Raw genomic sequence first — 57671 nt, 5'->3', positions numbered from 1 at the left:
CAAGGTTTAATGCGCATACAGTAGTTAACAAACATGCCAGCATTCTTTTTTTCATAGAAAAATCCTCCAATTCATTTAACCGTTTAAATAGATTCGTAAAATTATAAGCAAATCCCCATTTAAGATTTGCTTAACCGTTTAAACTATAATCACATACTAATCTCATTTTTCCATCCTGTCAATAGCATAATTTTATTTTATTGACTTTTTTTACACTAATGCACATAATTTATTTATCAACGGATTAACCGTTTAAATGGAGGCAAGTAAATGGCAGGTAAGAAGGTCACAATAAAGGATGTTGCCAGAGAGGCTGGTGTTTCAGTTGCCACAGTATCCTATGTTGTAAATGGACGCACGGATTTAAGAATTTCAGATGAAACTAGAAAAAAGGTTCTCCACGTGATTAACCTTCTCAACTATTCTCCTAACCAAACCGCAAAAGCTTTGGCTTCAAACAAAAAGAGTTTGATAGCTTTTTCCACATCGGATAATAACAACAATGTGCTTAAGCTCTCTGAGGAGATGCATTCTATAAATGTTCTTGCATCATTCTTTCACGAAAATGGCTATGAGCTTTTGCTTGTTCATCCATCTTCAAAAGACAATTACAGTCAAGCCGCTGCAATCCTTTGCATGGATATGGAAAAGTCCGATTTCCAAAAGCTTGGGGAAAACAATTTTATTCCTTTGCTTTCTGTTAACGGATTTATAAATGATCCTCTGTTTTTCCAAATTAACGATGACATAGATAAAATAAAAAATGCTGCATCATACAGATTCAACTCTGACTATACCTTTGTCACACTAACACCTAATAATGATGAACGCATGGCAACCATAAAAAAACAATTTAAAAAAGTTGCAATGATTAATTCTTTGGAAGATTTAAAAAAGCTTCCTGATAACATTGTTACAACAGATTACATAATAAACGAAATGCTTGCTGGTTCTCGCAACTGTTTGTATATAGATAGTCTTTCAAAAGAAAAATGCTCCCTAATACTAAGGAGCATTGAACAAGCCGTTGACAGAGAACCAATCACTGATCACGACTTATATATTTAATTTTTTGAGGCAAACTATTTACGGTTTGCCTCAATCCATTCTACTGCAAAATCCACAAGCTCTCGCTGCTTCATAAATCTTAAGGTGGCATCACCTAAAGTACATTTCTTAACCTGATGCTTTTCCTCAAAGGCCTTTCCTATTTCAACAAAATCCTCTCCATCTACAAAAAGAGTTTCATAGGCCTTCCAGACTCTCTTGCCATCTTCCATGATAGCGCTATGTTCTACAGAGTTATGCTTGCTAGGGTACTCTGCTCTCACATCTGCCAAATGAATGGAGGTATTTTTGTCATAATCCACTCCAATCAAAAGTACATATCCATCTAACTCGTAGAGCTTTCCAACTGGCGAGCCTTCGCCGAAAATATTTGAAAGTGTGTGATTTTCTGTGAGATATTTTGCCTGTTTCCCCCATGCTGCCACGGATCTTGCAGGATGATCACTTCTTATCGAACCTGGCCAAGAACGGAACATTTCTGCCACTGCTCCCATGGTATTTGTTGGAGTAATATCTTTATCATAAGCTGGCCAATTCTCGCGAATTAAATCCCAATCGCTTTCGTCCACAGTCCAATGAACCCCCACCTCTGGATCAAGATTTTTCCAGGATTGAGTTGGCATCATAATAGTGCCATCCTCTCCGACTGTCTCAGTCAAAGCTTCTATAACCGTTTGAGCGCCGCCACAAACATAACCAAGCTGACTTAAAGATGTGTGTACCATTACATTATCACCGTTCTTTAATCCAAGCTTTTCAAATGCCTCTTTAATATCTTTTTTAATAATAGTATGCATTTCATCCTCCAATAAATATGACTTCTTGTATGTTTAAACGGTTTACTCACTATTTGTTCAAATTATAAAAATATTTATCACTATACTCAATAGTTAATAGCATAACCTACTAGAAATAGATGATTGAATTTATCACTTTTTTCCGCAAATATTAATCGTTTTCGCTGTTTTTCTGTGATAAATTAATATCAGTATTATTAACACCTCATCAGGCAGCTTCTTCTAAAGGAGAAGCCATCAGAGATTTTCAGATTCATAGGAGATTTTCAAATGAACAAGAAGATTTTATTTCCTCAGGTTAATGGCCTGCTTCATGGTGGAGATTATAATCCAGAGCAGTGGCTTGATCGACCTGATATTTTGAGAAAAGATATAGATTTAATGAAGGAGGCTGGCATCAACACTGTCACTATGGGAGTGTTTTCTTGGTCTGTCCACGAACCAACAGAGGGCAATATAAACTTTGACTGGTTGGCAGAGATTATGGACCGCCTCTACGACAATGGAATATATACTGTTCTTGCCACTCCAACAGGTGCACGTCCTGCTTGGCTTGATGAAAAATATCCATCTGCCATGAGATGTGATGAGCGCGGAGTAAGAAACCATCATGGTGTTCGCCATAATCATTGCATGCAGTCTCCAGAGTATCGTGAGAAAGTCCGCATTATGGATACAGCTTTGGCTCAGAGATTTGCAAATCATCCTGGACTTTTAATGTGGCACATTTCTAATGAGCTTGGTGGCTATTGCTACTGCGATACCTGTCGCAAGAAGTTCCAGGAATGGCTGGCTGAAAGATACGATCATGACATTGAAAAGCTTAACAAGGCTTGGTGGACCACCTTCTGGTCTCACAAGTTCAATAGTTTTGATCAGATTGACCCTCCATATTCAAATGGTGAAAACTGCGTACTGGGTTTGAATCTTGATTGGAAGAGATTTAGCACCTGGTCTGCAACAGATTTCATGAAGTTCGAAATTGATACTCTTCGTGCAGCTGGCGCAAAGGAACCTACCACCACCAACTACATGGAAATGTTCTACGACTATGATTATCACTATATGAGTCAGTTCATTGACGTTATTAGCTGGGACAATTATCCAGAGGCTCATAACAACTGGCAGTCAGACGCTTCGCATTTGTTAGAGCGTAGCTTCAATCATGCACTCTTCAGAAGCTTAAAACCTGAGCAGCCTTTCATGATGATGGAATCTGCTCCTGGTGTTGTAAACTGGCGCCCATACAACAAATATCGTCGTCCTGGCATGCACAAGCTTATCTCTATGCAGGCAGTTGCTGCAGGTTCTGATACTGTTCAGTATTTCCAAATCAGAAAGAGCCGTGGTTCCTCTGAACAATGGCACGGTGCAGTAATTGATCATATTGGAACAAACGACACTCGAGTCTTCAAAGAGGTTGCTTCCCTTGGGAAAGATTTAAAACGTATATACGAAGTAACTGGCACACTTTCAGACAACAAGGTCGCCATCATATTTGATTGGGACAATCGCTGGGCGGTGGACGATGCATGGGCACTTGCAAAGGAAACAAAGAAATTCGATGAGACCTGTATGTCCATCTATAACGAATTCATGAGACTTGGGGTAGAGCCAGATATCATTTCGTCTGATGGGGACTGGAGCAAGTACAAAGTTATTTGTGCACCAATGCTTTATGTGCTTCATGATGGAATTGGACAGAAGATTTCAGACTTTGTTGAGGCCGGTGGTCAGTTTATGAGCACCTATTTCACAGGATATGTTAATAAAGATTTGTTGGCAAACCTTGGTGGTTTTCCTGGAGATGGACTTGATAAAGTCTTTGGTATTCGTTCCGAAGAAATCGATACCCTATATCCTGATGATGAAGTGTCTATCAGTCTTTTAGACAAGGCCGACAAACGTTCACTTTCCGTTGAAGTTCATGATTATCAGGAATTGCTTAGAGATGTTTCTGCAGATATTCTTGCAAAATATAATAACGACTACATGGCCGGTACTCCTGCCATCACTCGAAACAATTACGGTGAAGGACATGCTTACTATGTTGCCTGTCGAGTCGATCAAAACGAAATTGAATTCCTCTATAGAGAAATGTTAGAGCACGCTGGTATCCCATATGCGAAGTTACCAATAGGCATTGAAAAGCACTCTCGTTTCTCTGAGGATAAGCGCTACGACTTCTATTTGAATTGCACTAATATTCCAATTGTAATCAAAGATGTCAGGGGCTACGATATTCTCTCCGACACCAAAATCGAGCGTAAACTCACGTTAGAGAAATATGAAGTAGCAATTATAAGGAGTTAGTTCACATAAATACTACGAGCCTTTAGTTACGACTACAAGCCATATATCTCTCCGCTTAGCTATAGAAAGCTTCGCTTGAGAGACATATGAGCTTGATGCCTACTAAAGGCTCTTACTTTTTCTAAACATCAACTACAAATTATGAGCAAGACGCTATCTAGTCGTGATTTTTCTTCACTTTTTTGCCGTTAACGGTTGCATCACCACATTCGTAATCCACTGTGATTTTAGCATTCTTATCAACTGTTGTAACATCCACATCTCCAAAGTCAACAAATGCATCTACATACTTGGCATCTACGTCTACATCCAAATCTCCGCAATCACACTTTGCATTAACACTATCAATCATTGAATTTGTCAAATCAAAATCTCCAAAATCTAATGAAAAATCTCCACTCTCTGCTTCTATATTTTTAACATCAACGTCACCACAGGATGTATTAACAATCATAGATGTGCAACAAAGGTCTTCAATATCTAAATCACCATAATCCAAATTCACTGTAACGTCATCAAGCTTGGCTGTTCTAGGAATCGTAACATCAAGTCTGTAGGTGTTCTTTCCAGAAATATTAATTGCAAATCCTTTTTTCATTTCCTGATTAACAGTCAATACACCATCCTCAAGCTTCACCTCTGGTGTACATCCATTTGGATATTTGTAAGTAACTTCAATCTTGTCACCGTACTTAACATATAAATCTGCGCAGTCACAATTAATATCGATACCTGTTAATGTGTCTCCTGATAGCTCAACAGTATTTTCAACAAGAGGACCATATTTTCCGAAAAGATTAAATGCGCCACTAAAGTGCATTAAGCAGCCTGCCACTATTGCAACAAGGGTCACGGCCCAAATAATGATTAAATAAATCTTCTTACTCATTTATTCTTCCTCCTTTACAAGAGCGGTCATCAGAATCTTACGAAGAACAGCTGCGATTGGCCAAATAATCCAGGTTGTGTGCCAGTTGAAGGTAAGGAAGCTAATAATTAAATAAATACAGGTTACTGTTGACCAATATACTTCCATGATAACCTCTGCTGTTTTGCTGACATATTCAACATCATCCTCATCTTTTCCATAATTTCCACTGAGTGTTTTTCTATCATTTAACTTCAAAACTTTCTCAAAGCCACCGTTAATGATTCCAGTGTAAACAAAAAGGAAAACTCCGACGCCAACAAATATAAACAAGAATACAGGTACAACCTCTGACTCATCAAAAAGGATGCAAGGAACAACACTTGTTACACAAAGAACGCAACCTATTGTTACAGCAACGACTCTAAAAGACTTGAAAGCAGAACGCATACCTTTGACCATGTCCGCTGTCTGCATATCAATCTTGCAAGCTTCCTTTTCTAAGTATTTCCAGTCGCCGCACATGATGCCACTATATACAAAAAGTCCAACTGCTATGGCGATAGATATGAAGAACAATGCACCTTCCATTGCTTCTGCTTTTGTATGAAATACTGCAGCTCCATAGTATTCACCGTTATTTCCAGCCAAAGCGTCAATAAGTATTGGCCAAACAACGCTTGTGATGCATAGGAATACACCAAGGGCAATCATAAATGCTCTACGCTTTTGAACGTTTAAGAAGTCTTTAATCTCATCCATCGAAACAAAGCGTCTTGGCTGTTCCTTCTCACGTTCCTGAACCTCTTCAACTTCCTTTGTAAGTCCAAGATCTTCAGCCAGCTCCTCAAGATTACCAAATTCTGAAATAACTGTGCCTACTGCTGTGTTTTCATTCACACCCTCGGCAATCATTTCATTGTACTTATCCTCCATCATTTGAAGCAGCTCATCTTTAGCTTTTCTAACTTCAGGAGTATTAGGCATGCTTGCGAACATTGCTTCTAAATAATTTTTTATAGTTTCCATAATCTTCTCCTATTTCAATCCTGTTACTTGTTAATAAACTTCTCAACTACTTCTTTTGTTAAATCCCATTCCTCACATTTGATACGGTAAAACTCTCTGCCGGCATCTGTGACACGATAATATGTCCGTTTCTTTCCATTTCCTTCTGGATCTGGATCTGCAACGAATGATTCAATGTATCCGTTTTTCTCCATTCTGGTGAATGCAGAATAAAGAGTTGTCTCCTTGATTATGTATTTCTCTTCTGTAATGTTTCTAATCTGCTTTGATATTTCATAACCATAAGATGGCTCTTTAATTAGGATGCTAAGAATCATGGTGTCGTTGTAGCCTCGGATTACATCACTACTGATTTCAGCCATGTTTAACCTCCTTTATTCTTTACGGGAATATGCAGCATTATAATCACCTAGGTCAATGAGCTGCTTCCTTTATGTACTTCATCTGTCATACTACGATAGGTTTACTACGTCTGATGTAGTACTTCATCTGTTGAAGTAAATATACTACGACAGATAAAGTATGTCAACACCTTTCTTAAAAATTATTTTTAACCACAAAAAAATAGCTACCTAAAGCATTTGCCTTAGATAGCTATTCTTGGGTAAAAGGAAGAAATTTAAATGAAAAAGAAAAATGTAAAAACACTAATTCTCTTTATACAAATCCAACAACTCGAAGAGTATTTGCTGATACAAACTCTGTCTTGATGCCTTCCCTATTAAGCTCGAATGCCTTTCTAAAAACCTCCTCAAGTGTACAACATCTGATAATTTCACCAACTGCCATTTTTCGAATCCTCCTGTTATTTTTTCATCAACTTTTTTGTTCCGATTTTATTATCGGCCACTTTTTAATTTTCTGTACCCCTTGTTGATGAAAAAAATATATCACAGGAATTATCACACTATTGTCACACTAAGTTATATCTTTAAACTTTTGCAAATCCTACAAGAAATCTGTAGAAAAACAGGCAAAGGAATACTTCACCAATCATTGAAAAGAAAAAGATTAAATCAAAGTTTCCAGTAGCTGGACCTACTGCTGAAAAAACAAACATCAAAAGTCCCGCTAAAAAGATATTCTTGTTCTTCTTTTTTACCCAAGTATAAATTCCAACAATAATTACTGGTATCACGGTGCCAAAGGATAATAATCTTCTCACCTTTTCAGCCCACATTGGGGTTGCATCGCTGGAAACATGTCTGTAGGTCTTTCCTAGCACCTCTGGCTCCAGCTTAACAGCAAAGCCCTGAGCCAATCCAATTACCATGATTACTGCAGTAACTGCCCAAAGAATTCTCATTGCTTTCTTTCCAAACCCCAGGGCATATCCACATATAGGAAACATTAATGGAATCAAAAGGCCATGGGCCAAGAATCTTACCCTGCTAACATTTTCAGAAATGCCTTCAGGCTTTACAGAACCAATAGCAATCAAAAAAGCGTCCAGGAATAAACCAACTGCTACCAAAAGCATGCACAGAGAAATCCCATTTTTCTCTTTAAAGAACTGCTTTAGGAACATCATAATAAAGCCTAGTTCAACTAAACATATTAAGCCAATTTCAATGTTTAAATATTCAATAATAAAATTATTCATATATTTCTCTTTCTACTCTAGCCCCTAGTCACAGCTACAAGCCTTAGTGTTTCCTCATTCAGCTTTAGAATGCTTCATTCGGAAACCTGAGAGCTTGATGCTTACTAGGGGCTAATTTACATTACTAAAAATTTATTTGAAAGTTACGATTGTGACGCCGGCGTCGCCTTCTCCGAACTCTCCCAAATGAAATTCAGCCACGTTTTTGCATTTGCGAAGATACTGCTGTACACCAGCACGAAGGGCGCCAGTTCCTTTTCCGTGAACCACACGAACTGAAGTCAAATGACTAATATAGGCATCATCCAAATATTTCTCCAGCTTGGCAATTCCCTCATCAACGGTACAACCAAGAAGATTTATCTCTGGTGAGATTGATGCCGCCTTGTTGAAGCCACCATAGGTCATGTTCTTCACACGTGTACCCTTCTTTGGAACGAACTTGTCCTCTTCCTCAATAAGAACAAGATCCTTAATGTTTACAGTGGATTTCATGATGCCCATCTGAACCTGTAAATCACCTTTTGCATTTGGAAGTGTACAAACATTTCCGGTAAGGTTCATTGAAAGTACCTTAACCTTGTCGCCTACATGAAGGTTAGTAGGCACATTGTGGTTTTCCTGAACCTCCTGCTTTTCCTTGGATTTGCTCTTAGCTTTGTTTACACCCTTTCCAAGGGCAGCACGCTTTGCCTCCATGGCAGAAATGTTTCCGCCACCCTTTCCAAATTTATTGAAATCACGAATGGCTTCATCGGCAATATCCTTAGCTTCCTGAAGAATAGCAGCTGCATCCTCGTGAGCCTGACGGATTAGTTCCTCACGCTGAGATTTAATTTTCTCTTCTTTGGCTGTGGCGTTGGCAAGTTTTGCCTCAGCTTCCTTTAAAGCGGCTGCAGCTTCTGCTGCATTTTCCTCAACTTCATGACGCTTTTGCTCCAAATCAACCATCAAATCCTCAAAGGATTTATCATTTTCTGACAATCGGCCCTGTGCATCCTCAATTAACTCTACAGGAATACCAAGTTTTCTGGAAATTGCAAAAGCGTTAGACTTTCCAGGTACACCGATGATTAATCTATAAGTTGGACTAAGTGTCTCTAGAGAAAATTCACAGGATGCGTTCTCCACACCCTCTGTAGAAAGAGCGTAAACCTTCAGCTCACTATAGTGAGTGGTGGCCATTGTGCGAACATCAAGGGTGTGAAGTCTATCAAGAATAGACTGGGCAAGTGCTGCGCCTTCCTTTGGATCTGTTCCTGCACAAAGCTCATCAATAAGAATTAGGAACTGTGGCACCTTGTTAGGCTCATTGGTTCCGTGAATTACCTTTGAATACACAAAGTCCTTTTTATTCTTAGCAATTAATTCCTCTGTCTCATGGGAATAGCTGCCACCGTTGATAGCCTCTAAAATGTGGACAATGTTCACCATATGAGATGAGAATGTAGACAGTGACTGCTCGATTGACTGCTCATCACCAATATCCGCATACACATCATCAAAGACAGCAATCTGGCTTCTATCCTTTGCAGGGATGTGAAGACCAGCCTGGGCCATAAGGGTAAGAAGACCACAGGTCTTAAGTGATACAGTCTTACCACCAGTGTTAGGACCAGTTACCAGCAAGAGATTGTAATCCTCTCCCAGCTTAATATCTGTGGCAACCACCTTCTTTGGATCAAGAAGTGGATGACGTGCACCACGAAGATTTATAATTCCATCTTCGTTGAACTCTGGGTTGCTGGCATTAAGCTCTATAGCGTAACGACCCTTTGCAAGAATAAAATCTATCTCTGTAAGTAATTCATAATTACGAATTATGCCTTCTGAAACCTCAGCAATTCTATTTGAAAGATTTGCAAGGATGCGCTGAATTTCATCCTGCTCGCGAACCTGAAGCTCGCGCATCTCGTTGTTTAAATCTACAGCCTGCATTGGCTCTATGAAGAAAGTGCTTCCTGTAGAAGACTGGTCGTGAACCATACCTGGCACTCTTGATTTGTAATCAGAGCGAACTGGCAAGCAATAGCGGCCTTGACGCATTGTAACAACAGGCTCCTGCAAATATCCTCTAGTGGTGCTGTTGTTAAGAAGAGAGTTCATGACACTCTTAATCTTTTCATTTGTGCGCTGCATGCCTCGTCGAATCTCAAAGAGGGCTGTGCTGGCATCATCTGCGATTGTCTCCTCATCAATGATGCAGCGTCTAATCTCGTTAAGAAGTGCCACCTCAGGAGAGAGCCCATTGAAATAGAAGCTAAGGGCATCCTCTTCCTCCATCTGCGAGCCATATTTTGCCACACGCTTTGTAACCTCAAGCACCGATGCCACTGCGAGAATCTCGTCTATAGCAAGGGAGCTTCCAAGCTCTAGTCTGGCAAGAGATGGGCGCAAATCTGTGGTGCCACTGGCGCTTACATCTGAAAACTTTACCAGACGATTAAAAGCGCAAGCTGTCTCCTGCTGCATCACCTTTATCTCTTCAATATCATTTATTGGAAGCAACTGCTGGCAGCGAAGTCTTCCTGCCTCACAGGTAGCCTTCTCAGCAAGTCGCTCTATTATCTTGTCATACTCTAATGTCTTTAAAACTTTAAGGTTCATATTTTTATCCTTTGAAAGTATATTTAGTAGTTCTTATTTAACATGTTTATAAATTTATCGGCTGTGTATTTACCACGTAAATCTTTATAAGTGTCTCCTTCGATATCCGTCTCTTCCTCGTCCGATTCACTTACATTATAATCATATTCTTTAATAACCGCTTTTACCATTCCATCCTTAAACGAATACACATCTAAAGTACTACAGTAATAGTAATCTACAACTAACTCTGGAACATCGTCATCATCAATATAAGCCAAGGCGTATTTTTCGTCAAAGTCAGATCCTTTGACCATTACAAACTGCTTATAAGCCTCCTGCCAAGTGTTGTATTCTCCACCACTCTCTCCAAGCAAGGCTTCTCTAATAGCATCTGTTGTAATATTATCACCTAATTCCGTACTTATCCTCATGGATAAAGATTCTGATGGATGTAGTTTATACCCATCGTTGGCGTAATTTTCCTCACAAGTAATAATAACAACTTTGTTCTCAGAATTGAAATCTTTTCCTACTACAATAATATCCTTAACTCCATCGGCATTTACATCAAAACAGCCGATATCTCTGATGCTTTTTATATCAAAATCTTCTTCATCAGTAAAACAATGCAAGCGCACATAGTCACTCATTTCATTGTCTATCACTATAGCAATTAAGGCTGAGGTTCCATCTTCTGTATAATCCTCATCCCCTTGGTAGGATATCAGACGCGCGTCTTCTCCCAATTGTGGTATATCTAAATCCATAGTATACTTTGGATCATTGCCGACCTCCCACATATTCTGATTGGATTTTAAGACATAGCCATTCTCAGTTTTAACCAAAGCTATTTCTTTGTTAGGGAAATCTACATAAGCATCCGCCCTAAAATCGTCACTTGCCATTTCCAACACGTAGGTGTTATTAACTCTTAATCCAGATACACAAGTGCATGGTTCGTAGCTAGTAAACTGCTGCTCCTTATAGTATGCATCATAATCCTTATTATATATCCAACACAGGTCCTTTTTCACAGACTTAAGCCTGATTCCTGTATGGCTATAAATATAGCTATCTAAATCACTACTTGAGATGCCAACCAACTCAGAGTAAAGACAATCCGCATCATTCTTATCTAGGTAAAATTCTTTTTCCGCTTTTGTTAAGTTCTTTCTTTTAATTCCTGCTCCATCAGCAAGAACTGTGTTCCAAAAGATTTCATCAGGACTAGAAAACGTTGCAACATAAAAGCCATTATACTCATCTGTATTGAAAAGCTCGGTAAATTCCTTGCACTCATCCCAGCTTAACGCTACTGCCTCTGGAGAATTCTTTATATCCTCCACCTCTACATTTGTTGCTATTGCCTGTTCTAATTGAAGTCTTTCGCTTGATGTCTGCTTTTTGGCAACATACCCTTCATAGTATCTTGGTCCAAATACTCCTGCTAAAAATGCAAAAATCAATCCCACAAAGATTGCTATTCTTTTTTTCATCTTAGTTTTTATGCCTCCATTTTACTGCGAAAATAATTATAATCTATATAGTTATAAATTCAATCATATAATATCTAAAACAACCTCAACTCCTATTGGTCACTTTCACTTCAAGTGTTCATTAAATTCCCTACCCCATTGATTTCGTTGCTTTACTGGATTATGGTAAGTGGCAAATGATTTAGATGAAATGGAGTTGTTATGAAAAAATACCCACTTACAGCAGCAGAAAACATGCATTATCAATGGATTCGCAGGTATGAAACCCAGCAGGTTTCCGGCTTGAGTATCGTAGCATCCTTAAAGGCTGATATAGATTTCAAGCTATTAAAGAAATGTATACTGCTTGAGATTCAGCGCTATGGCTGCCTTAGAGTTCAATTCACAAAGCCTGATAAAAAGGGTGATATCCAGCAATATATTACAGATAAGGTTCCAACGGATATTCCTATGAGGGACTTATCCGATTTATCTTTGGAGGAAGCTGACCAGGCAATGCAATCCTGGGCCTACAACACCTTCGTTGGCGATGATATTCCAATGTATGAGTTTTTCCTAGTTAATCTTCCAGAGGGATATAAGGGATTTTTCCTCCACATGGATCACAGGCTGATTGATTCCTGTGGTGTGGTGGTTATGACCAACGACATAATGTCACTTTACACCCACTACAGATTCGGTGCAGACATGCCAGAGCCTTTGGCGGACTTTGAGAAGGTTCTAGAAAATGACTTAAAAAAAGCCAGCAATGAGAAACGCTTCCTTAAGGATAAAAAGTTTTGGGACAGTCAACTTGATGAATTAGGGGAGCCTCTTTATTCAGATATTCAAGGGCCAATGGCTCTTGATAGAGCAAGGCACAACCACAACAATCCAACTCTTAGGGCTGCGGATATTGAGCTTAAGGAATTGTTTGTTGCAGTTAAGGATTATAAGTTAGATTCAGATGCCAGTAAAAAGCTTTTTGATTTCTGCCAAAATCATCAGCTTTCCATGACAAACTTGTTGCTGCTTGGCATGAGAACTTATCTTTCAAAGATGAATAATGGTCAGGAGGATATCTCCATTCAGAATTTTATTTCCCGTCGTTCTACCCACGATGAATGGACCTCAGGTGGTAGCCGAACAATTATGTTTCCTTGTAGAACAAAGATTATGCCAGATACAGAATTTTTGGAAGCTGCCTACCAGATTCAGAATATCCAGAATCAAATTTATATGCATAGCAACTATGATCCTGCATTAATCTATGACGAGATAAAAAAGAGATACGGCACACCTGAAAACACCACCTACGAAAGCTGTTATCTCACCTATCAGCCAATGCCTGTTAAAATGGGAAACCCATTTTTAAAGGATATTCAGATGCATTCTAAATGGTTTGCAAATGGTGCAGCCACTAAGAAAATGTATCTTACAGTTTCACATACAGAGGATGGTGGCATGAATTTCTCTTATCACTATCAAACTGTTGAACTTAATGAAAAGCACGTGGAACTGTTTAATTACTATTTGATGAAAATTATTTTTGCCGGTGTTGAAAATCCAGGATTAAGCATCGGGGATATAATTGCAAGTGTTTAATACATCTTGTTAATCAGCTATGCTGAAGGCTTCTTATCAAGAGAAGCCAATAAGAAAGGAGACGAGTTATGAGTATTGAAAAGAAATTTAAGGAATTAATATCACAGTACTGCGCAGCAGCCCCAGAAGACCTTAAGGGTGACATACGTTTCAGAGAGGATTTAGACTTCAGCTCTTTGGATTTCATGTCCTTCCTAGGAGAAGTTGAAGATGAATTTGACGTGGAGCTTGTTCAGGAACAGGTTGTTCAGATTCGTACCGTTGGTGAGGCACTTTCAATGATTAAGGATTTGCAGGAGGCATGCTAATGAAAATCTTAAGAATCTTATGGTTTAGCTTTGCTAGAAGCTTTCACAATTTACAGGAGGTGGCTTAAGCATGGAAAATTTACGTTCCCTTTGGGATTCTACTGTAAAAAGCTTTGGTCCACTTCCAGCTGTCAGATGGTTGAATAAAAAGGATGTGCAAGAAACCACCTACGAAAAGATAAATGAAATGGTTGTACATATCCGAGCGGGATTATTCAGCCAAGGCTTCAACGAGGCTCACCTTGCCCTCATTGGCGAGACAAGCCTTCAGTGGGTGGCCAGCTATTTAGGTATCGTTACAGGCACAAACGTGGCGGTGCCTTTAGACGCTCTTCTTCCACCTGAAGATCTTATAGACTTAATTAACAGAGCCAACTGCCGTGGACTTTTCCTTAGTCCAAAGCTTATTAGCTTAGCTGAGCCAATTCTAAATAATTGTCCGAAGATTGACCAAATTTGGCTACTTCAAAACTCTTATGAGCAGTCAATTCCTAACGCCAAAATTGCAGTTCTTCCAGAGCTTATTGATTTAGGTCGAGGTAAAACTGATGTGTTAAGTTCTACTGCCGATTCCCTTGCTACTATAATTTTCACCTCTGGTACCACTGGAAAGAGCAAGGGTGTAATGCTTACTCAGCGAAATCTTTTTGACAACGTAAAGAATGTGGATTACGTGGTTGATCCTGGCTGCGTTATGATGAGCGTGCTTCCTATTCATCATGCATACTGTCTTGTTATGGATTGGCTTAAAGGATTTTCCTTGGGAGCAATCGTTTGTATCAACGATAGCTTTATGCATATGGTTCGAAACATGAGCATCTACAGGCCGCGAGTTATTCTTATGGTTCCTCTTATGATAGAGTCCATCTATAAACGTCTTGCCGCGACAAATGAGCAATATGAAAATGCTGATGAAGCCACCCTTGCTAAGGTACGTGCCTCAGTTTACGAAAATGTCTTCGGAGGAAATCTTGAAATTATATTCACCGGCGGAGCCCACTTAGACCCATTTTATATTGAGGAGTTTGCAAAATATGGCATTGATATTCTTGAGGGATATGGCATGTCAGAATGCTCTCCTGTCATTACCACAAACACCGTAGCATGCCACAAGGCTGGCTCTATCGGAAAACCACTGGCAAACGTACAGATTAAATTTGAGGATGGAGAAATACTTGTAAAGGGCACCAGCGTAATGAAAGGCTATTATCAAATGCCTGAAGAAACAAACTCTGTCTTCTCTGAAGATGGCTGGCTCCACACCGGCGATAAAGGTTATCTCGATGAGGATGGCTACCTATTTATCAACGGTCGTGTAAAGAATCTTATCATTATGTCCAATGGAGAAAACATCTCTCCTGAGGAGATTGAAAATAAGCTTAGCCTTAATCCTCTTATTGGCGAGGTTATTGTTTCTGGAAACGGCACTGGACTTACAGCGCACATTTATCCTGACCAAGATTTAATTGAAAGGCGTGAAATTAAGGATGAAGAAGTAAGAACTTCCCTTCAGGAATTCATTGATAATTATAACAGTGCTCAGCCTAGCTACAGACATATTACAAATATAGTTGTACGCAGCGAGCCTTTCATTAGAAACACCACTGGCAAAATCAAGAGAACAGCTATTGCATAATTATTGTTAACATACCCTATCATTTTAAAAGCCCCTAGCTCTGATGAACTAGGGGCTTTTATTATCCCATAAATGGAAGCACTCCATTTAAAAATACTGTTGTAAGAATATCTGCAATAACCTCAGGGGCTTCCTTGCAATCCTCAGAGGTCCACTTATGAAGCACACCTAAGTTGATTCCAATGGTAGCTGCAATATAATAAGCGAAGCGCTCTCGGTCTTTAATAGCCTCTGGTGCAGCCTCATTTAGCTCTGCCACATAGCGGTGAAACATCATCATAGCCTTTTCTAGGAAGCTGTCTCCTCGCGGACTATGGAGAATACTTGCCAGGAAAGGATTATCCTTTGTGTAATTACAGATGGCAAGAAAATATGAATGACACAACTGATGGTCATCCTTTGGATGAAAGCTTTCCATCAATTCAAAAATATCGTTAATTGTCTTATCCTCTGCTGCAGAAATCAAAGCAGGGATATTCTCATAGTGATTGTAAAAGGTGCTTCGAACCACACCAGATTTCTTCACCACGTCCGCGACACTGATCTTCTCAAACTGCTTTTCTCTGCTCAAGAGAAAAAAGGATTCAATTATAGCGTCTTCTGATATGCTATATCTCTCATCTAATTCATTCATAACCTACTCCCAAATATGCGTTTTGCATATAAAATAAAAAGCACCCAGTAGGTAACAAGCTCTAATATTTCTTAAGCGAAGCTTTCTATGCTGAGGCTTGGGTCAAAAGGATGATTACTTTAGTAATCAACTTTTGTGCCCTAGTAAGCTTTAGCTTACATTCCCCGAAGGGCGTAGAAATCATTAGGCTTGTAACCGTAACTGGGTGGTCATTTTTTAGCTAAAGATTGGTTTGAGAGCATCAGCAAGCTTGTTCTTCATTGCCTCAGCCTCTGCAAGATCCTTACCCTTTGTAGTGAAGTAAGTCTTAATCTTTGGCTCTGTACCTGAAGGACGAACTACAACTGTGCATCCATTCTCAAGACCGTAAATAAGAACGTTAGCTGAAGGAAGTCCTGTCTCAGCTGTGTTCTTGTAGTCTGTAACCTTTGAAACTGCAATACCTGCAAAATCAGCTGGTGGATTCTCACGAAGTGAGCTCATGATGCCAGCCATTGTATCCATACCTGAAAGGCCTGGGAACTCGAATGAGTCTACCTTGTTAAGGTAACGACCATACTCTGCATAAATCTCTTCAAGACGCTGCTTGATAGAGCTTCCGATGCTGCGATAGTAAGCAGCCATCTCGCAGATAAGCATTGAACCAATAACAGCATCCTTATCACGTACGTAAGGACCTGCAAGGTATCCGTAAGACTCTTCGAAACCGAAGATAAATCTATCAACCTCACCATCAGCCTCAAGACCAGCAATCTGATCACCAATCCACTTGAAGCCTGTAAGAACTGAACGAAGCTCTACGCCATAGTGCTCTGCAACTGCATCTGCAAGTGGTGTAGAAACGATTGACTTAACTGCTACTGGGTTCTTTGGCATTGTGCCCTTCTCAATACGACCTGCGCAGATGTAATCAAGAAGAAGAACACCAACTTCGTTACCAGAAACAAGCTCATAGCTTCCATCTGGACACTTCATAGCGATACCAACACGGTCTGCATCAGGATCTGTAGCAAGCATAAGGTCTGCACCCTCTTCCTTTGCAAGCTCAAGACCAAGCTTAAGAGCCTCAAAGATTTCTGGGTTTGGATAGCTACATGTTGTGAAGTAACCGTTTGGATATTCCTGCTCTGGAACGATAGTGATATCTGTGATACCGATATCGTTAAGAACACGTGTTACAGGAACTAAACCTGAACCATTAAGTGGGCTGTAAACAAGCTTTAGACCAGCTGTCTTGCAAAGACCTGGACGAACCTGTCTATCCTCGATTGCTGCATAGAATGCATCCTTGCAATCATCTCCAACAAACTTAATAAGACCCTGCTCAACACCCTCTGCAAAAGACATAACCTTTGCACCTGTGAGAACATCTGTCTTCTGAATCTCATCGTATACGATAGCTGCTGCATCATCTGTCATCTGACATCCGTCTGGACCGTATGCCTTGTAACCATTGTACTTAGCTGGGTTGTGTGATGCTGTAACCATAATACCAGCGTTACACTTGTAGTAACGTGTAGCAAATGAAAGTGCTGGAACTGGCATAAGCGCATCGTAAATACGAACATTGATGCCGTTAGCTGCAAGTACACCAGCTGCTGTCTTAGCAAAAACATCGCTCTTAAGACGTGAATCGTAGCTGATTGCAACTGTCTGATTGCCGCCCTGAGTCTTTACCCAGTTTGCAAGGCCCTGAGTAGCCTGACGAACAACATAAATATTCATTCTGTTAGTACCTGCACCAAGCACGCCACGAAGGCCTGCTGTACCAAAAGCAAGTGCTACAGCAAATCTGTCTTTAATCTCTTCATCGTTTCCATTGATTTTGTTAAGCTCTGGCTTAAGATCGCAGTCCTCAAGGTCTGCTTCAAGCCAACGCTTGTAATCATCCATGTACATACTCTTCATCTCCTCGTTTATATACTTAAATAGCTTAAAAACTTCTTTAATTTTAAGTAATTAGGTTAGTCATGTCAACCTGACAAAAATAAAGGGAGACCTGACAAAATCAAGTCTCCCCATATATTCAATATTTTAAGGCGCTTTATTTTAACTTCTTAATAACATCAAGAATAATTGAAATTGACTGCTCCGCTGCCTTACCTGCAAAGGTGTTGTAGTCCATTGCACTTCCGTCAGCATCAGAGATAGAACGGATAAGTGTAAATGGAACGTTGTTAATGTAGCAAACATGAGCAATGCTGCCGCCTTCCATATCAGCTGCTAGTGCATTGAAAGCTCTATGAATATTGTTTCTCTGTTTGTCTGTATCTACAAAAAGATCACCAGATGCAATTATACCTGTTTGGAAATTGATTCCCTTTGCAGCCAAAACCTCACAAACTATTGAACTAAGCTCTTTGTCTGCTTCGAAATTTACTACATTAATTCCAGAGATTAATCCTCTTGGATCACCTAATGCTGAGGTGTTCATATCATGCTGAACAGCTGAGTCTGCAACTGCAACATCTAAAACCTTAAGGTCTTTTACTAAGGAACCAGCTACACCGATGTTGATCACATGGTCTACACCGAAATGTACAATCATAATCTCTGTACATACTGCAGCAAATACTTTACCTACTCCGCTGACAGCTGTGACAACATCGATTCCATCGATTTCTCCTTTAATAAATGTAATGCCACTGATTGTTTCTAAAAGTGGTCTCTTGATAGATGGCTTGAGGTTCTCAATTTCCATCTGCATAGCGCCAATAATTCCTAAAGTCATAATGTACTCCTTCTCTACTTATTCTCTCGCTGGTTACGGTAACAAGCCTTAGTGTTTCTCCGCTCAGCATAGAAAGCTTCACTTGAGAAACCTAAGAGCTTGTTACCTACCAGCTATTTATAATTTATGCTATATTTACACCGGATAGGAAAACTCCATGTTATTCCATGAATTTAGCACGTCTAGGTAACGCTGACATTCGGTTTTGGCTAACGAAATGTCAAGGTTCTCGTAATGTCCACACTCGATAGCACTCTTTCCGAATACATCGCCCTCGTGGTTTACAGTCTGTTCAAACACCTTCTTTACAACCTCGAAGGTCTTCTTTGAATCTACACCCTTTACCACTAAATAAAAGCCTGTCTGGCATCCCATTGGTCCAAAGTAAATGACATGATCTGCTATTTCTGAATTACGTATATACGTAGCAATCATATGCTCCACTGAATGCATTGTTGCATTGTCCATGTAGTCGCCTGCATTTGGCTTACGTGTACGTAAATCGTAGGTAACAATGTCTCCATCATCTACACGTGAGATATAAAAACCAGGTGTAAGTACATTGTGATCAATTGTAAAACTCTTTATCTTTTCCATTTTTGTCCTTTCCTTATGGCTTCCCTTGAGAGGAAGCTGTCAGCTTGTGCTGACTGATTAGGTGTTATTTATAAACAATAGCTTGTGCTAATTTCTCTGCCGCTTCATCCCCCTGGAAGGTTCTGACTATCTCCAAGGCAAATGGAATTGCTGTTCCAAGTCCTCTACTTGTGATTATGTGGCCATCGTGGCAAACAGCATCCTGTGACACATTAGCACTAAGCAAATCGTCTTCCATTCCCGGATAACAGGTGGCCTTTCTTCCTTCTAAAAGACCTGCCTTTCCGAAAACTGTAGGAGCGGCGCATATAGCAGCAAGCCCCTTCTTTGATGTATTGAATCCATGTATCTGATCCATAAGAGGTTCACAAAGCCCCAGGTTCAGTGTGCCTGGCATTCCACCTGGAAGCACAAGCATGTCTGCAGACTCAAAATTAACATTTTCGATAAATTTATCACAAAGAGTAGTTATTCCATGACTTCCCTTTACCTTCTTATCTCCGGTAATAGAAACCATTTCGATTTCAATTCCTGCTCGTCTAAGTAAATCAACAACAGTAAGAGCTTCTATCTCCTCATGCCCTTCTGCCATAAAGATTAAAACCTTGCTCATGTCTACCTCCCATTTATTAAATAATTACCACATTCGTCTAAAACATATATTAACACAAAAGGAGCCGAATTGCTCGGCTCCTTGAAAAAGTCATTCATATTTATTATAAGTCTTTAAGCATAAGCATCGAATCTACTGCCCGCCATATTATATGTATTTCCTATGCCCTTCATACTGTAGCTTGTGTTACTTACAAACTTGGCAGCAATATCATTGAAGGAACTTGCTGTCTGCAGAGTCTTTTGCTGAATATCAGCTGGATCGATTACTTCCTCAACCTCTCCCACCTTTGCATTTGGATACTGTACAGGAACAGTTCCATTGACACCAGATGTCTGCTTTGTGGTTTCTGCATTGTACACATCAGAAAATCCTGCAGTATTTTCTACTGCATAATTCATAGGCTGGATGTTTGCCACTGGACTACTATATGCATTTATTCCACTAATAGGTGCTATAGCCATAAAAATCCCTCCAACTGTGCGTAATGTAATACTACCACGATTGGAGGGATTAAAACCAAAAATCACAAATTATTCAGTCATACTCACCTGTCTTATATGAGACTATTTTTTATACGTGATGTGACAGATGGAAATGCTTAAAACCTTCATGCTGCTTGTTTGTAGCATGTATAAATAATCCAAGGAATACAAGTGCTGCAACCAAACCAACTGGATAAGCTATTGTGGTTGACAAATGTAAGCACTCCGGTGCACAGAAGAAGTAGGTCACTGAAACAGCAGACATGAAGAATGCTGGTATTAAAGTAATGATATATTTCTTCTCATTCTGATACAGATACATAGAAGCAGTCCAAAGAGCTATCATAGCTAGTGTCTGATTTGACCAGCTGAAATATCTCCAGATAACACCATAATTCAACTGACTGATTAATGCGCCTGCTACAAGAAGAGGTACGCAAATATATAATCTCTTTAGATAGTGCTTCTGCTCAATCTTGAACCAATCTGCAATAACAAGTCTTGCTGAACGGAAGGCTGTATCACCAGAAGTGATTGGACATGCAATAACACCAAGCATTGCAAGAACGATTCCTACACCACCCATTGTCTTTGTGCAAATATCATATACACAAGTTGCCTGGCCATTTGCAAGCATCTCTGTTAAACCAACTGTTAATCCACCTGTTCTAGCATAAACTGCAGAACCTGCTGCTGCCCAAATAAGAGCAATTATGCCTTCACTTACCATTGCACCATAAAATACCATATGACTTTCTTTTTCTGAGCTACAGCAACGAGCCATCAAAGGTGACTGGGTTGCATGGAAACCAGAAATAGCACCACATGCAACTGATACGAACATCATTGGCCAAATAGGTGTTGTTGATGGATGAAGATTTGCAAACTCAATCTCTGGAATTGTATAGCCATGAGTAAAGATACCAATTGCAACACCAATTGCCATTACGATTAAGCAAATACCAAATACTGGATAAAGCTTACCAATAATCTTATCAATTGGAATAAAGGTAGCGATGAAATAGTAAATTAAAATAATTGCTAACCAGAAATAGGTGTTAGTTAAAAGACCAGAACCTCCCTGATTTCCAATTAAAAGAGAAATCAAACCTGCTGGCCCAACTGCAAATACTGTACCAACCATAACAAGAAGAACCACGCTGAAAATGCGCATGATAGTCTTCATTATATTACCGAGATACATACCTGTAAGCTCTGAAACGCTGGCACCGTCATGACGCATACTCATAAATCCTACAGAGAAATCATGAACACCACCGGCGAGAATTGTACCAAGTGTAATCCAAAGGAATACAGATGTACCCCACTGAGCACCTGCTAAAGCTCCGTAAATTGGTCCAAGACCAGCAATATTTAAGAGCTGAATCAGGAATAATTTCCATTTAGGCATAACAACAAAATCAACCCCGTCGTTGATACGCACTGCCGGGGTTTCTCTATCATCCGGTCCATAAACCCCTTCAACAATTTTTCCATAAACAAAATAACCACCAATAAGTACCGCCAGACAAACTAGAAAACTAATCATAAACCAATTCACCCCCATTCTTTTACATGTCCCAAAGGACCCTCTCTAAGGCTGATTATAGTTCTAGTAAATAGACAGTTCAATAATGTTGGTAAAAATTTCATAAAAAAGACATAAAAATACACCACCCCAAAATGGGATGGTGTGTAAGCTTGCCCTCAAGTGGAAGGCTATTTATTATCTTAAGAATCCAGCTACGATTTGCTCTTCTGCCTCTTCCTCTGTAAGTCCGAGAGACATAAGCTTTATAAGCTGATCTCCAGCAATCTTTCCAATTGCTGCCTCGTGAATAAGTGCTGCATCTACATTTTTAGCATCAAGCTTTGGAATAGCTACAACGTGGGCATTTCCCATGATGATGGCATCGCAAGCTGCGTGTCCGCTGCAGGCAGTGTTACCTTCAATAGCAACCTCGAAAATCTGCTCTGAATCATCCTTTGCAACAGAACGTGAAACAACATCTGCACTAGAGCTCTCACCATCAAGAACAACCTTGTAATCAGAGGTAGCTGTCTGTGAACCATGAGTCATAAGTGCCTCGTGAATAAGAAGAGTTGCCCCCTCTTTAAGCTCAGCAAGATTTGTACGTACAGTGGAATCAACACCCTTAATCTGCACCATTTCCATCTCTACATAGCTACCCTCTTCCTGATATACGTTTGTAACAGGATTAAGGATACGAGCGCCCTTGCCGTCGCCCTCACCGTAATGCTTTTCAACATATTTAATGTGAGCATTCTTTCCAACGTGGAAGGTATGAATACCATCATGCTGAGAATCCTGATCTCCACAATTGTGGATACCACATCCAGCTACGATAGTAACATCTGCGTCATCGCCAATATAAAAATCGTTGTAAACCATATCCTTAAGACCACTCTCTGAAAGAACAACTGGGATATGAACACTTTCACCCTTTGTTCCTGGCTTTACAATAATATCAATACCTGGCTTGTCTTCCTTTGTAACAATATCAATATTTGCTGTTGTGTTACGACCAGCGCTAGTTCCGTTGGCACGAATGTTGTAGGCGCCCTGTGGAATGCTATCTAAGTCTGCAACTTCATGTAATATATTCTTCTGAATTGCATCAAGAGTCATTACTGGTCACCTCCTAACTTCTCGCAAGCAATACTTGCTGCAGAATCTGTACCAAGAAGACCTGGAAGAATTTCATCCTTTGGTCCCTGTCTCTTAACCTTGCCGTTTTCAATAACAACGATTTCATCGGCAATATTAAGGATTCGCTCCTGGTGAGAGATAACGATGATTGTGCCGTTAACGGTCTTTCTCATGTTCTCAAATACCTTAATAAGGTTCTGGAAGCTCCAAAGATCGATACCTGCCTCTGGCTCGTCAAAGATTGAAAGCTTTGTACCACGTGCAAGAACTGTAGCAATCTCGATACGCTTAAGCTCTCCACCTGAAAGGGATGCATTTACTTCACGCTCAACATAATCCTTTGCGCAAAGACCAACCTTTGAAAGATATTCGCAGGCTGCTGCAACAGAAATGTTTTCACCAGCTGCAAGACGAAGTAAATCTATAACACGAATTCCTTTGAAATGAACTGGTGCCTGGAAAGCAAAGCTGATTCCCATTTTTGCACGCTCTGTAATATTTTTGTCTGAGATATCCACACCATCCAGAATAATCTGGCCTGATGTAAGCTGATTAACGCCCATGATAAGCTTTGCAAGTGTAGACTTACCGCCACCATTTGGGCCCGTGATGACTATGAACTTGCCATCTTCTACTGTAAGGTCGAGACCATCGATGATTTCCTTTGTAGAATCACCCTCATCATCAACCCTGTAAGTAAGGTTTTTGATTTCTAACATTTTAGTACTCCTCTATTGTATCTGTATCCGAAGGTAATGCTCTGCCAGAAGCAATTACCCTATAACTAGTAGGTCATTTTAAGTGCCCTATTATAATAACACGAAACCGCTCATTTCTGTGAATAAATTTTCAAACATTAGCTTAAATGATAAATGTTATCACTAGCATCCTTAGAGATAATATTTATACTCTTTTTGTTCAAAAAGAGTCTTTAGAGAACCTCCCATTTGTGCTATTATTTGTTTGTTTGAGAGGGAAAAATATGTTAGCAAACTACCATACACACACTGTCAGATGCAATCACGCCTCTGGCACCGAAAGAGAATATATAGAAAGCGCCATCAAAAATGGCTTCAAGATTCTTGGTTTTTCTGACCATGTTCCGCAGCCTTATCCTGCTGATTACGATTCCCACATAAGGATGAAAATGAGCGAAGTGGCAAACTACACCGATACGCTTGTAAAACTAAGGGACGAATATAAAAATGATATAGAGATAAAAATTGGCTACGAAGTTGAATACACTCATAAGTATTTTGATAAGCTTCTTAAGCACCTACGCCAATATCCTTTAGACTATATTATTCAAGGACAGCATTTTGCTCCTGACGAAATCGAGGGATTTTATGCTGGGGCCATGACAGAAGATGAAGAAAAGGTTTCTGCCTATGTAGATTTAGCCATCGAAGGTATGGAGACAGGTTGCTTCAGCTATTTTGCTCATCCAGATTTAATAAACTATGTCGGACCTGACGAGATTTTCCAAAAGCATATGAAGCGTGTTATTGAAGCATCCATTAGACTTAATATTCCACTTGAGATTAATATGCTTGGTTTTTCCACTGATAGAAACTACCCATGCGATAGATTCTTCTCGCTAGCAGCCGCTATGGGGGCTCCATTTGTAATAGGATGCGATGCTCACAATCCAATAGATGTTAGACAACCTGAGACAGTTCCTGGATTTAGTGAGTTCCTAAAGAAGCACAATATCACCGTTGGTGACAATATAATAGAGCTAAGACCTGTTTAACAGTGTCTTAGCTCTTTTTTATACTAGCACATTATATTCTTTATAAAGCTTATCTGAAATAATTCCTTGCTGAATCAAAGTATAAATTGTTTTGTAACTACTCTTGTTGTAATGCATTCCATCCTTTGAAGAAAGCTTACCTACAGTCTGTGAGTAAGTATCAATATACTTAACATTCTCGCTTAACCCCTGCTGCATACGAGCATTCCATTTTTCGATTAAGCTGTTTGAAATTCCTGGATAAGAAGCAGATTCAAAGGTGATAGGGTTTACTGATACGTAGTAAACATTAGCACCTAATGCTGTCCAAGTAGCAGCCTTTTCATTAATATACTTTATATATTTTTCAGTGTAAGAAAGGCTTCTGACATCATTAACACCCATCAGAATAACAACATCGGAATTAGCATTAATTTGGCCTTCCACCGCTGGAACACCTGTACTTTTCATCCAAGATAATCCCATGCCGACCTTTGCTGACCAAAGATTTCCATCCTTGCCAATAGCACTATTCATTCCAACCGTACGAGAGTCTCCAATGAATACTAGCTGTCTTGAAGACTGTTCTGCAGCAACATTTGCTAAGGCAACTTGAAGCTGTTCCTGAGTTGAAACCTCTGGCTTAACACCTTGAACTGTACCAGTTGTATTATCAGTGGATTGTGTTACTTGTGTCTGATCTGTGGTCTGCTGCTGAAGCAAAACCTGATCCTGTTCAGCCATCTGCTGTTGAGATAATGACTGTTCTTGTTCAACTACAGTGTCATACTCTGCGGCAGCAGTATTATGGCTTGGATAAACACAAATCAAAAGCAACAAAGCTAATGCTGTGCTTTGTGCAATCATTTTTCTAATTCTCATAAAAATAACCTTAAACCTCTAAACAACCATAAACCTTGTGTATTATATTAAATATACAAGCCCAAATTATTTTCTATATCTTAATATAACTATTTCCTTTTTTCTTCACAAAAATATAAAGGTCAATTGTGGTTTTTTAGTAAATTTGTCTGATTATTAAAGCTGCTTAATTAGAATCCTAAATTGTCATTGACCATAATTACATGTATTCTACCCTCATGACGAGAAAATCTTGTAATCAAAAACTGGCAGCATATTGTATCTGGCGACTTGCAATCCATGCAAGATCCTGTCTTTGCACAAGGAGTTGACAGTCCAAAACGCTGAGCATTTATTGGTGCTGCCACATTACGAGCACGCTTCATTGCTGAGTCAACATCAGGACATACCTTATTCATACCAACAATTGCGATAACATGCTTAGGCCCCTGAGCTATAGCTGAAACACGATTTGAATTACCATCGATATTTACCATTACACCATCTTCTGTAATAGCATTTGCACTGGTAAGAAAATAGTCCGCATCATAAGCCTTTAACATAGCTGCACGTTTATCAGTTTCTGCATCTCTATCAATGAAATTGAAGTTCCCAGCTTTCAATGCATCCACAAGACCAATTTCATGGGCAGACATTGCTCCACCCATAGTTACTGACGATTGTTCAGGGATAAGCTCTAAGGCTATTTTAAGGGCCTCCTCTTTATTTGAGGCATAATATCCCTTCATATTTCTTGATTCCAACCCCTTTATAACCTTCTGTGCCAGCAGTTGGTTACGCTTTACAATATTCTCGTTCATTGCTCTCCTCCTTTTACTATGTTTTTATCCTAAATTATATACTCCATTATTCGTTCTTTTGTTTTCATGCCAAGCTTTTCGTAGAAATGTTCTGCTCTATCATTTCCTGTCCATACACACAGTGTAACCTCATAGCATCCCATTCTTTTGGCTTCTTCCTTCACATGATTAAATAGGGCTTCGCCCACATGCTGTCCTCTAGCACTAGCATCGACACACAAATCGTCAATATATAGTTGCTTAAACTTTACCTTGTTTGTAGCATCTGCTGGAGTCTCTTTAATTTCACACATTGCATAACCCACAGCATTATCATTCTCATCCGCAGCTATGTAAATAGGCCTTTCTTCTAAGCTAAGCATTTCCTTAACTTCATCAAAATCGTATTTTGTAGTTCCACTAATGAAAATATCAGGTCTTATATCAGCATGTATTTCGAGTACCTGCTGTAGCAACTCAATTATTTTAGGTATATCTTTTTCTGCTGCTCTTCTAACTACCATTGCTCTAGTCTCCCCTTATATATCCTTTAATTGGCATCAAAGCTTTTGTACTTATTCTGGTTTAAATAATATCAGCCAACTTAATATTCGCTATTTTTATTAAATCCGATGGGGCCAACTCTATTTGAGCCCCTACCTTACCAGCGCTTACAAAGATTTTTTCATAGCCTTCTGCTGTCTCATGAATAAATGTAGGAAACTGCTTTTTCATACCAATTGGTGAGCAGCCTCCGTGTACATAGCCAGTGAGTCCAAGTAAATCCTTCTGCTTAATCATTGAGATAGATTTTTCACCGGCTGCTTTAGCGGCTTTCTTTAAATCAAGCTCTGCTTCAACTGGAACAACAAACACGTAATACGCTCCTGTTTTACCCTGAGTCACTAGTGTTTTAAATACCTTTTCTGTTTCTTCGCCTAAAATTCCAGCTATCTGCTCGCCTGTCAGAGTAGGATCAGCCTCGTAGGTGTGACTCTCATACTTTATCTTCTTTGAGTCTAGCACTCGCATTACATTTGTTTTGTCATTACTTTTCATTTATTTACCTTCTAATTCATTTAAGAAATCCGCTATGATTTCGTTTATTTCCTCTGGCCTGTCAGTATTGGAGTTGTGACCTGCCCCTTCAATCCAATTGATTGGTATTCCTGTTTTCTTGTGCCATGCTTTATTATACCTGATACATGAACCAGCATGGTCCTTTGTTCCACATATAAGACGCGCAGGACATTTTATTTCATATGGAAGCATTTCTTCAATAGCCTCCACTAAAATCTTATAGCCACCGCCAGCTAGCTTTGCATACCTGTCTTTATCTCCATCATAGGTCATCATGAATTCTTTCATGAGTTTTCTTCCGTATTCTGAAGTTGCCACATAATCGGTTCCCTGTCTAACAAGAGTTTTCCATGGATAATAGCGATAAACTGGCTCCATTCTATGAAGAAGCCAACACTCTAGCTTTGTATAATACTGAATCTGCAAAGGAGCAGAATCCACAGAAATAAATCCCTTTAGCTTTTCCGGGAAAAGCTGGGCATACATTTGGCCTAAATATCCGCCCATAGATTGACCTATTATTACAGGATTATCAAACCCATTCTCTTTGAGGATTTCATCTACCCAAATAGCCTTATCCTTCAGCGAAAAAGTCATCTCAAAAGGATAGGATGTATCATGGCCTGGTGCATCCCAAACAAAGACAGGATATTTCCCCTCGAACACCTGAATTTGCTTTTCAAACAATCTGTGTGCCGCAGTTAACCCTGGCAGAAATACAAGCTGATATTGTTTATTAGTAGCCTCAGTATTTATCCAATAGTGAATATTTCCTTTTTCAGTATTATATATCTTTTCAACCATCAAGCGCTCCTTTGTTAGTAAAACATGGTTGCCATTTTCTAAATCTAACTCATGTACTAGTCAGACCTAATAAAATACTACAGCAGGTCATTGCAGGCACTTCTACATACCATTATATAAACTTTACTGCTGTTCCGTATGCAAGGACCTCTGCTGCTCCCTGCATAATACTTGAGCCTGAGTATCTTACTCCAATAATAGCATCTGCACCAAGCTGCTCAGCCTCATCTATCATTCTCTTGGTTGCAATCTGTCTTGCCTCAGTGAGCATCTCGGTGTAGCCTGCAAGCTCTCCACCGACAATAGTCTTCATGCCTGCCATAAAATCTCTGCCTATATTTTTAGACTGTACAATTGTACCTTTAACTAATCCTAAAACTTCATACTCCTGTCCTGGAATACTATCAATACTTAATATTTTCATTTGTTTTTTCCTCCTTACTTATAATTTACCTGTCTTACTGTTCAAGATATCAATTATAATTCTACTTCTGTGCCTAAATATCCAGGACATTTCTACTTCTTAGGAACATCCTGAAGTTCAAATCTATACTTTTGCTTTACTTCTGGATACTTCTCATGATCTACTTCTGAAAGAAACATCTCCTTCGGACGCACCCATAATGATCCATCATCGTAAAGTTTTCTGTATATTACCATTTCTTCCTGTGTTTCTGAATCTCTACAAACATCCTCTACAAGATAATAGTTCCCTTTGAAATGTTTATATATTCTGTGTAACTGTAATTCCTGCATAACATTTCTCCTTTTTCCAGTAGTACAATATAAGACATTATAAAAAAACTGTATACAAAATTATTACTCAAATTATATCAATCCTAGAAATATTTGCAAACAAAAAGCTCCGAGATTATTATCTCGAAGCCTTCATATCTATTTATTTTTAATTACCCTAAAAGACTCTATTATAGTTTGATGCCTAATCTCTGTAGCATTAAACCTAACAGTAAAGAATGCAAACTGCATTATTGGTCCCATTCCAAAAGCACATATAATTGTTCCTATTCCAACAGGGCCACCAAGAAGCCATCCTACTACTGTGGCTGTTGCAAGTAGAATGATACTAACTAAACCAATAGACACATGTTTTGTTCTTCTTGTTAGTCCAATTAGTAGTGTATCGCGGGGACCGCAGCCTAATGATGCACTCATATAAGTAAACTGAGTATAACCCATGATAAAGAGCCCTAGAATCATAACTGGCACGGCTACAAATATGGAATCACATTTATGTACTAACTTAATCCTATTAAAGAAATCAACAGCTTTTCCTACTACAATAGAATCGATTATCATTGCTATTCCAATAGGCTCTTTCATCAAAAGATCGATTCCTAAAATTGAGAATGAAACAATAATTGCAGCCGTTCCATAAAGTATCCCAAAAGTATTTGATAATCCAAGATTAAGAACATCCCATGGAGATGCTCCAATATTGGCTTGAATAGTAAGATATACTCCAAAGCCATTAATAAATAGGCTCGCTGTTGCAAGGAGCATATTTGATACTATTTTCTTTATTGTGTCATTGTCCTTATTTCTTTGAAACACTTCTACTACCTCTATATCTTCATATTTTACTATTCATCACACATAAGGAAAATTGAAGCCACGCTGATTTTCCTTTTCCTCATGTGTGGTTCTCACCAAATATAATTTAAGAGAATAATATTTGCAAGCAATCTATTTCTATTAAATTATACTTGGCTTTGAATAGTAACAAAAAAGCCCTCCGAGGAAATCCTCGAAGGGCTTGAATTTTTAAAATTTGGGTTGGGCTGTTCACTCGTTATTACTCGATGATTGTAGCAACACGACCAGAACCTACTGTTCTACCACCCTCACGGATAGCGAATGTAAGACCCTGCTCCATAGCGATTGGGTGGATGAGCTCGATTGTCATCTCTACGTTATCGCCAGGCATGCACATCTCTGTACCTGCTGGAAGCTCGCAAACACCTGTAACGTCTGTTGTTCTGAAGTAGAACTGTGGACGATAGTTGTTGAAGAATGGAGTATGACGACCACCTTCATCCTTTGTAAGAACATAAACCTGAGCTGTGAACTTTGTGTGGCATGTTACAGTACCTGGCTTAGCAAGTACCTGTCCACGCTGGATCTGGTCACGGTTAACACCACGAAGAAGTGCACCGATGTTATCACCAGCCTGAGCCTCGTCAAGAAGCTTACGGAACATCTCGATACCAGTTACAACAGTCTTCTGTGTATCTTCCTTGATACCGATGATTTCAAGCTCGTCGTTAAGGTGAAGAACACCACGCTCTACTCTACCTGTAGCAACAGTACCACGACCTGTGATTGTGAATACGTCCTCTACTGGCATAAGGAATGGCTTATCTGTCTCACGCTGTGGATCTGGGATGTACTCATCAACTGTGTTCATGAGTTCCATGATCTTGTCGCCCCACTCGCCGTTTGGATCTTCAAGAGCCTTAAGAGCTGAACCCTTAACGATTGGACAATCGTTGAAGTCGTACTCTTCAAGCTGCTCTGTAACTTCCATCTCTACGAGCTCGATAAGCTCCTCATCATCAACCATATCACACTTGTTAAGGAATACAACGATGTAAGGTACACCTACCTGACGTGAAAGAAGGATGTGCTCCTTTGTCTGAGCCATAACACCGTCAGTTGCAGCAACTACAAGGATAGCGCCGTCCATCTGAGCAGCACCTGTGATCATGTTCTTTACATAATCAGCGTGGCCTGGGCAGTCAACGTGTGCATAGTGTCTCTTCTCTGTCTGGTACTCAACGTGAGCTGTAGAGATTGTGATACCTCTTTCTCTCTCTTCTGGAGCCTTATCGATGTTCTCGAAGTCTACCTTTGCGTTACCAGATACACGCTCAGCAAGTACCTTTGTGATAGCTGCTGTAAGAGTTGTCTTACCGTGATCTACGTGTCCGATAGTACCGATGTTACAATGTGGTTTGGTTCTGTCAAAATGCTCTTTTGCCATTTTTAAAAATCCTCCTTAGATTAATGCCCTAGCTGGGCTGTTTAGTTCTAAACTCTCGATATTTCCGATTATAACGGAAATATCGAGTTTTTTCAACTATTTAGAATTATTTGCTGTGGTTAGAGATAATCTGCTCCTGAACGTTCTTTGGAACTGCCTCATACTTCTCGAAGAACATTGAGTAGTTACCACGACCCTGAGTAGATGAACGAAGCTCTGTAGAGTAACCGAACATCTCTGCAAGTGGAACAAGTGCTCTAACGATCTTGCCGCCGCCAAGATCATCCATTGACTGGATCTGACCTCTCTTAGCATTGAGAGATCCGATTACATCACCCATGTATTCCTCTGGCATAGTAACTTCAACCTTCATGATAGGCTCAAGAAGTACTGGAGCTGCCTTAGCCATAGCTTCCTTGAAGCACATTGAACCAGCAATGTGGAATGCCATTTCTGATGAATCGACTTCATGGTAAGAACCATCGTAAACGTCTGCTTCTACACCAAGAACAGGGAATCCGCAAAGTATACCAGCCTTAGCTGCTTCCTCGATACCCTCACCAACAGATGGGATGTATTCCTTAGGAATAGCACCACCAACTACTGAAGACTTAAATCTAAATGTCTCTTCAGCGTTAGCATCCATTGGAGTAAATCTAACCTTACAGTGACCGTACTGTCCACGACCACCTGACTGCTTAGCATATTTGTATTCCTGATCAACAGGCTTTGTAAATGTCTCTTTGTATGCAACCTGAGGTGCACCAACGTTAGCCTCAACCTTGAACTCTCTAAGAAGACGATCAACAATGATCTCAAGGTGAAGCTCACCCATACCAGCGATGATTGTCTGGCCTGTCTCATGGTCAGTATGCTGACGGAATGTTGGATCCTCTTCAGCAAGCTTTGCAAGAGCTTCGCCCATCTTCTGCTGTCCAGCCTTAGTCTTAGGCTCGATAGCAAGCTCGATAACTGGCTCTGGGAATTCCATAGACTCGAGGATTACTGGGTGCTGCTCATCACAGATTGTATCACCAGTTGTAGTAACCTTAAGACCTACTACAGCTGCGATATCACCAGAGTAAACCTTGTCTAACTCTGTACGCTTGTTAGCGTGCATCTGAAGAATACGACCTACACGCTCCTTCTTATCCTTTGTAGCGTTAAGGCAGTATGAACCTGAGTTCAATGTACCTGAATATACACGGATGAAAGCGAGCTTTCCAACGAATGGATCAGCCATAATCTTGAATGCAAGTGCTGCGAATGGCTCATCATCTGATGAGTGCTTCTCAACTGGGTTGCCATCCATATCTACACCCTGGATAGCTGGTACGTCTGTAGGAGCTGGCATGAACTCAAGGATAGCATCAAGAAGCTTCTGAACACCCTTGTTTCTGTAAGCAGATCCACAGCATACTGGGATTGCACGACACTCGCAAGTACCCTTACGAAGTGCTGCCTTAAGAGCATCGATTGATGGCTCTTCGCCTTCAAGATACTCCATCATAAGATCATCATCTAACTCACAGATCTTCTCAACGAGCTCTGTGTGATAAAGCTCAGCATCCTCTGCCATATCAGCTGGGATGTCTGTGATAGAAATATCATCACCCTTATCATCGTTATAGATGTAAGCCTTCATCTCGAAAAGATCGATGATTCCCTGGAAATCATCTTCCTTACCGATTGGAAGCTGAAGAACGATAGCGTTCTTCTTAAGTCTGTCACGGATCTGATCAACAGCTCCGTAGAAGTTTGCACCAAGGATATCCATCTTATTGATGAAAGCCATTCTTGGTACGTTATATGTGTCAGCCTGTCTCCAAACATTCTCTGACTGTGGCTCAACGCCACCCTTTGCACAGAAGACACCAACGGCGCCATCAAGTACACGAAGGGAACGCTCAACCTCAACAGTAAAGTCTACGTGGCCTGGTGTATCAATGATATTGATACGGTGCTCCTGAGCACCCTTCTTAGGCTTGCAGTTTTCCTGCTCAGTCCAGTGACATGTTGTAGCAGCTGAAGTGATTGTGATACCTCTCTCAGCTTCCTGCTCCATCCAGTCCATGGTTGCAGTACCTTCGTGAGTATCACCAATCTTGTAGTTTACACCAGTATAGTAAAGAATACGCTCTGTAAGTGTAGTCTTTCCGGCATCGATATGAGCCATAATACCAATATTTCTGGTACGCTCAAGTGGATATTCTCTTCCTGCCACTGTTTGTCCCTCCTATTAGAATCTGTAATGAGCAAATGCCTTATTAGCCTCTGCCATTCTATGCATCTCTTCTTTTCTCTTAACAGCTGAACCTGTGTTGCCAGCTGCATCCATGATCTCGTTTGCAAGACGCTCTTCCATTGTCTTCTCAGTACGTGAACGTGAGAAAGTTGTGAGCCATCTAAGGCCAAGGGCCTGACGACGATCTGGTCTAACCTCGATAGGTACCTGATATGTAGCACCACCGATACGTCTAGCCTTTACTTCAAGTACAGGCATAACGTTGTTCATAGCTTCCTCGAAAACCTCAAGTGCAGGCTTTCCAGTCTTTTCTGCGACTTTGTCAAATGCACCATATACAATCTTCTGTGCTACACCCTTCTTACCATCAAGCATGATGTTGTTGATAAGCTTAGTAACAACCTTGCTGTTGTATATAGGATCTGCCAAAACGTCTCTCTTTTGAGTATGTCCTTTTCTTGGCACGATACTTCCCTCCTTAACTAAAAATTTGTTAGATCAACGGTACTCACACTTAAAACTATGTGTTCATGCGCTATTTATTCTATAGAGAAAAAATAACAACATTAACCAAAATAAATGTGAATTACAACTTTGTGCTAAATATCTTATTTAGCATCCTTAGGTCTCTTAGCGCCGTACTTTGAACGTCCCTGCTTGCGGTTAGCAACGCCGGCTGTATCAAGTGTACCTCTGATTACGTGATAACGTGTACCTGGTAAATCCTTAACACGGCCACCACGAATCAAAACAACGCTATGCTCCTGAAGATTGTGACCCTCGCCTGGAATGTATGAAGTTACTTCGATTCCGTTTGAAAGACGAACTCTGGCAATCTTTCTAAGAGCTGAGTTAGGCTTCTTAGGTGTAGCTGTCTTAACAGCTGTACATACACCACGCTTCTGTGGAGAAGAAGTGTTTGTAGGCTTCTTCTGAAGAGAGTTATAACCTCTCTGAAGTGCTGGTGCTGTAGACTTCTTTACAGATGTCTGACGACCTTTTCTAACTAGCTGGTTGAATGTTGGCATTCTTTTTTACCTCCTAATTTATTCTTCGCATGCATTTAGGCATAATTATCCTATTTGCGCATGCTAGAACATTATATTTCCTTAAAATGGTTATGTCAAGCATTAAAATGTGAAAAATCAGTTATCAAATAACCTAATACTTTATATTCTGAACAAACAAAAAGACTAGGGCCAAAATTTCTAGCCCTAGTCTATATTAGCTATATATTACTCTTCAACATCTACAAGTTCTTCTGTAGTCGCTTCAGCCTCTGTCTCCTCACCTTCTGTAAGGAACTCTTCCTCTAATGCTTCCTGCATCATTGGATCAGCGTCTGTTGAAAGTGGAATGTTAGAGTATCTCTTCATACCTGTACCAGCTGGGATTAAGCGACCGATGATAACGTTCTCTTTAAGACCGTTAAGTGGATCAACCTTACCCTTGATAGCTGCATCAGTAAGAACCTTTGTGGTCTCCTGGAATGAAGCTGCTGAAAGGAATGAGTTTGTAGCAAGTGCTGCCTTTGTGATACCAAGAAGTTCCTGTGTACCAGTTGCAACTTCCTTGCCCTCTGCTTCCATCTGCTCGTTTGCTTCCTCAAAATCAAGCCAATCAACAAGTGAACCTGGCATAAATCCTGTATCACCTGCTTCGTCAATTCTGATTCTCTTAAGCATCTGACGACAAAGTACTTCGATATGCTTATCGTTGATATCAACACCCTGTAAGCGGTATACACGCTGTACTTCACGGATGAGGTAATCCTGAACGGCTGCCTTACCCTTGATAGTAAGGATATCGTGTGGGTTTACAGAACCTTCTGTAAGCTCATCACCAGCCTCAAGCTCCTGTCCTGAAAGAACCTTGATACGTGAACCGTAAGGAATGAGGTACTTCTCTACATCACCTGTTTCAGAGTTTGTAACAACAACCTCTCTCTTCTTTGTCTTAGAATCCTCTTCGATTGTAACAGTACCAGCAATCTCTGTGATGATTGCAAGACCCTTAGGCTTTCTAGCCTCGAAAAGCTCCTCGACACGAGGAAGACCCTGTGTAATATCGTTACCAGCAACACCACCAGTATGGAATGTTCTCATGGTAAGCTGTGTACCTGGCTCACCGATTGACTGTGCAGCGATGATACCGATTGCTTCCCCGACCTGTACGGCACGACCTGAAGCCATGTTAGCACCATAACACTTAGCACAAACACCAACGTGTGAACGACAGTTAAGTACGTTTCTAATCTTTACTCTCTTGATTGGCTCACCCTTATCATCAACACCACGTTCAATGATTGCAGCTGCACGCTTAGGTGTAATCATATGATTAGCCTTAACAATCATCTCGCCCTTAGCATCGTAGATAGAGTAGCAAGAGAATCTACCTGTGATACGGTCCTTAAGAGACTCAATCTCTTCACGACCATCCATGAATGCGTATACCCACATACCTGGAATCTCGCGATTTGTTCCAGCTACACAGTCAGACTCACGGATAATAAGCTCCTGAGCAACGTCAACCATTCGACGTGTCAAGTATCCTGAATCGGCTGTACGAAGAGCTGTATCTGAAAGACCCTTACGAGCACCATGAGCTGACATGAAGTACTCAAGTACGTCAAGACCCTCACGGAAGTTTGACTTGATAGGAAGCTCGATTGTACGACCTGTTGTATCAGCCATCAAACCACGCATACCAGCAAGCTGCTTGATCTGCTTGTCAGAACCACGGGCACCTGAATCAGCCATCATGAAGATGTTGTTGTACTTATCAAGTCCTTCGAGAAGGTCCTTAGTAAGCTCATCATCAGTCTCTTTCCATGTATCTACAACTTCACGATAACGCTCTTCCTCAGTAATAAGACCTCTCTTGTACTGACGAGTAATCTTATCAACTGTTTCCTCGGCATTAGCAATAAGCTCTGGCTTCTGAGGTGGAACTGTCATATCTGAAATCGAAACTGTCATGGCAGCAATTGTTGAGTAGTGGTAACCCATAGCCTTGATATCATCAAGAACTTCTGCTGTCTTTGTAGCTCCGTGTGTATTAATAACTTTTTCAAGAATCTGCTTTAACTGCTTCTTACCAACGTGGAAGTCTACCTCTGGAACAAGCTCATTCTCTGGATTTGTACGATCTACGTAACCAAGATCCTGAGGAATAATCTCGTTGAAGAGAAGTCTACCAAGTGTTGAAGAAACACTACCTGTAACTACAGAACCGTCTGCCATTGTCTTAGACATACGAACTGTAATACGAGCATGCATTGTAAGAGCCTTGTTCTCGTAAGCAAGAATTGCTTCGTTAAGGTTCTTAAATACCTTGCCCTCACCAAGAGCTGGCTCAGCATCACCTACTGTAGTACCACGCTCCTGTGTAAGATAGTAGATACCAAGTACCATATCCTGTGAAGGAACGGCAACAGGACCACCATCTGAAGGCTTCAAGAGGTTGTTAGGTGAGAGAAGCATAAATCTACACTCAGCCTGTGCCTCCTGAGTAAGTGGAAGGTGAACAGCCATCTGGTCACCGTCGAAATCGGCGTTGAAAGCTGTACATACAAGTGGATGAAGCTTAATAGCTCTACCTTCTACAAGGATTGGCTCGAAAGCCTGAATACCAAGTCTATGAAGTGTAGGAGCACGGTTAAGCATAACTGGATGCTCTTTGATGACATCTTCAAGGATGTCCCAAACCTCTGGCTCAAACTTCTCAACCATCTTCTTAGCATACTTAATGTTGTGTGCCATTCCGTTGCCTACAAGCTCCTTCATAACGAAAGGCTTGAAGAGCTCGAGAGCCATCTCCTTTGGAAGACCACACTGGTAAATCTTAAGCTCTGGTCCAACGACGATAACTGAACGTCCTGAGTAGTCAACACGCTTACCAAGAAGGTTCTGTCTGAATCGTCCTGACTTACCCTTAAGCATGTCTGAAAGTGACTTAAGAGGTCTGTTACCAGGACCAGTAACTGGACGACCACGTCTACCGTTATCAATAAGAGCATCAACAGCTTCCTGAAGCATACGCTTTTCGTTACGAACGATGATATCAGGAGCACCAAGTTCTAATAATCTACGGAGACGGTTATTTCTATTGATAATACGACGATATAAGTCGTTCAAATCAGATGTAGCAAAACGGCCACCATCAAGCTGTACCATAGGACGAAGATCTGGTGGGATAACAGGGATAACTGACATAATCATCCACTCAGGTCTATTTCCTGACTCGCGGAATGCCTCAACAACCTCAAGTCTCTTAATGATACGTGAACGCTTCTGGCCTGTAGCGTTATCTAATTCAATCTGAAGCTTTGTAGCCTCTTCATCGAGATCAATTTCTCTAAGAAGCTCCTGGATAGCCTCAGCACCCATTCCTACTCTGAAGCTGCTACCATACTGCTCTCTAGCCTCCTGGTATTCAGCCTCTGTAAGAACCTGCTTGTACATAAGAGCTGTCTCACCTGCATCAAGTACGATGTATGATGCAAAGTAGAGAACCTTCTCTAATGTCTTTGGTGAAAGATCAAGAATAAGTCCCATACGTGAAGGAATACCCTTGAAATACCAAATATGTGAAACTGGTGCAGCAAGCTCGATGTGACCCATTCGCTCACGACGAACTGATGCCTTTGTGATTTCAACACCACAACGATCACAAACTACACCCTTATAACGAATCTTCTTGTACTTTCCGCAGTGACATTCCCAGTCTTTGCTAGGTCCAAAAATCTTCTCGCAGAAAAGACCATCCTTTTCAGGCTTCAGTGTACGATAATTGATTGTCTCAGGCTTTTTTACCTCGCCACGAGACCACTGTCTGATCTTCTCAGGTGATGCCAATCCAATCTGTATTGCGTCAAATGCTATTGGTTGATATGTCGCTTCTTTATTCTCTGGCATTTTGTAGCTCCCTTCCTATTTATTCCTCATCAAAATCTTCTGAAATATCAGAAAAATCATCTTCGTCCTCGTATGGCTCTTCGTCTTCTACATATTCTTCTTCACCTTCAGTGTTGAACTTCTTGGTAGAGAAGCCTGCCTGTGCGAATGAGCTGTCATCCTCGAATGCGAAGTTTCTATCGCTACCTGCGATGATTGCGTTGAGGTCTGTATTTCCATATTCACTTGTCTCCATGAGCTCAACCTCTTCGCGGTTCTCATCAAGAACGCGAACGTCAAGACCAAGTGACTGTAATTCCTTAAGTAATACCTTGAATGACTCAGGAATACCTGGCTCAGGGATGTTTTCACCCTTGATAATAGCTTCGTATGTCTTAACACGACCGATAACATCATCAGACTTCATTGTGAGGATTTCCTGAAGTGTATATGATGCACCGTAAGCCTCGAGGGCCCAAACTTCCATCTCTCCGAAACGCTGTCCACCGAACTGTGCTTTACCACCAAGTGGCTGCTGTGTAACAAGAGAGTAAGGACCAGTCGAACGAGCGTGAATCTTATCATCTACAAGGTGGTGAAGCTTCAAGTAGTGCATGTGACCGATTGTAACAGGGCCATCAAATGGCTCACCTGTACGTCCATCACGAAGCTGAACCTTACCATCTCTAGAAATAGGAACACCCTTCCAAAGAGCTCTGTGAGCACGGTTTGTTGAAAGGTAATCCATAACATCCTCACGAAGTACATCAACATACTTATCGTAGAATGTTTCCTCACCGTTCTCAGCCTCATCCTTATCAAATGGCATATTTACATAGTCATTTGCAAGCTCGAGTGTATCCTGGATATCAATTTCCTTTGCACCATCAAATACTGGTGTCTCAATGTCAAAGCCAAGAGCCTTTGCTGCAAGCGAAAGGTGAATCTCAAGGACCTGACCAATGTTCATACGTGAAGGTACACCAAGTGGGTTAAGTACGATATCAAGTGGACGACCGTTTGGAAGATATGGCATATCTTCTACTGGAAGCACGCGGGAAACTACACCCTTATTACCGTGACGACCGGCCATCTTATCACCTACACCAATCTTTCTCTTCTGAGCGATGTAGATACGAACTGACTTGTTAACACCTGGAGAAAGCTCATCGCCATTCTCACGTGTGAATACCTTAGCATCAACAACGATACCGTAAGCTCCGTGTGGTACACGAAGTGAAGTATCACGAACCTCTCTTGCCTTCTCACCGAAGATTGCAAGAAGAAGTCTCTCTTCTGGAGTACGCTCTGTTTCGCCCTTTGGTGTAACCTTACCAACAAGGATATCACCTGCACGAACCTCAGCACCGATACGAATGATACCGCTCTCATCAAGATCCTTAAGAGCATCATCACCTACACCAGCTACATCACGAGTGATTTCCTCTGGTCCAAGCTTTGTATCACGAGCATCAATCTCGTACTCTTCAATATGGATAGATGTATAAACATCATCCTGAACGAGACGCTCTGAAAGAAGAACAGCATCCTCGTAGTTGTAACCTTCCCATGTCATGAAACCGATAAGTGGGTTCTTTCCAAGGGCAAGCTCACCATTCTTTGTAGAAGGACCATCAGCGATAACCTCGCCTGCTTCTACATGATCGCCCTTGAATACGATTGGGCGCTGGTTATAGCAGTTAGACTGGTTAGAACGTGTGAACTTAAGAAGATCATACTCATCTCTTGTTCCATCTTCATCAGCCTTAACGATAATACGCTTTGTCTCAGCCATCTCTACGATACCTGCGCGCTTAGCAACAACGCAGACACCTGAATCGACAGCTGTCTTTGGCTCCATACCTGTACCAACAACTGGTGCTTCTGTAGTAAGAAGAGGCACTGCCTGACGCTGCATGTTAGAACCCATGAGGGCACGGTTAGCATCGTCATTCTGAAGGAATGGGATAAGGGCTGTAGCTACAGAGAATACCATCTTAGGAGATACGTCCATGTAATCAAACATAGTCTTATCGTATTCCTGTGTCTCCTCACGGAAACGACCTGATACGTTCTTTCTCATGAAGTGGCCTTCTTCGTCAAGCTTGACGTTAGCCTGTGCTACGTGATAGTTATCCTCTTCATCAGCTGTCATATATACAACCTCGTCTGTTACACGAGGATTCTCTGGGTCTGACTTATCAATACGTCTGTATGGCGCCTCAACAAAACCATACTCATTGATACGAGCATAGCTAGCGAGAGAGTTGATAAGACCGATGTTTGGTCCTTCAGGTGTCTCGATTGGGCACATACGGCCGTAGTGTGAATAGTGAACGTCTCGAACCTCGAATCCGGCACGGTCTCTTGAAAGACCACCAGGACCAAGTGCAGAAAGACGTCTCTTATGTGTTAACTCACCAAGTGGGTTGTTCTGATCCATGAACTGTGACAACTGTGATGAACCAAAGAACTCTTTGATTGCAGCTGTAACAGGCTTAATGTTGATGAGGTTCTGTGGAGAAATATCCTCAAGGTCACGAGTAGTCATACGCTCACGTACAACCTTCTCAAGACGTGAAAGACCAATTCTGTACTGGTTCTGTAACAACTCACCAACTGCACGAATACGACGGTTACCAAGGTGATCGATATCATCATCCTTACCAATGCCGTACTCAAGGTGCATATTGTAGTTGATAGATGCAAATACATCCTCAACAGTAATGTGCTTTGGAATTAAGTCAGCTACTGAACGAGCAATAGCATCCTCAATATCTTCTTTTGTAGTGTTCTCAGAAAGAATTCTCTCAAGAACTGGATAGTAAACAAGCTCTGTAATACCAAGAGCCTGAGCATCACAATCAACATACTTTGTGATGTCTACCATCATGTTTGAAAGAACCTTTACATTGCGAGACTCAGCCTGGATAAATACATGAGTAACAGCAGCGTTCTGAATTGCATCTGCCATCTCAAGTGTAACCTTATCTCCAGCCTTTGCGATGATTTCGCCAGTTGTAGTGTCAACTACATCCTCAGCGAGAATCTGTCCAGCAATACGGTTTCTGAGCATAAGCTTCTTATTAAACTTATAACGTCCAACCTTTGCAAGATCATAACGTCTTGGATCAAAGAACATGCCGTGAATAAGTGACTCAGCGCTGTCCTTTGCAAGAGGCTCACCTGGACGAAGTCTACGATAGAGCTCTAAAAGACCTCCTTCGTAACTACCCTGTGGATTCTTCTCTGTGATAGCTGGATCCTTTGCAAATGTAGCAAGAATCTTTGGCTCCTCACCAAAAACATCTAAGATCTCTTGATTTGTACCTAAACCGAGGGCACGAATAAGAACAGTAACAGGTACCTTTCTGTTACGGTCTACACGTACATAGAAAACGTCATTGGAATCGGTCTCGTACTCAAGCCATGCACCACGGTTAGGAATAACTGTACATGAGTAAAGCTCCTTACCAATCTTATCATGGCCAATTGCATAATAAATACCTGGTGAACGAACAAGCTGTGATACAATAACACGCTCCGCTCCATTAATTACGAATGTGCCAGTATCTGTCATAAGTGGCAAGTCACCCATGAAGATCTCGTGCTCCTGCATGTCGCCGGACTCCTTGTTTACAAGGCGCACTTTAACCTTTAAAGGTGCTGCGTATGTTGCATCTCTTTCCTTGCACTGTGGAATTGTGTACTTCACCTCATCCTTACACAGTGTGAAGTCAACAAAATGCAATTCAAGCTGGTTACCCCTGTCTTGAATAGGTGAGATATCTGCGAATGCTTCCTTTAATCCGTCCTTAACGAACCAGTCGTAACTGTTCTTCTGGACCTCGATTAAATTAGGCATCTCAAGTACCTCTTTTTGTCTCGAGTAACTCATACGCAAGTTCTTTCCAGCTTTCACTGGACGTATTCTGTTTTTCTCCATTGACGTTCCACCTCTCATTTTATTTTTAATTTGGATAAATCTTTCAAGAAAATAGCGGCATTTACCTTTAATTGAAAAAAGGCATAGCAATGCACACTGCACCATAATAGTGCAAACTACATTCTATGCCAAAATCAATAGTAAAGTCAAGAAATTTCTTGTATTTATTTAAGAGCAAAAAATCAGCAGGTTCGTAATGAACCTGCTGATAAAAATTCGTAGCAATTCTTACTTAAGAGTAACCTTTGCGCCGATCTCCTCAAGCTGAGACTTGATTGACTCTGCTGTAGCCTTGTCAGCTGCTTCCTTGATTACCTTTGGAGCGCTATCAACGAGCTCTTTTGCTTCCTTAAGACCAAGGCCAGTTGCCTCACGAACAACCTTGATAACCTTAACCTTCTCAGAACCTACTTCTGTAAGCTCTACATCGAACTCATCCTTCTCTTCGCCTGCTGCTGCGCCGTCGCCAGCTGCTGCTGCAACTACAACGCCTGCTGCTGCAGAAACGCCGAACTCTTCCTCACATGCCTTTACAAGGTCATTTAACTCTAATACGCTAAGCTCTTTGATAGCTGCGATAAACTCTTCTGTTGTCATCTTTGCCATGATTATTTTCCTCCATTAAATTCTAATTAATAATATCATCTCATTCAGAAATTATTCGCAAAATCGCTTTTTCAAAGCTTTCCTTTTGCTCATAATTTGTTCTCACCAAATAAATTTTATCTTAATTTATGATGCAAGCATCAAAATTCTTCTAAAATTTACTTGGCTCTGAATGAGTCTACTCTGCTGGAGCCTCAGCTGGCTCCTCTGCTGGTGCCTCTGCCTCTGCTGCTGGAGCTTCCTCTGCTGCAGGTGCCTCTGTAGATGCACCACCCTGCTCTGCGATCTGGTTGAGAACGCGAGCGAAGTTTGTGATTGGAGACTGTAAGCTTCCAAGTAACTTTGAAAGAAGTTCCTCTCTGCTTGGTACTGCTGCTACTGCAGACATACCCTTTGCATCATAGAATGTTCCCTCAACAACGCCTGCCTTAATCTCAAGATTCTGAGCTGTCTTAGCAAACTTAGCAAGGATTCTTGCTGGTGCTGTAGCATCTTCCTTAGATACAGCGATTGCGCTTGGTCCTTCAAGAACATCATCAAGCTGTGCAAAGTCAGTTCCCTCGAAAGCACGCTTCATAAGAGTGTTCTTATAAACCTTGTAAGTAACACCAGCTTCACGAAGCTGCTTACGTAACTGTGTGTCTTCTGCAACTGTAAGTCCACGAGCATCAACAACTACAACTGAAGCTGCATCTTTAACCTGTGCTGAAATCTCGTCAACTATTGGCTGCTTTAATTCAACTTTTGCCACGAATTTTTTCCTCCTTATAATATTTTGTGTTGCTTATATGAGGATAAAGTATAAAAACCTCTATGCCCGTAGACATAGAGGTTGATTAGTCGATAAATACTTAATCGTCCTCGGCTGGTAGAGATTAACTCTTTACGGCTTGCGCCACCTGCTGTCTTCGGCAACAACTTTGTGCATTATATCATTATGTATATTGGATTGTCAACAATTAGTTTGAAACCTTTGCAACATTAAGCTTAACGCCAGGTCCCATTGTAGGAGCAAGTGAAATGCTCTTAATGTACTGACCCTTTAAGCTTGATGGCTTAGCCTTGTTGATTGCATCCATAAGAGTCTGGAAGTTGTCCGCTAACTGCTCCTCTGAGAAAGAAGCCTTTCCGATAGGTACATGGATAATGTTTGTCTTATCAAGTCTATACTCAATCTTACCTGCCTTGATTTCCTCAACAGCCTTAGCAACATCCATAGTAACTGTACCAGCCTTAGGGTTTGGCATTAATCCTCTAGGTCCAAGTACACGACCAAGACGACCAACAACACCCATCATGTCTGGTGTAGCAACTACTGAATCAAACTCTGCCCAACCTTCGTTCTGAATCTTTGGGATGAGTTCCTCGCCACCAACGAAATCAGCACCAGCAGCCTGAGCCTCGTCAAGCTTAGCACCCTTAGCGAATACTAAAACTCTAACTGACTTACCAGTTCCGTGTGGAAGTACAACAGCACCACGGATTTGCTGCTCTGCGTGACGTCCGTCACAACCAGTTCTGATATGAGCCTCAATTGTCTCATCAAATTTTGCAGTAGCATTCTTCTTTACCTGAGCGATTGCTTCTGCTGGATCGTATGCAACTGACTTGTCGTATGAGCTAACAGCTGCAACGTATTTCTTTCCTCTTTTCATGTTTACCTCCTGTGGTTAATCGAGCCTAAGCTCTCCCACTCAAAAATAGTTAATAGTAAGAACGTTGTTTTCGCTACGCTGCTGATTAGTCAACAACCTCAACGCCCATTGATCTACATGTTCCTTCGATCATGCTCATAGCTGCCTCAAGTGAAGCTGCGTTAAGGTCAGGCATCTTTGTCTCTGCGATTTCCTGAACCTGAGCCTTTGTGATCTTTGCTACCTTTGTCTTGTTAGGTACACCAGATGCCTTCTGGATCTTGCAAGCCTTCTTAATAAGAACAGCTGCTGGTGGAGTCTTTGTGATGAAGCTGAAGCTTCTATCTGCATAAACAGTGATGATTGTAGGAACGATTGTGTCGCCCATATCTGCTGTCTTTGCGTTAAACTGCTTTGTAAACTCCACGATGTTTACACCGTGCTGACCAAGTGCTGGACCAACTGGTGGGGCTGGTGTAGCCTTGCCTGCTGGAATCTGCAACTTGATATAGCCTTCAATTTTCTTTGCCATGATATTCCTCCTGATTAATATGCATCAGCATATCCATTTACAATGATGCTGATTTAATCCATTTTGCGTACGTCTGTGAAATCAATCTCTACTGGTGTTTCACGTCCGAACATTTCAACGCTGATTGTAACTGTCTGCTTCTTAGCGTTGATAGACTTAACAACACCAACAGTATCTTTCCAGGTACCGTCGATAACGCTAAGAGTATCACCAACCTCGAAGTCTACCTCAACGTTGACCTTTTCAGTGTTATCGCCTAGTAAGTATGCCTTAACTTCAGCGTCTGACAATGGCACTGGCTTACTTCCTGGTCCAACGAAGCCTGTAACACCTCTGGTATTTCTGACAACGTACCAGGTTTCATCATTCATAATCATCTCAATAAGAACGTAACCAGGGTACATCTTCTTAGAAACTTGCTTCTTTACGCCATCCTTAGTTTCGGTAACCTCAACCATAGGTACTCGTACATCAAGTATCTGCTCCTCGAGATGCTGTGTCTCGATAGCCTTTTCAATGTTTGTCTTGACTTTGTTCTCATAGCCTGAGTAAGTATGAACTACATACCACTTTGCCTCTGCCATATTTGATGCCTCCATTATAAATTAACTAGGATATTTACACCTTTGTTGATCACTGCATCTAACACGATGATGATCACTGCTACAACTACTGACACAGCAACTACTGCTGTTGTCTGTTTTGACACGTCTGTAGGGTCAGCCCAAACGATCTTGTTAAACTCAGACTTGAGCCCTGCTAAACGACCTGACTTGGTTTTCTTCTCTTCTGTCATAATCGCACCTCCGATTGACTATTTTGTCTCTTTGTGCAATGTGTGAGTCTTGCAGAATCTGCAGTACTTCTTTGTTTCCATTCTGTCAGGGTGTGTCTTCTTGTCTTTTGTCATGTTGTAATTACGCTGCTTGCATTCTGTACAAGCTAATGTTATCTTTGTGCGCACAACTTCCACCTCCGTTAAATTTCTACTTTGGTCTCACTTACACTCACTCATCATAGCGAACAATTTGATGAGGCGAAAAAAGAGCATAAAAAAAAGACCTGCTTTTCTTAGTCGCTAGCTAAATTTATCACACGACGCAAGAACTGTCAAGTCTTTTTAATATTTACATTTTTCTTGTTAGTGGGAAGGCTGGCCCATGCAAATTGCTAGCCCTTCACACCACCTAAGGTTACACCACCTACGATATATCTTGAAAGGAGAAGGTATACAACGATAACTGGGAAAATAGAGAATGCTATCATCATATATACCTGGCCCATATCAAACTTAAGGTAGTCAGCGTTACGTAACTGTGCAATCAAAATAGGAAGTGTCTTCTTTTCTGCATCATGCAAAACAAGCGCAGGAGTGAAGTAGTTATTCCAGCTACCTACGAAACTAAAGATTGCCTGAACAGCAATAGCTGGCTTCATAAGTGGAACTACAATACTATTGAAGGTTCTGAATTCACCCGAGCCATCAATTCGCGCTGCCTCTATCAACGAAAGAGGAAGTGTTGAATCCATGTATTGCTTCATATAAAAGAATACTGCTGGTGAAGCGATTGCTGGAACAATAAGAGGAATAGCACTATTGTCTAATCCAATGTTCTGAATCAACTTGATGAAACCAAGAGCTGTAACCTGTGTTGGAATCATCATAACCGCAAGTATAAATGTAAACATAAACTTCTTCAACTTAAAATCATAAGCATGAATAGCGTATGCTGTCATTGTTGAAAAGTATGTTGCAAAGGTCGCTGTCAAAATAGCGATTATAAGTGAGTTAAGCATACCAGTAAAGATAGGTAACTCTCCGTTCTTTAAGTTAGTCCAGTTTTGTCCTAAGAATTTACTTGGCACAGGAGTGAAACCTAAACTTAACTCAGAATTACTTCTTGTTGCATTTATAAATAACACATAAAACCAAAACAAGCATATGAACGAAATAATCGCCAATACCAAATATGCTATTACTCTTCTAGCATGAATCGAAGCACCCTTTTCAGCCTGCCCCGCCATATTATTTGTATTTGCTGCCATAATATTATCCTCTCTATTCTTATATAGTAATTATCCGCTTATTTATCCTCTTTAGTTGTAAATTTGTATACAATCAAGCTAAGTATACCTGTGATTACAAAGAGATACACTGAAAGCGCTCCGGCCATACCAAAGTTCTTACTAAATAAGTGCTTGTTCAAGTACATGATAAGTGTCATTGATGAACGCATTGGGTCACCTGTTCCGTTTGTTAAAATCTGTGGAACATCAAACATCTGTAAACCACCGATTAATGATGTAATCATAACGTAAATAAGAATAGGCTTAAGCAGAGGTAATGTAATCTTATAGAAAATCTGAGTAGCTGTTGCCCCATCTACCTGAGCTGCCTCAAATAGAGATGGATCAATACCCATCATACCAGCCATCAGAAGAATTGTCGTATTTCCAAACCACATGAGGCAGTTCATTGTAGCTACCAAAGAACGTACTGACCATACGTTGCTCATAAACTTGTATGCCTCACTGAATACCCCAATCTGCATTAACATTGAGTTGATTGGGCCAGAATCTGAAAACAATGTAAAGAACAACATTGCGAATGCTGATGCCATAATTAAGTTTGGCAAATAAATTACTGTCTTAAAGAATCCCTGACATTTCAATCTAAGGGATGGATCTGTGAACCATGCTCCCAAAAGAAGCGAAAGAATAATCTGTGGAACAAACCCCATAATCCACATAATCATTGTGTTGCTAAAATATGTAGGCAAATCACCATTAGTGAAAATAGTAACGTAATTCTCAAGCCCTATAAAATTAGGACCAATCTGCGATAATCCAGAACGATAATTCTCAAAGAAGGAATTATAGATTGTTGTTACCAACGGAACCATCTGGAATACCAAATATATAACAATAAATGGTAATAAAAAGATGTACCCCCACTTGTTATATCGAACTACTTTGCTCTTCTTGTTCATAAGTGCTCCCTTTTTGTTTCTTTAATATGGGGCGCATAGGTAATCCCACACGCCCCCACATATTAATTGTTATAATCCGCTAGTTAATTAGTCTACTGAGATGTCTGGATACTTCTCTGAAACTGCCTTCTTGAATGCTGCAATAGCTTCATCCTTTGTAGCGTTTCCAAGGAAGTAGTTCTTCATAGCCTTCTCTAACTCTTCTGTACAACCCTGATCATACTTTGAAAGGTTTGAAAGGTCGATCTTCTCAGCACCTTCTGCAAGCTGCTTGTATGGATTCTGTCCACCAAGAAGTGCGATGTTACCATCTTCAGAACCTGCGAGCTCTGCAAGAACAGTCTTGCTGTTTACACAATCCTGATCCTTCATAGCGATGTCCTTAAGAACCTTCTGATCTGTTGTCATTGTAAGGATGATATCCTTTACAAGGTTAGCATTGTCTGTACCTGTTGCTGCGCAGATCCATGTACCACCCCAGAAGTATGACTGAGGTCCTACACAGTATCCCCAGCCACCCTTGCTAGCGATTGAAGCTGAGTCATCTGCGTTAAGGCAGAAGTTGAAGAACCAAGCTGGTCCAAAGTAGCAGAATACCTTTCCTTCAGGATTCTTTCCCTTGCCCCAGTCATCGCTCCAAAGATCATCTGTATCCTCAACCTTTGCATCTACAAGAGTCTTTGAATCATCGATCCACTTCTCAATGTTAGGGTCGATAACAAGCTTTCCGTCCTGTACCCATGGGCCAGATACGTTGTTAGAGTATGTACGATATGTATCCATTGCTGAACACATTGTATAACCAGCATCAGCAATCTTCTGCGCTGTTTCATTGTACTTATCCCAATCAGAAACTAATGCCTGAACTTCATCAGGATCATCTGTGCCAAGAACTTCCTTAGCTGCCTCTCTGTTGTAGATAAGACCAGCTGAGCAAGCCTGCCATGAAGAACCCTTAAGTCTACCAGTGCTATCTGTTACGATGCTCTGTGTATATGTGTACTGATCTGCAAGCTGATCAGATGTGATACCAAGCTCTGATAAAGGAATAGTTACATCCTCATCAACATACTTAAGAGCATAGTCAGCTTCTACAAGGAAAAGGTCAACCTTCTCATCATCAGAAACATCTGCCTGCTTAAGAAGAGCGTCATCAAGGTTGTTCTGGTATGCATTGTCTGTAGAAGGAGTCATTGTCCAAACTACTTCAACATCACCAATCTTACCATGTGTAGCATCAACTTCTTCGTATCCTGGATAGTGATCCTTAAGTCTTGTCTGGAACTCATCATTCCAGCAGTGGATGTTGAGCACTTTACCTGTGTCTTCAGGAAGCTCAACTGCAGCTGCCTCAGCATCAATTTCTTCTGCTGTAGCAGGTGCTGCCTGCTCTGCTGAACCGCTGTTATCACTTGAGTTACCACATCCTGCAAACATTGTTGCGGTCATTGTTGCCATTGCTAGCAAACTTACCATTCTTCTTTTCATCTTTTGTTCCTCCCAAAAAATTTTCGTTGGCTTGTAGCCCTTATTAAGGTATCCGCATTTATAACAAGTTGATTTCTCAACCAAATGCCTAGTTAAGTTTTTTTAGGGTATCCCCCTCTAAAAGAGTTCCTTTAACAACAACCTGTTGAACTAATGTTGTCTTTGGTCTTTCTATTAAATCCACCAAGTTCTTCGCTGCTAAAGTTCCGAGCTCTTCCGTGTTCTGTCTGTAGGTTGTAAGGCGAGGACGAATATGTCTTGCTACCTTAATTCCATCAAAACCTACTACCGAAATATCATCCGGAACCTTCAAGCCCCTTTCAGCTATAGCTCGCATTCCGCCGTAGGTTGCATAATCATCTGGATAGAAAATGCAAGTTGGACGAGTTCTAAGCTTAAGCAGCTCTAACGTCTTTTCGTAAGCACCGTGGGTATCTCTATATGGAGATTCCTTTATGTACTCCTCCGGAATATCTATTCCATGTTCTTCTAGCTTTCTATTGAAGGTAACCAATCTCAAGTTAGTTGTAGATGAGTCAACTCCGTGTATATAAGCTATCTTTGTATGGCCAGCAGCTACAACAAAATCAACTAAATCTGACATTCCACTAACGTTATCCGAAAGGATTGTGGTTGTTTCATTATAAATATGATCGATTGTAACCACCGGGATATTGCTTTTTACCAGTTCTACCACTTCAGGGTCATCGAAGTGAACATTTGCAATTATTACTCCATCGAACCTTCTGTATCTTGCATGCTCTAAATAGCTTGCTCGACCTGGTCTACTTCTATCGTTAGAGATAAAAGTTATATCGTACCCCTCTTTTTCAACTTCTCTTTTGAAACTTTCGAGAACCCCTGCGAAGAAATCGTGGGTCAAACCACTGTTTGCATCATCCATAAAAAGGACTCCTATATTATGAGTACGATTTGTCTTCATGGATTTTGCTGCAGCATTTGGAACATATCCCATTGTTTTCGCAGCATTGCGAATTCTCACCTTTGTTTCTGCACCAATATCACTGTGATCATTCAAAGCTTTACTGACTGTTGCTATAGAAACACCACATTCTGATGCAATGTCTTTCAATGAAACCATTGCTCTCTCCCTGATGTAAAGTATTAACTCCCTTAATCGTTTTCGCAACTTAAAAATAACACCTTTTAAGTCTGTCTACAAGCGTTTTTCGAAAATTTGTCTTTTCGTGAGAGTTTCGTATACTATTTTAGTACATTTTCAACAAAAATCAAGGTCCCTAATTGCAATTTATCCCGTATATGTTATGCTTTTAGTGGAAGAAGTATGCCTGTTCACTTAAACGTTTACGGCTCCTTCGTTTTATATAATGACTTTATTACCGCTCTCTACTACTTAATCGTTTTCTTAAAGTCGTTATATTAACCATTCATTCAACAAATAATTTTGTTAGGGAGGATCACATGAAATTCGGATTTTTCGATGATAAGAACAAAGAATATGTCATCACAACTCCAAAGACTCCTTTGCCATGGATTAACTATCTAGGCTGCAAGGATTTCTTTACATTATTATCAAACACTTGCGGAGGTTATACCTTCTACAAGGATGCAAAGCTTCTTCGCATGACTAGATATCGTTATAACGACACTACCCCAGATACAAATGGAAAATACTTCTATATTAAAGATGGGGACACAATTTGGAACCCTGGTTGGCAGCCAACAAAGACTGAGCTAGATGCTTATGAATGCCGTCACGGTATTGGCTACAGCAAGTTCACAGGCTCAAAGAATGATATCGAGGCTGCACTCATCACCTTCGTTCCTGTTGATGATCCAGTTGAACTTACAAAGGTTACTCTTACTAATAAGGGTACTTCTAAGAAAGATATTCAGCTCTTCTCTTATGTTGAGTGGTGTTTATGGAATGCCGATGATGATATGAAGAATTTCCAGCGTAACCTTTCCATCGGTGAGGTTGAAGTTGTAGATTCTACAATTTACCACAAAACTGAGTACAGAGAACGTCGTAATCACTACGCTGTATATTCTGTAAACTCAAAAATCGATGCTTTCGAAACAAGCAGAGATGAATTCAGAGGCGCTTACAACGGACCAGATAGACCAGCTGCAGTTTTAGCTGGTAAGCTTAACAGCACAATTTGTTCTGGATGGTACCCTATCGCTTCTCATCAGATTAATATCAGCCTTGAAGCTGGAGAATCTAAGACTTTCGTATTTGCTCTTGGCTATATTGAGAATGAAGAAGATGATAAGTGGGAAGCTCCAAACGTAATTAATAAGAAGAAGGCTACAGCTCTTCTTTCTAAATACCAGACTACAGAAGCTTTCGATGCTGCACTTGCAGAGCTTTGCAGCTATTGGGATGGTCTTCTTGCTAAGTTCCACATTGAATCTAAAGATGAGCATGTTAATCGTATGGTTAACATTTGGAACCAATATCAGTGTATGGTTACCTTCAACATGTCTCGTTCAGCTTCTTACTACGAGTCAGGAATTGGTAGAGGAATGGGCTTCAGAGATTCATGCCAGGATCTTCTTGGATTTGTTCACCTTATTCCAGACAGAGCCCGTCAGAGAATCATTGATATTGCTTCAACCCAGTTCCAGGATGGTTCAGCATACCACCAGTATCAGCCACTTACAAAGAAGGGTAACTCAGATATCGGTTCAGGCTTCAACGATGATCCATTATGGTTAATCGCAGGAACAAGTGCTTATATTCGTGAGACAGGTGACACATCAATCCTTAATGAGACAGTTCCATATGACAATGATATGTCAGTTGCCACTTCTCTTATGGAGCACTTAAAGCGCTCATTTGATTATATTGTAAATCACAAAGGTCCACATGATCTTCCACTTATTGGACGTGCTGACTGGAACGACTGCTTGAACCTTAACTGCTTCTCAGAGCACCCAGGTGAAAGCTTCCAGTGCTTCGGACCTTCTGAAGGACCAGTTGCTGAGTCAGTATTTATTGCTGGTATGTTTGTTAAGTATGGACGCGAGTATGCAGACCTTTGCAAGCTTATGGGTGATAATGCAGAAGCTGAGAGAGTTCTCGGCGAGGTTGATAAGATGATTGCAGCCATCGAAAAGGACGGCTGGGACGGTGAGTGGTTCGTACGTGCTTACGATGCTTACAGCCACAAGATTGGTTCAAAAGAGTGTGACGAAGGTCAGATTTACATCGAGCCACAGGGTATGTGTGTAATGGCTGGTGTAGGTGTAGAAGATGGAAACGCTAAGAAGGCCCTTGATTCAGTTAAAGAAAAGCTTGATACAAAGTATGGTGTTATGATTCTTCAGCCAGCTTACACAAGATATCATCTTGAGCTTGGCGAGATTTCATCTTATCCACCAGGATACAAAGAGAATGCTGGTATCTTCTGCCACAACAATCCATGGATTTCAATTGCTGAAACATGTATCGGCAGAGGCGACAGAGCTTTCGAAGTTTATAAGAAGACATGTCCTTCATACATCGAAGACATTTCTGAGATTCATAGAACAGAGCCATATGTTTACTCACAGATGGTAGCTGGCGCAGACGCTAAGTTCCATGGCGAGGCAAAGAACAGTTGGCTTACAGGTACAGCAGCTTGGACATTTACAAATATCTCTCAATACATCCTTGGTATTTACCCAACACTTGAAGGACTTTCAGTAAATCCTTGTACACCTGCTGAGTTCGGTGATTTCAATGTAACTCGTGTTTACCGTGGAGTTACTTACAACATCGAAATCAAGAACCCTAACAGGGTTCAGAAGGGTGTTGCCAGCTTGCTTGTAGATGGAAAAGAAATTGAAGGAAACATCATCCCATTTGATGGTTCAAAGAAGACAGTTAGCGTAGTTGCAACTATGAAGTAATTTCTTTTCACCTTTTTATCTCATACAATTTTATTCTCCTTCTTAAAAATGCCCCGCAGCAATTGATGCTGCAGGGCATTTTTATTACATATTTTTAATCAAAAGATAATTCTGTTACAACACCATTTTTTATATCAATACTAAAACAGTAAGATTTATCTGGGTACTTTTCAATAGCTTCTTTCAATCCATCTAAATCACTCTCATCAAAGTTTCCCTCACCATCTGTAACAATAATTTTAGTTTTCTTATCAACTTTAAATGTATGAGGTGCATCAATAGTTACCTGACCATGTGAGTCTTTATCTTCCTCAGTTCTAAAATTTAAAGCCCCATGTAAAACTATAGAGTCTGAATTAACCTCAACCTCATATACAAAAGGATGAGGGATTCCTAATTCATCTTTACTCACACCAATCTTTTCTTTTGTTCCAGGACAAAAACAACCAAACCAATGTCCATCTGTACCATCTGTAATAGTCACAAGACCATTCTCATCTGCTTCAAATTTTTCTTCAGAAACCTCAGCCTCATCAAGCTCTGCCAACTTATCTTCAATCAAAGCATCTGGATCTTCACTATTGTCAAGCTCTTCAAAAGCCTCTTCAATCTGCTTGTCTACATCTTCCTCTGTTGTAGCTGCCTTATCGCCACAACCAACCATAGTAAACATACTTCCAACCATTGCAAATACAAGTAAACTAACTTTTAATCTTTTCATTATCATTCTTCTCCCTGAATTATATATTCTTTTAGTTATGCTTAGGTTTTATTGTGCAAATTCTTATAAAAGCTACAAGCATAATAACTACCAACATTCCCACAGAAATCATATCTACAGTACCAGTCTCCATAGCACCACTAATCCCTATTCCATAAAAAATAACACCTACTGCTAAAACCAGATATGCTACAACTTTAGAGCTTCTAGCTGCTAATACCGCAATTATAGCAATAAAAATAGAAATAAAATTAAAGCCTATAGCCTTTGCTAACTCATATAATAATAAATCCATATATCCTCCTTTGTTTTATCATTTATTCGCTATCTGTAGTCTTCTTAAACTGCTCATCATAGGCTTGGCTAACTAGTTTTTCACACTTGAAATCTAAAATATATGCTCTTATTGTCAATACAGAGCTAACAATACCATAAACAATTGCAAGGATTGCCAAAACAATTGCAGCCTTATCCTGCTGCTTTTCTGTTAATCCCATACAATATACTATTGCAAGAAAAAGAATTGTCACACACCCAACAAAAAGTCCAATCAACAAGCCCCATCTATTTATACAATTAATCAAAATTACACCTGTTACAAAGAACATGCCATATGCCATAAGAATAACAAGAGGTATACCCACTGCATTATTCAAAAATCTATGAAAGCCTGTAGCACTTTCAGTTGATACTCCACCTTTTTTTGCAATATCCATAGCAATTATGATTGTAAAAAACAATGCAAATCCCATAGAGCACAATTTAATCTTTTTAGGTTCCATAAATATTCTCCAATCTATTTTTTATTAGTCTAACCACCATTTATTCAAATAGTGTAATAAACAGCCGTTTCTGATTATAATAGATTATCCACAATTTGACCACATTTTTTTCACAATTTCTTAACAATTTAGGTAGTGCGCTATTGGTTGACTAATATACTTCTACCTAATAGAATTCTAGCTATGAATAGAACTCTGACCTATACAATTGAAAACGAATATAACGGAATAACAATAGATAAGTATCTAAAGAAAAAAGGCTATTCTTCTGCCAATATCACCGCATTAAAGAAGATGCCAAACAACGTGATGATAGATGATGAGTGGGTTCATATGAATCGTAAACTCTGTACTGGCGAAGAATTGGTTGTAAACATTTCTGAAGATGAATCTTCAGAAAAAATCCCACCTGTTGAGATGCCTTTAGATATTGTCTATGAAGATGGAGATATTATTGTAGTAAATAAGCCTGCAGGGCTTTCTATCCATCCAAGTCTCAATCATTATGAGGATTCCTTGGCGAACGGCCTTGCATATTATTATGAGAATCAAGGGAAGCCTTTTATATTCAGGTGCGCCAACAGGCTTGATAAAAACACCTCTGGCCTGACAGTCATTGCAAAGCATCTCGTCAGTGGTAGTATTCTTTCCACAGCCGTTAAAAATCGAGAGTTCCACAGGGAATACTATGCAATCGTCCGAGGTACCTTAACCGACAAAATCGGCACCATAGATGCTCCAATAGGTCGTGTTCCTGGAGATACCATTGCAAGACAAGTAGATTTAGAAAATGGCGAAAGAGCTATCACCCACTATCAGGTTATAGAAGAAAAAAATGGGCACAGCCTGGTTTCAATTCATCTTGAAACCGGCCGCACCCATCAGATACGCGTTCATTTTAAATATATTGGTCATCCTTTAATTGGTGATGATATTTACAACCCAGATTTTGAGTATATGAAGCGACACGCTTTACACTCACATAAAATCTCCTTCAAGCACCCAATCACTGGTGAGGAATTAGAATTCATTGCACCATTACCAGATGATATGAGCTCAGTGCTTAACAACTAACAATTACCAATTAAGCTTGTAGATTTTATAACTGTCTATTTCGCATTCAAGATTCTCTAAATTGTAGCCCTTAGCTATTATTTTGTTTACGATATCATCTGTTTCATTGATATCTGCTATGTAGAATATATACTCACCATCTTGCTTAACATTGCCCTCAAGGGAATCCAGGTTTTCATAGTCTGTTTCAAAATAGTTAGGATGCTGATAATTAAGCTCCACCTCCGGGCTACAAATACTATTTGGATCATTTATTAACACCGCATCGTATTTTGTGCATAGCTCCTTGTACTCATGGATTTCTGGGAAATTGTATATATAGTTTGGCCTAAGCACACTGTGCCATCTAAGGGTAACAATAGCTGCAAACGAAATAAGAATAGCACCACAAACAGTCTTGTTCTTTATAACAAAGGACAGAACACTAACAAATCCATAAATAATAATTATAGACAGTAGTGGCATTTCAGGCATTACATATCTATCTGTAGGCCATGGAGCAGCATTGGCAGCAATAAAGAAGTATACAGCTGCTGTAACAAACAAATATATCAAGACTCCAAAATGCTCAGTTGTAATCCAACTCTTAAATTCCTTTTTCTTACATTTCCCAATTAGCTTATATACTATTATTCCAGCAAGCAATAGTGCAAATGCACCTAAATACTTGTAGCTTCCTGCAAAAAGGCTTCTTTCTAGGAAATAATGGAAATCCCATACGTTTCTGATAAATCGTAATCCACCAAGCTTTCCTGTTACATCACCGCCACGACCTGTAAATAGCATGTGAAAAATCGAAAACGGCCATGTAACCACATAGATTACACCAGTAATCACACAATACTTTATATACCTTGCAAAAGAAACCTTCTTCTGCTTCATAAGTACAAGATTGATTACAAATATCGGCAAACAGAAAAACAGGGCAAAATACTGTGTTAGCATTGCAAAATACAAAGCTAAACATAATCTTCTGAGCGTCCTTTTGTTATCCTCAAATCCGGTTTTGAACCACTTTATATTCAAGTACAAATTCAGCACCATGAAAAAGGTAAGAATTGCGTACATTCTGTAGAAGGTACTATTGTTAACAAAATCAAAGCTAAGGCCATAGTAAAGCATCGCTGCGATTGAACAATATTCATTTTTAAATAACAACATGCTTATCTTATATACAAAATATAAGCTCAACAGTAGGAAAGTAATATTGATAAGGAAACCCACCAATTTTAAATCCATACTCTTAAAGATTGAGCATACTGTTCTAATTATAAAATAATAAAGTGGAGGATGTACGTCCGATGCTTGAAATAAATAAGTATTCAAATAGTTAAATTGGTCTTCTTTAGATACGGTAAACTTTGACATTATTTCGTCATTTGTATACCAGCTGTTGGTACCTATTCCAACTTGAGAACCCTCTAAATCACCACTACTGATTACTTTCTTTAAATCATCAAAAGAAACCAAATAATCGTTTGCTAATTGGAAGGAAGCTGCTTCATCCAAATAGAATAACGTCTTTTGGTTATAAAAGAATAATGCCTGAGCGAATATCACAACCACACTAAGGCAAATC

55 protein-coding genes and 1 other annotated feature (2 of these 56 running past the window's edge) are annotated in these 57671 nt (G+C 40.3%); of the genes, 8 read left to right on the top strand and 47 right to left on the bottom strand.

What is annotated here, in order from left to right; all coding sequences use genetic code 11:
* Positions 1-55 carry the 5' portion of an InlB B-repeat-containing protein gene (locus tag BLR54_RS07595; protein WP_090419040.1) on the bottom strand. Its footprint begins 740 nt before the window's first position, so the window shows 55 of its 795 coding nt (coding positions 1-55); the start codon lies at positions 53-55; its stop codon lies off the left edge, out of view.
* Positions 56-270: 215 nt separating this feature from the next.
* Here BLR54_RS07595 and BLR54_RS15080 point away from each other — a divergent pair, with 215 nt between their 5' ends.
* Positions 271-1068 (top strand): LacI family DNA-binding transcriptional regulator, encoded by a 798-nt coding sequence (locus BLR54_RS15080; protein WP_090419037.1) that lies wholly within the window; start codon positions 271-273, stop codon positions 1066-1068.
* Positions 1069-1082: 14 nt separating this feature from the next.
* Here BLR54_RS15080 and BLR54_RS07585 read toward each other — a convergent pair whose 3' ends face one another.
* The gene (locus tag BLR54_RS07585; protein WP_090419035.1) at positions 1083-1865 is read right to left on the bottom strand and encodes an AAC(3) family N-acetyltransferase; all 783 of its coding nucleotides are present in this window, start codon (positions 1863-1865) and stop codon (positions 1083-1085) included.
* Between the two features lie 270 nt (positions 1866-2135).
* On the opposite strand from BLR54_RS07585, the gene BLR54_RS07580 reads away from it, so the two are divergent.
* Complete coding sequence (locus BLR54_RS07580) at positions 2136-4178, top strand: beta-galactosidase (protein ID WP_090419031.1); 2043 nt, start codon at positions 2136-2138, stop codon at positions 4176-4178.
* A gap of 157 nt (positions 4179-4335) precedes the next feature.
* On the opposite strand, the gene BLR54_RS07575 is transcribed toward BLR54_RS07580, so the two are convergent.
* The 7 genes from BLR54_RS07575 to BLR54_RS07550 form a co-directional block, all read right to left on the bottom strand.
* Positions 4336-5067, bottom strand: a complete 732-nt coding sequence (locus tag BLR54_RS07575) for a DUF4097 family beta strand repeat-containing protein (protein WP_090419028.1) — start codon at positions 5065-5067, stop codon at positions 4336-4338.
* Positions 5068-6075 carry a permease prefix domain 1-containing protein gene (locus BLR54_RS07570; RefSeq protein ID WP_090419024.1) on the bottom strand — a complete coding sequence of 336 codons (1008 nt, stop codon included), beginning with the start codon at positions 6073-6075 and terminating at the stop codon, positions 5068-5070. It abuts the gene before it with no gap.
* A gap of 23 nt (positions 6076-6098) precedes the next feature.
* The gene (locus BLR54_RS07565; RefSeq protein ID WP_090419021.1) at positions 6099-6437 is read right to left on the bottom strand and encodes a PadR family transcriptional regulator; all 339 of its coding nucleotides are present in this window, start codon (positions 6435-6437) and stop codon (positions 6099-6101) included.
* Between the two features lie 295 nt (positions 6438-6732).
* A complete protein-coding gene (locus BLR54_RS15165) occupies positions 6733-6864 on the bottom strand; it encodes a hypothetical protein (protein ID WP_255396689.1) in 132 nt (43 codons plus the stop codon).
* A gap of 142 nt (positions 6865-7006) precedes the next feature.
* On the bottom strand, positions 7007-7678 hold the full coding sequence (locus BLR54_RS07560) for a hypothetical protein (protein ID WP_090419019.1): 672 nt from the start codon (positions 7676-7678) through the stop codon (positions 7007-7009).
* A 132-nt stretch (positions 7679-7810) separates the two neighbouring features.
* The gene (locus tag BLR54_RS07555; protein WP_090419016.1) at positions 7811-10285 is read right to left on the bottom strand and encodes an endonuclease MutS2; all 2475 of its coding nucleotides are present in this window, start codon (positions 10283-10285) and stop codon (positions 7811-7813) included.
* A 23-nt stretch (positions 10286-10308) separates the two neighbouring features.
* Entirely contained in the window at positions 10309-11763 is a 1455-nt protein-coding gene (locus BLR54_RS07550) for a hypothetical protein (RefSeq protein ID WP_090419015.1), read from the bottom strand.
* A gap of 201 nt (positions 11764-11964) precedes the next feature.
* Here BLR54_RS07550 and BLR54_RS07545 point away from each other — a divergent pair, with 201 nt between their 5' ends.
* The 3 genes from BLR54_RS07545 (at position 11965) to BLR54_RS07535 (ending at position 15291) form a co-directional block, all read left to right on the top strand.
* The gene (locus BLR54_RS07545; RefSeq protein WP_090419012.1) at positions 11965-13347 is read left to right on the top strand and encodes a condensation domain-containing protein; all 1383 of its coding nucleotides are present in this window, start codon (positions 11965-11967) and stop codon (positions 13345-13347) included.
* 68 nt (positions 13348-13415) lie between these two features.
* Complete coding sequence (locus tag BLR54_RS07540) at positions 13416-13655, top strand: phosphopantetheine-binding protein (protein ID WP_090419009.1); 240 nt, start codon at positions 13416-13418, stop codon at positions 13653-13655.
* A gap of 70 nt (positions 13656-13725) precedes the next feature.
* A complete protein-coding gene (locus tag BLR54_RS07535; protein ID WP_090419006.1) occupies positions 13726-15291 on the top strand; it encodes an AMP-dependent synthetase/ligase in 1566 nt (521 codons plus the stop codon).
* A gap of 61 nt (positions 15292-15352) precedes the next feature.
* Here the strand turns inward: BLR54_RS07535 and BLR54_RS07530 are convergent, their stop codons facing one another.
* From BLR54_RS07530 to BLR54_RS07490, 9 genes are all read right to left on the bottom strand, one after another.
* Positions 15353-15925: a TetR/AcrR family transcriptional regulator gene (locus BLR54_RS07530; RefSeq protein WP_090419004.1), complete on the bottom strand. Its 573-nt coding sequence runs from the start codon at positions 15923-15925 to the stop codon at positions 15353-15355.
* Between the two features lie 216 nt (positions 15926-16141).
* Positions 16142-17824 carry a phospho-sugar mutase gene (locus BLR54_RS07525; protein WP_090419001.1) on the bottom strand — a complete coding sequence of 561 codons (1683 nt, stop codon included), beginning with the start codon at positions 17822-17824 and terminating at the stop codon, positions 16142-16144.
* A 145-nt stretch (positions 17825-17969) separates the two neighbouring features.
* A complete protein-coding gene (locus BLR54_RS07520) occupies positions 17970-18656 on the bottom strand; it encodes a 5'-methylthioadenosine/adenosylhomocysteine nucleosidase (protein WP_090418998.1) in 687 nt (228 codons plus the stop codon).
* Positions 18657-18791: 135 nt separating this feature from the next.
* The gene (locus BLR54_RS07515) at positions 18792-19253 is read right to left on the bottom strand and encodes an S-ribosylhomocysteine lyase (RefSeq protein WP_090418995.1); all 462 of its coding nucleotides are present in this window, start codon (positions 19251-19253) and stop codon (positions 18792-18794) included.
* A gap of 64 nt (positions 19254-19317) precedes the next feature.
* Complete coding sequence (locus tag BLR54_RS07510; protein ID WP_090418992.1) at positions 19318-19866, bottom strand: DJ-1 family glyoxalase III; 549 nt, start codon at positions 19864-19866, stop codon at positions 19318-19320.
* A 113-nt stretch (positions 19867-19979) separates the two neighbouring features.
* A complete protein-coding gene (locus BLR54_RS07505; protein ID WP_090418990.1) occupies positions 19980-20330 on the bottom strand; it encodes a hypothetical protein in 351 nt (116 codons plus the stop codon).
* Between the two features lie 109 nt (positions 20331-20439).
* Positions 20440-21900: a carbon starvation CstA family protein gene (locus BLR54_RS07500; protein WP_090418987.1), complete on the bottom strand. Its 1461-nt coding sequence runs from the start codon at positions 21898-21900 to the stop codon at positions 20440-20442.
* Positions 21901-22077: 177 nt separating this feature from the next.
* A complete protein-coding gene (locus BLR54_RS07495) occupies positions 22078-23001 on the bottom strand; it encodes a SufB/SufD family protein (protein ID WP_090418984.1) in 924 nt (307 codons plus the stop codon).
* Complete coding sequence (locus BLR54_RS07490) at positions 23001-23741, bottom strand: ABC transporter ATP-binding protein (protein WP_090418981.1); 741 nt, start codon at positions 23739-23741, stop codon at positions 23001-23003. The genes BLR54_RS07495 and BLR54_RS07490 overlap by 1 nt, the downstream gene beginning before the upstream one ends.
* Before the next feature lie 263 nt (positions 23742-24004).
* Here BLR54_RS07490 and BLR54_RS07485 point away from each other — a divergent pair, with 263 nt between their 5' ends.
* The gene (locus BLR54_RS07485) at positions 24005-24775 is read left to right on the top strand and encodes a histidinol-phosphatase (RefSeq protein WP_176761891.1); all 771 of its coding nucleotides are present in this window, start codon (positions 24005-24007) and stop codon (positions 24773-24775) included.
* A gap of 18 nt (positions 24776-24793) precedes the next feature.
* Here BLR54_RS07485 and BLR54_RS07480 read toward each other — a convergent pair whose 3' ends face one another.
* The 25 genes from BLR54_RS07480 to BLR54_RS07360 all read right to left on the bottom strand — a co-directional run bounded on the left by BLR54_RS07480 (position 24794) and on the right by BLR54_RS07360 (position 50738).
* Positions 24794-25636 (bottom strand): SGNH/GDSL hydrolase family protein, encoded by an 843-nt coding sequence (locus BLR54_RS07480; protein ID WP_090418975.1) that lies wholly within the window; start codon positions 25634-25636, stop codon positions 24794-24796.
* Between the two features lie 170 nt (positions 25637-25806).
* On the bottom strand, positions 25807-26436 hold the full coding sequence (locus tag BLR54_RS07475) for a lactate utilization protein (RefSeq protein WP_090418972.1): 630 nt from the start codon (positions 26434-26436) through the stop codon (positions 25807-25809).
* A 29-nt stretch (positions 26437-26465) separates the two neighbouring features.
* Positions 26466-26939, bottom strand: a complete 474-nt coding sequence (locus tag BLR54_RS07470; protein ID WP_090418969.1) for a GNAT family N-acetyltransferase — start codon at positions 26937-26939, stop codon at positions 26466-26468.
* A 61-nt stretch (positions 26940-27000) separates the two neighbouring features.
* Positions 27001-27474, bottom strand: coding sequence for a Cys-tRNA(Pro) deacylase (ybaK, locus tag BLR54_RS07465; RefSeq protein WP_090418966.1), 474 nt, complete (start codon positions 27472-27474; stop codon positions 27001-27003).
* Complete coding sequence (locus BLR54_RS07460) at positions 27475-28299, bottom strand: alpha/beta fold hydrolase (protein ID WP_090418962.1); 825 nt, start codon at positions 28297-28299, stop codon at positions 27475-27477.
* 112 nt (positions 28300-28411) lie between these two features.
* Positions 28412-28723, bottom strand: a complete 312-nt coding sequence (locus tag BLR54_RS07455) for a YbjQ family protein (protein ID WP_090418961.1) — start codon at positions 28721-28723, stop codon at positions 28412-28414.
* A gap of 92 nt (positions 28724-28815) precedes the next feature.
* Positions 28816-29055 carry a DUF1653 domain-containing protein gene (locus BLR54_RS07450; RefSeq protein WP_090418958.1) on the bottom strand — a complete coding sequence of 80 codons (240 nt, stop codon included), beginning with the start codon at positions 29053-29055 and terminating at the stop codon, positions 28816-28818.
* Between the two features lie 138 nt (positions 29056-29193).
* Positions 29194-29871: a YczE/YyaS/YitT family protein gene (locus BLR54_RS07445; protein ID WP_242871214.1), complete on the bottom strand. Its 678-nt coding sequence runs from the start codon at positions 29869-29871 to the stop codon at positions 29194-29196.
* A gap of 241 nt (positions 29872-30112) precedes the next feature.
* A complete protein-coding gene (gene tuf / locus BLR54_RS07440; protein WP_090418955.1) occupies positions 30113-31300 on the bottom strand; it encodes an elongation factor Tu in 1188 nt (395 codons plus the stop codon).
* 106 nt (positions 31301-31406) lie between these two features.
* Positions 31407-33524: an elongation factor G gene (fusA, locus tag BLR54_RS07435; RefSeq protein WP_090418951.1), complete on the bottom strand. Its 2118-nt coding sequence runs from the start codon at positions 33522-33524 to the stop codon at positions 31407-31409.
* Positions 33525-33539: 15 nt separating this feature from the next.
* Positions 33540-34010 carry a 30S ribosomal protein S7 gene (gene rpsG, locus BLR54_RS07430; RefSeq protein WP_143008411.1) on the bottom strand — a complete coding sequence of 157 codons (471 nt, stop codon included), beginning with the start codon at positions 34008-34010 and terminating at the stop codon, positions 33540-33542.
* Between the two features lie 143 nt (positions 34011-34153).
* Positions 34154-34573: a 30S ribosomal protein S12 gene (rpsL, locus tag BLR54_RS07425; RefSeq protein WP_015548550.1), complete on the bottom strand. Its 420-nt coding sequence runs from the start codon at positions 34571-34573 to the stop codon at positions 34154-34156.
* 207 nt (positions 34574-34780) lie between these two features.
* A complete protein-coding gene (rpoC, locus tag BLR54_RS07420) occupies positions 34781-38461 on the bottom strand; it encodes a DNA-directed RNA polymerase subunit beta' (protein WP_090418945.1) in 3681 nt (1226 codons plus the stop codon).
* A 19-nt stretch (positions 38462-38480) separates the two neighbouring features.
* Positions 38481-42386: a DNA-directed RNA polymerase subunit beta gene (gene rpoB / locus BLR54_RS07415; RefSeq protein WP_090418942.1), complete on the bottom strand. Its 3906-nt coding sequence runs from the start codon at positions 42384-42386 to the stop codon at positions 38481-38483.
* Positions 42387-42614: 228 nt separating this feature from the next.
* Positions 42615-42992, bottom strand: a complete 378-nt coding sequence (rplL, locus tag BLR54_RS07410; protein ID WP_090418940.1) for a 50S ribosomal protein L7/L12 — start codon at positions 42990-42992, stop codon at positions 42615-42617.
* 178 nt (positions 42993-43170) lie between these two features.
* Positions 43171-43743 (bottom strand): 50S ribosomal protein L10, encoded by a 573-nt coding sequence (gene rplJ / locus BLR54_RS07405; protein WP_090418937.1) that lies wholly within the window; start codon positions 43741-43743, stop codon positions 43171-43173.
* 42 nt (positions 43744-43785) lie between these two features.
* Positions 43786-43922, bottom strand: a sequence feature (ribosomal protein L10 leader region).
* Positions 43923-43951: 29 nt separating this feature from the next.
* Positions 43952-44647 (bottom strand): 50S ribosomal protein L1, encoded by a 696-nt coding sequence (gene rplA, locus BLR54_RS07400; RefSeq protein WP_090418936.1) that lies wholly within the window; start codon positions 44645-44647, stop codon positions 43952-43954.
* Between the two features lie 85 nt (positions 44648-44732).
* A complete protein-coding gene (gene rplK, locus BLR54_RS07395; protein WP_090418933.1) occupies positions 44733-45158 on the bottom strand; it encodes a 50S ribosomal protein L11 in 426 nt (141 codons plus the stop codon).
* A gap of 53 nt (positions 45159-45211) precedes the next feature.
* Entirely contained in the window at positions 45212-45742 is a 531-nt protein-coding gene (gene nusG / locus BLR54_RS07390) for a transcription termination/antitermination protein NusG (protein ID WP_090418930.1), read from the bottom strand.
* A 14-nt stretch (positions 45743-45756) separates the two neighbouring features.
* Positions 45757-45954 (bottom strand): preprotein translocase subunit SecE, encoded by a 198-nt coding sequence (gene secE / locus BLR54_RS07385; protein WP_090418928.1) that lies wholly within the window; start codon positions 45952-45954, stop codon positions 45757-45759.
* An 18-nt stretch (positions 45955-45972) separates the two neighbouring features.
* The gene (gene rpmG / locus BLR54_RS07380; protein ID WP_080552267.1) at positions 45973-46122 is read right to left on the bottom strand and encodes a 50S ribosomal protein L33; all 150 of its coding nucleotides are present in this window, start codon (positions 46120-46122) and stop codon (positions 45973-45975) included.
* A gap of 206 nt (positions 46123-46328) precedes the next feature.
* Positions 46329-47204 carry a carbohydrate ABC transporter permease gene (locus BLR54_RS07375; RefSeq protein ID WP_090418925.1) on the bottom strand — a complete coding sequence of 292 codons (876 nt, stop codon included), beginning with the start codon at positions 47202-47204 and terminating at the stop codon, positions 46329-46331.
* A 38-nt stretch (positions 47205-47242) separates the two neighbouring features.
* Complete coding sequence (locus BLR54_RS07370) at positions 47243-48148, bottom strand: carbohydrate ABC transporter permease (protein WP_090418922.1); 906 nt, start codon at positions 48146-48148, stop codon at positions 47243-47245.
* 87 nt (positions 48149-48235) lie between these two features.
* Positions 48236-49636, bottom strand: a complete 1401-nt coding sequence (locus BLR54_RS07365) for a type 2 periplasmic-binding domain-containing protein (RefSeq protein WP_090418919.1) — start codon at positions 49634-49636, stop codon at positions 48236-48238.
* Between the two features lie 88 nt (positions 49637-49724).
* Positions 49725-50738, bottom strand: coding sequence for a LacI family DNA-binding transcriptional regulator (locus tag BLR54_RS07360; RefSeq protein ID WP_090418916.1), 1014 nt, complete (start codon positions 50736-50738; stop codon positions 49725-49727).
* A 341-nt stretch (positions 50739-51079) separates the two neighbouring features.
* On the opposite strand from BLR54_RS07360, the gene BLR54_RS07355 reads away from it, so the two are divergent.
* Positions 51080-53515: a glycoside hydrolase family 94 protein gene (locus BLR54_RS07355; protein WP_090418912.1), complete on the top strand. Its 2436-nt coding sequence runs from the start codon at positions 51080-51082 to the stop codon at positions 53513-53515.
* Between the two features lie 94 nt (positions 53516-53609).
* Here the strand turns inward: BLR54_RS07355 and BLR54_RS07350 are convergent, their stop codons facing one another.
* Genes BLR54_RS07350 through BLR54_RS07340 form a run of 3 tightly spaced genes read right to left on the bottom strand, consistent with a single transcriptional unit; the run spans position 53610 to position 55018 of the window.
* Positions 53610-54236, bottom strand: a complete 627-nt coding sequence (locus BLR54_RS07350) for a hypothetical protein (RefSeq protein ID WP_090418909.1) — start codon at positions 54234-54236, stop codon at positions 53610-53612.
* 31 nt (positions 54237-54267) lie between these two features.
* Complete coding sequence (locus BLR54_RS07345; RefSeq protein ID WP_090418906.1) at positions 54268-54531, bottom strand: hypothetical protein; 264 nt, start codon at positions 54529-54531, stop codon at positions 54268-54270.
* A gap of 22 nt (positions 54532-54553) precedes the next feature.
* Entirely contained in the window at positions 54554-55018 is a 465-nt protein-coding gene (locus BLR54_RS07340) for a hypothetical protein (RefSeq protein WP_090418903.1), read from the bottom strand.
* A 183-nt stretch (positions 55019-55201) separates the two neighbouring features.
* Here BLR54_RS07340 and BLR54_RS07335 point away from each other — a divergent pair, with 183 nt between their 5' ends.
* Positions 55202-56092, top strand: a complete 891-nt coding sequence (locus BLR54_RS07335) for an RluA family pseudouridine synthase (RefSeq protein ID WP_090418900.1) — start codon at positions 55202-55204, stop codon at positions 56090-56092.
* Between the two features lie 3 nt (positions 56093-56095).
* Here BLR54_RS07335 and BLR54_RS07330 read toward each other — a convergent pair whose 3' ends face one another.
* Positions 56096-57671 carry the 3' portion of a glycosyltransferase family 39 protein gene (locus tag BLR54_RS07330; RefSeq protein WP_176761890.1) on the bottom strand. The gene runs 47 nt beyond the window's last position, so the window shows 1576 of its 1623 coding nt (coding positions 48-1623); its start codon lies beyond the right edge, outside the window — the gene reads right to left on this strand; its stop codon occupies positions 56096-56098.

Origin of the sequence: Pseudobutyrivibrio sp. YE44 (assembly GCF_900104335.1) — a bacterium.
In the GTDB taxonomy this organism is placed as follows: domain Bacteria; phylum Bacillota; class Clostridia; order Lachnospirales; family Lachnospiraceae; genus Pseudobutyrivibrio.
Note: the sequence above shows the minus strand (reverse complement) of the source record. Positions and strands in the feature narration are given on the sequence as shown.

Coding starts and splice junctions, on each gene's coding strand:
- BLR54_RS15080 (WP_090419037.1), top strand. CDS start 271: ATGGCAGGTAAGAAGGTCACAATAAAGGATGTTGCCAGAGAGGCTGGT.
- BLR54_RS07585 (WP_090419035.1), bottom strand. CDS start 1,865: ATGCATACTATTATTAAAAAAGATATTAAAGAGGCATTTGAAAAGCTT.
- BLR54_RS07580 (WP_090419031.1), top strand. CDS start 2,136: ATGAACAAGAAGATTTTATTTCCTCAGGTTAATGGCCTGCTTCATGGT.
- BLR54_RS07575 (WP_090419028.1), bottom strand. CDS start 5,067: ATGAGTAAGAAGATTTATTTAATCATTATTTGGGCCGTGACCCTTGTT.
- BLR54_RS07570 (WP_090419024.1), bottom strand. CDS start 6,075: ATGGAAACTATAAAAAATTATTTAGAAGCAATGTTCGCAAGCATGCCT.
- BLR54_RS07565 (WP_090419021.1), bottom strand. CDS start 6,437: ATGGCTGAAATCAGTAGTGATGTAATCCGAGGCTACAACGACACCATG.
- BLR54_RS15165 (WP_255396689.1), bottom strand. CDS start 6,864: ATGGCAGTTGGTGAAATTATCAGATGTTGTACACTTGAGGAGGTTTTT.
- BLR54_RS07560 (WP_090419019.1), bottom strand. CDS start 7,678: ATGAATAATTTTATTATTGAATATTTAAACATTGAAATTGGCTTAATA.
- BLR54_RS07555 (WP_090419016.1), bottom strand. CDS start 10,285: ATGAACCTTAAAGTTTTAAAGACATTAGAGTATGACAAGATAATAGAG.
- BLR54_RS07550 (WP_090419015.1), bottom strand. CDS start 11,763: ATGAAAAAAAGAATAGCAATCTTTGTGGGATTGATTTTTGCATTTTTA.
- BLR54_RS07545 (WP_090419012.1), top strand. CDS start 11,965: ATGAAAAAATACCCACTTACAGCAGCAGAAAACATGCATTATCAATGG.
- BLR54_RS07540 (WP_090419009.1), top strand. CDS start 13,416: ATGAGTATTGAAAAGAAATTTAAGGAATTAATATCACAGTACTGCGCA.
- BLR54_RS07535 (WP_090419006.1), top strand. CDS start 13,726: ATGGAAAATTTACGTTCCCTTTGGGATTCTACTGTAAAAAGCTTTGGT.
- BLR54_RS07530 (WP_090419004.1), bottom strand. CDS start 15,925: ATGAATGAATTAGATGAGAGATATAGCATATCAGAAGACGCTATAATT.
- BLR54_RS07525 (WP_090419001.1), bottom strand. CDS start 17,824: ATGTACATGGATGATTACAAGCGTTGGCTTGAAGCAGACCTTGAGGAC.
- BLR54_RS07520 (WP_090418998.1), bottom strand. CDS start 18,656: ATGACTTTAGGAATTATTGGCGCTATGCAGATGGAAATTGAGAACCTC.
- BLR54_RS07515 (WP_090418995.1), bottom strand. CDS start 19,253: ATGGAAAAGATAAAGAGTTTTACAATTGATCACAATGTACTTACACCT.
- BLR54_RS07510 (WP_090418992.1), bottom strand. CDS start 19,866: ATGAGCAAGGTTTTAATCTTTATGGCAGAAGGGCATGAGGAGATAGAA.
- BLR54_RS07505 (WP_090418990.1), bottom strand. CDS start 20,330: ATGGCTATAGCACCTATTAGTGGAATAAATGCATATAGTAGTCCAGTG.
- BLR54_RS07500 (WP_090418987.1), bottom strand. CDS start 21,900: ATGATTAGTTTTCTAGTTTGTCTGGCGGTACTTATTGGTGGTTATTTT.
- BLR54_RS07495 (WP_090418984.1), bottom strand. CDS start 23,001: ATGACTCTTGATGCAATTCAGAAGAATATATTACATGAAGTTGCAGAC.
- BLR54_RS07490 (WP_090418981.1), bottom strand. CDS start 23,741: ATGTTAGAAATCAAAAACCTTACTTACAGGGTTGATGATGAGGGTGAT.
- BLR54_RS07485 (WP_176761891.1), top strand. CDS start 24,005: ATGTTAGCAAACTACCATACACACACTGTCAGATGCAATCACGCCTCT.
- BLR54_RS07480 (WP_090418975.1), bottom strand. CDS start 25,636: ATGAGAATTAGAAAAATGATTGCACAAAGCACAGCATTAGCTTTGTTG.
- BLR54_RS07475 (WP_090418972.1), bottom strand. CDS start 26,436: ATGAACGAGAATATTGTAAAGCGTAACCAACTGCTGGCACAGAAGGTT.
- BLR54_RS07470 (WP_090418969.1), bottom strand. CDS start 26,939: ATGGTAGTTAGAAGAGCAGCAGAAAAAGATATACCTAAAATAATTGAG.
- ybaK (WP_090418966.1), bottom strand. CDS start 27,474: ATGAAAAGTAATGACAAAACAAATGTAATGCGAGTGCTAGACTCAAAG.
- BLR54_RS07460 (WP_090418962.1), bottom strand. CDS start 28,299: ATGGTTGAAAAGATATATAATACTGAAAAAGGAAATATTCACTATTGG.
- BLR54_RS07455 (WP_090418961.1), bottom strand. CDS start 28,723: ATGAAAATATTAAGTATTGATAGTATTCCAGGACAGGAGTATGAAGTT.
- BLR54_RS07450 (WP_090418958.1), bottom strand. CDS start 29,055: ATGCAGGAATTACAGTTACACAGAATATATAAACATTTCAAAGGGAAC.
- tuf (WP_090418955.1), bottom strand. CDS start 31,300: ATGGCAAAAGAGCATTTTGACAGAACCAAACCACATTGTAACATCGGT.
- rpsL (WP_015548550.1), bottom strand. CDS start 34,573: ATGCCAACATTCAACCAGCTAGTTAGAAAAGGTCGTCAGACATCTGTA.
- rpoC (WP_090418945.1), bottom strand. CDS start 38,461: ATGCCAGAGAATAAAGAAGCGACATATCAACCAATAGCATTTGACGCA.
- rpoB (WP_090418942.1), bottom strand. CDS start 42,386: ATGGAGAAAAACAGAATACGTCCAGTGAAAGCTGGAAAGAACTTGCGT.
- rplL (WP_090418940.1), bottom strand. CDS start 42,992: ATGGCAAAGATGACAACAGAAGAGTTTATCGCAGCTATCAAAGAGCTT.
- rplA (WP_090418936.1), bottom strand. CDS start 44,647: ATGAAAAGAGGAAAGAAATACGTTGCAGCTGTTAGCTCATACGACAAG.
- rplK (WP_090418933.1), bottom strand. CDS start 45,158: ATGGCAAAGAAAATTGAAGGCTATATCAAGTTGCAGATTCCAGCAGGC.
- nusG (WP_090418930.1), bottom strand. CDS start 45,742: ATGGCAGAGGCAAAGTGGTATGTAGTTCATACTTACTCAGGCTATGAG.
- secE (WP_090418928.1), bottom strand. CDS start 45,954: ATGACAGAAGAGAAGAAAACCAAGTCAGGTCGTTTAGCAGGGCTCAAG.
- BLR54_RS07375 (WP_090418925.1), bottom strand. CDS start 47,204: ATGGCAGCAAATACAAATAATATGGCGGGGCAGGCTGAAAAGGGTGCT.
- BLR54_RS07370 (WP_090418922.1), bottom strand. CDS start 48,148: ATGAACAAGAAGAGCAAAGTAGTTCGATATAACAAGTGGGGGTACATC.
- BLR54_RS07365 (WP_090418919.1), bottom strand. CDS start 49,636: ATGAAAAGAAGAATGGTAAGTTTGCTAGCAATGGCAACAATGACCGCA.
- BLR54_RS07360 (WP_090418916.1), bottom strand. CDS start 50,738: ATGGTTTCATTGAAAGACATTGCATCAGAATGTGGTGTTTCTATAGCA.
- BLR54_RS07355 (WP_090418912.1), top strand. CDS start 51,080: ATGAAATTCGGATTTTTCGATGATAAGAACAAAGAATATGTCATCACA.
- BLR54_RS07350 (WP_090418909.1), bottom strand. CDS start 54,236: ATGAAAAGATTAAAAGTTAGTTTACTTGTATTTGCAATGGTTGGAAGT.
- BLR54_RS07345 (WP_090418906.1), bottom strand. CDS start 54,531: ATGGATTTATTATTATATGAGTTAGCAAAGGCTATAGGCTTTAATTTT.
- BLR54_RS07340 (WP_090418903.1), bottom strand. CDS start 55,018: ATGGAACCTAAAAAGATTAAATTGTGCTCTATGGGATTTGCATTGTTT.
- BLR54_RS07335 (WP_090418900.1), top strand. CDS start 55,202: ATGAATAGAACTCTGACCTATACAATTGAAAACGAATATAACGGAATA.